This is a genomic window from Streptomyces sp. NPDC051219, assembly GCF_040682335.1.
Classification (GTDB): domain Bacteria; phylum Actinomycetota; class Actinomycetes; order Streptomycetales; family Streptomycetaceae; genus Streptomyces.
The window spans coordinates 55817-111897 of record NZ_JBFBAS010000007.1 but is presented as its reverse complement, the minus strand read 5'-3'; the positions used below and the strand labels follow the sequence as shown (position 1 = coordinate 111897).

The window sequence follows — 56081 nt, the reverse complement described above, 5'->3', positions numbered from 1 at the left end:
AGGCCCAGATGGTAGAGCTGGATGTCCTTGTGGTCCCAGCTGATCTCGCTGGAGCGGGGTTCGGCCGCCATGGCCTTTGCGGCATCGATCGGCATGAGGATGCTGCTCCTTGACGGGATGGAAGACCTCGGTGCGGCCGTCCGCACCGTCGGCCGCACCGAGGTCGTACGGGGACCGGCCCCGCGCCCCTTCTAGAACGCGTTCTAGGCCGATTGGCCCCTATGTATAACGCACCCCCCACCAGTTGTGAAGCCTCCTGACGTAACGTCAGATCGGGTCCGCGGACGCCCGCTGGATGGCTGCTCGACGGCTACTGGATGGCAGACGCGAGGCCGAGAACGGGCGCCACCGGTGCGGCGACCTGGGTCACCTGACCGAGCTGACCGAGCTGGCGGACCTGGCCCAGCTGTGTCATCACGTCGAGCTGATCCGCGGCGGAGGCGCTGGTCTGCTGCCCGTCCGGATGGTGCGCGGCGCCGGCGGCGGGTGCGGCGAGGGCCGAAGCCCCGGCAGCGAGGGCAACGGCGGTGAGAAAGCGGTGTGTCTTCGTCATGCCCGGTCAACGGTTCGGCGGGCAAGCGGTCACGCGGTTCTACTCTTGACCTGTGAACGAGATGCCCCGGAATCACCGGCCGGCGAAAAGCGTACGAGTCCTCCTCGCCGAGGACGAGTCCGTGCACGGCGCTCTGGCCCTGCTGCTCGGCCTGGAGGAGGGCATCGAGGTCGTGGCCCAGGTGTCCGCCGGGGACGAGGTCGTGGCAGCCGCCCTCGGCTGCCGCCCCGATGTGGCACTTCTGGACGTCGGTCTGCCGGGCCGCGGCGGGTTCGACGCCGCCGCGGACCTGAGGGACGAAGTCCCGGACTGCCGGGTCCTGATCCTGACGACGTCCGGCCGGCCCGGTCACCTGCTCCGGGCCATGGAGGCGGGCGCCGTGGGCTTCCTCGTCAAGGACGGCCCGGTCCGTGAGCTGGCCGACGCGATCCGCCGGGTCCTGACCGGCGAAACCGTCATCGACCCGGCCCTGGCCGCGACTGCGCCGCTGCGCGTGGACCCCCCGCGGTCCGGCGCCCCTTAGAACAGGGGGGAGCCAAGACCGGACGAAGCCCTGTCAACCGGGGCAGGACGGGCAGCAGACACCACCTGATCTCACCGACGCCACCGGCATCCCGCTGGACGCCACCCTGACCAGCGGCAACCGCAGCGACGTCACTGGCTGATCCCACTGCTGAAGGCGATACCGCCGGTACGCGGGAAGCGCGGGCGGCCTCGGCGCCGCCCCGACGTGGTCCTGGGCGACCGCGGCTACGACCACGACAAGTACCGCCGTCTGGTCTGGGCGCTCGATCGCCCTGGACGACCAGGACGACTGCTTCGTCGTCGGCGAGGTCAACCATCAGGCACTGTTCCGGCGTGCGGCCGCTGTCGTACACCACGGCAGCGCGGGCACGACGACGGCCGCCACCCTGGCCGGCGCGCCTCAGGTGGTGGTACCTCAGGGGGCGGACCAGCCGTACTGGGCCGGCCGGGTGGCCGACCTGGGCATCGGCGCGGCACACGACGGTCCGATCCCGACCACCGAGTCCCTGTCGGCCGCGCTCCAGACGGCCCTGACCCCCGAGACCCGCGCACGAGCAACCGCCTTGGCCGGCACGATCCGCACCGACGGGGCGACGGTGGCCGCGAAGTTGCTGTTCGACGCCGTCAGCCAAGAAAGGCCGCCAGCGTCAGCGTGAACCACGCAGGATCGTTGAGCCGGGGACGGTGCCCGGCGCCGGACTGCACCGCCAGCTCGGCATGCCCGCAGAGACCGGCATACTCCGCGGAGTCCGCCGCAGCAGCAGCCCGACGTCGTAGCACCGGCGGGCAAGAGCACCGGCCTCCAGAATCACTCTGTCAGGAGTTCTCAGGCCCTGTCCGGGGCGGTCCCCCGCGGCAGCCACAGCAGCATCAGCACCGCGCACCCCACCAGCACGAGTCCGCCCGTACGGAAGGCCAGCGCGTAGCCCTCGGTCAGGGACTCCGCGTCCGTGGCGCTCCCCGTCCGCGACGCCGCCACCGTCGAGAGCACCGCGAGGCCGAGCGCGCCGCCCATCGTCCGCGACGTGTTTATCAGTCCTGACACCAGGCCCGCGTCGCCAGGAGCCGCTCCGGCCGTGGCCAGCGCCGCGAGCGGCGTGCCGGAGAGGCCGCCGCCGAACATCATCAGGAGGCCGGGGCCGAGCACCGCCGTGAGGTACGTGCCGTCGGCGCCCATCGTGGACTGCCAGCCGAACCCGGCCGCGGCCACCAGAGTGCCGGTGAGAGCGAGGTTTCTGGCACCGGTGTGCGGCATCAGCCAGGGCGCGAGCTTGGAGCCGAGGACGACGGCCAGAGAGCTGGGGATGAGCGCCAGACCCGCGCCCAGCGGGGTGTAGCCCAGCACGTTCTGGGCGTACAGCGTCATGAAGAACCACATGCAGAACATCGCCGAACCACACCCGAACATGGCCGCGTTGGCAGCCGACACCGTCCGTACGCGGAACACCTTCAGGGGCATCAGCGGGACCTTTGTCCGCGCCTCCACCGCCAGGAAGACGCCGAGCAGGGCGAGTCCGGCGGTCAGGGGCCACAGGGTGGCGGCCGCCGTCCAGCCCTCGGCCTCGGTCTGCACGATGCCGTACGCGAAGACCGCGAGCCCGGCCGTGACCAGCAGCGCGCCCGGCAGGTCGATCCTCCGCCGGCCCCCGGCCCGGCTCTCCACGAGCCACACCGCGGCACCCGCCAGTACGACCGCGCCGACCGGCACGTTGATCAGCAGCACCCATCGCCACGACAGCAGTTCCGTCAGCACCCCGCCGACGAGGCCGCCGGCCGCGCCACCGCCCGCACCCACCGCGGTCCATGTCCCGATGGCCCTGGCCCGTGCGGGGCCCTCCGGTACGGCCGAGGTGAGGAGGGTGAGCGTCGCCGGGGCCACGACGGCTGCCCCGAGCCCCTGCACCGCGCGGGCGGCGAGCAGCTGCCAGCCTTCCTGCGCCAGCCCGCCGGCGAGCGACGCGGCTGTGAACAGGCCGAGCCCGACCAGGAACATCCGCTTGCGGCCGTAGATGTCGGCGGCGCGCCCGCCGAGCAGCAGGAAACCGGCGAAGGCGATCGAGTAGGCGTTGACCACCCACTGGAGTCCCACGTCGCCGAGGCCGAGTCCGTTGCGCATGGACGGCAGGGCGACGTTCACTACGGAGATGTCGAGTACGACGAGGAACTGCCCGGCGCACGCGGCAAGGATCACCGCCCAGGTACGGACGGAGGGCGTGGTGCGGTCGGTTGTGGGAGTGACGGACGGGGTCTGGGCCATGGCGGTCATGGTCGCAGTTGCTGCGTGCTCGGTACATCAGTTTCCCGGCACACAGGCCCTCGGGCCATCAGTTTACGGCTCAGGACCTGCGCAGCAGGGTGACCACAGCCGCGCCGCCCAGCCCGATGTTGTGCGCGAGTCCCACCCCCGCCCCGGCCACCTGGCGTGCGCCGGCCTCGCCGCGCAGCTGCCAGACCAGTTCGGCGGCCTGGGCCAGACCGGTCGCGCCGAGCGGGTGGCCCTTGGAGATCAGGCCGCCGGACGGGTTGACGACCCACCGGCCGCCGTACGTCGTCGCGCCGCTCTCCACGAGCTTGCCCGACTCGCCGTCCGCGCACATGCCGAGCGCCTCGTATGTCAGCAGCTCGTTGATGGAGAAGCAGTCGTGCAGCTCGACGACGTCTACGTCCTCGATGCCGAGCCCGGACTTCTCGTACACCTGGCGCGCCGCGGCACGCGACATCGGCCTGCCGACGACGTCGATGCACGATCCCGACGCGAAACTGTCTCCGGTGTCCGTCGTCATCGACTGGGCCGCGATCTCCACGGCTTTGTCGTCGAGCCCGTGCTCCACGACGAACCGCTCCGAGACGACGACGGCGGCCGCCGACCCGTCGGACGTGGGTGAGCACTGGAGCTTGGTCAGCGGCCGGTGGATCGTCCTGGCGGCGAGGATCTCGTCGACCGTCCAGACATCCTGGAACTGCGCGCGGGGGTTGTCCGCCGAGTGCCGGTGGTTCTTGGCGCCGACGGCGGCGAGCTGCGCCTCCGTCGTGCCGTACCGCTCCATGTGCTCGCGCGCCGCGTTGCCGAAGATCTGCGCGGTGGGCGGCGACATCTCGAAGCCGTGGCCCGCCGCCATCACACCGTAGTGGCGCGCGACCGGTGAGGTCTCGAAGGCACCCCCGTCCGAGCCCGCCCCCAGCGCGCCGCGGGTCATCTTCTCGAAGCCCAGCGCCAGCACGCAGTCGCTGATGCCCCCCTCGACGAACTGCCGGGCCATCATCAAGGCCGTCGAACCCGTGGCGCAGTTGTTGTTGACGTTGTAGACGGGGACGCCGGTCAGGCCCAGTTCGTACACCGCCCGCTGGCCGGCCGTCGAGGCCTGGAAGCAGTGTCCGACGGGGACCTGCTGGACCTGGTCGTAGGAGATCCCGGCGTCGGCCAGTGCCTGCGTGCCGGCCTCCTTCGCCATGTCCCAGTACTGCCAGTCGCGGCTCTCGGGCTTTTCGAACTTCGTCATGCCCACACCCACGATGTAGCTCTTCACGGTTCTTCCCCTCTCGGTCCGTCGGTCCGTCGGTCCGTCCGTCAGTCCGTCAGTCCGTCAGTCCCGCGGCAGGCCGAGGATGCGCTCGGCAACGACATTGAGCTGGACCTGTGTGGTGCCGCCCGCGATGGTCAGGCAGCGCGACATCAGGAAGCCGTGCACGGCCCGCTCCCCCGGCCCCTCGCGGACCGCGCCCGACGGACCCATGAGTTCGAGCGCAAGCTCGGCGGTCCGCTGCTGATGCGTGGTCTGCACGAGCTTTCGGACACTCGCGCCGGCGCCCGGTTCCGCTCCCGACACCTGCCGGAGGGTCGTCCGCAGCCCGATACAGGCGAGGGCGTGCGCCTCGGCCGCGAGGGCCCCGATGCGCGCCCGGCAGGTGGCATCCAGCTCCGGCGCCAGGGTGAGCAGCGCCTCCAGCCCGGTGTCGAAGGTCAGCTGGTCGGCCATGTGGACCCGCTCGTTGCCGAGCGTGTTGCGGGCCACCTGCCAGCCACCGTCCACCTCCCCGACCACGGCGTCCGCAGGCAGCATCACATCGTCGAAGTAGACCTCGTTGAAGAGCGACTCCCCGGTGATCTCCTTGAGCGGCCGGATGCCGATCCCCTGCGCGGCCCTCATGTCGACAACGAAGTACGTGAGCCCCCGGTGCCGTGGAGCGTCCGGATTCGTACGGGCGAGGAGGATGCCGTAGTCGGCCGACCGGGCGGCGCTCGTCCACACCTTCTGGCCGTTGACCCGCCAGCGTCCGTCGCCGGTGCGCTCCGCCCGCGTGCGCAGCGAAGCCAGATCGGACCCGGCGCCCGGCTCAGAGAAGAGCTGACACCACAGCACCTCGCCGCGCAGGGTGGGCAGGAGGTGCCGGTCCTGCTGTTCCCGGCTCCCGTACGCGATGAGCGAGGGCACCACCCAGGTGGCGATCCCCAGGTCGCTCAGCCGCACCCCGGCAGCCCGGAGCTCCTGCTGTACGGCGAGCTGCTGGACCGGACCCGCGCCGAGGCCGTACGGCGGCGGCAGATGCGGCGCGGCGTAGCCGATGGGCGCGAGGGCGCGCCGGGCGGCGCCCGGATCCAGGCCGCGCACCCGCTCGATCACCTGGCGGGCATGCTCCCGGTACGGCTGCGCCTCCGGCGGCAGCTCCAGTTTCAGCTCCCGGCGTGCCCCGGCCGCCGCGAGACCCACCGCGCGCAGCCGGTGCGTGTCGCCGGGCCCGAGGAGCTGGCGCGCCACCAGGGCCCGGCGAAGATAGAGGTGCGCGTCGTGCTCCCAGGTGAAGCCGATGCCGCCGAGGACCTGGATGCAGTCCTTGGCGCAGGTGTACGCGGCATCGAGCGCGGTGGCTGCGGCGAGCGAGGCGGCCAGGCCGCGCACCTGAGCGTCCGTACCGTCGTCCGCCGCGCGGGCCGCGTCCCAGGAGAGCGCGCGGGCCTGCTCGACCCGTACGAGCATGTCGGCACAGAGGTGCTTGATCCCCTGAAACTGCCCGATGGGGCGGCCGAACTGCTCACGCGTCCTGGCGTACTCGGTGGCGGTGCACAGGGCCCAGGCCGCGGTGCCGCACGCGTCGGCGGCGAACAGGACCGCGGCGAGGTCGAGTACCGGGATGCTGCCGACTCCGAGCACCCGGCCGGCGGGTAGCCGGGCGCCCAGGGCACGGATATCCGCCGTCGGGCGGGTGGGGTCGGCGCTCTCGTGCGCGCGCACGATGAGGTCCGCCGCGTCGGCCGCGACCCACACCGTCCCGTGGGAGGACTCGGCCGCGAGCACGATCAGGTCCGCCTCGGCGCCGCCGAGGACGGGCGGCGCGGCGCCGTCCAGCAGGTATCCGCCGCCCTCCACCGCGACCGCGGTGAGCGAGCCGGCGCCGAGCGCCACCGCGCCGATGCGCTCGCCGGCGGCCAGCGCGGCAACCAGGGCGCGCTGTCCGGGCCCCGGCGAGCCGTCCGCCATTGCCCGCTCCAGTACCGCGGAGGCGAGTGCGCTCGGCAGATACGGTCCGGGCAGCGCGGCGCGCGCGGTCTCCTCCAGGGCGACGGCCAGGTCGAGAAGGCCGCCGCCCCCGCCGCCGTACTCCTCGGGCAGGTGCAGCCCGAGCAGGCCCTGCGCAACGAGGCCGTCCCAGTGGGCGGGCCGGACCGTCCCCCCGGGCGGGGCGTCGAGGAACTTGCGCACCTCCTCGGGCGGCACGGCCCGCGCCACCCAGCCACGCACCGCTTCCGCCAACTCGCGCTGTTCTTGCATGATTCCGATGCCCATGCGGATCCTCACCGGTCGCGGACGTGGGTCGGCGCCAGACTAGAACACGTTACAATCTGACGGAAGGTCAGATACGTCTCGATCTGCCGTGCCCGCCGACACCCACCCACCCGCTCGCCCGGCTCGTGCGGTACGGCACGATGGGCCGCCCGGACCCGTACCACCAGGAGGAAGCCATGGCACCCAAGCCGGAGACACTCGCCGCCTTCGAGGCCGCCAAGGGCTTCATGCCGGTTCGCGAAGGGCTCGCCCTGCACGAGGCGGCGACCGCGGCCGCCGCGCTCGGGCTGCCGCTGCTGGAGGTCGGTACCTACTGCGGTCGCTCGACCCTCCTGCTCGCCGACGCCGCCCGCGAGGCCGGCGTGAGCGCGATCACCGTCGACCACCACCGCGGCAGCGAGGAGCAGCAGCCCGGCTGGGAGTACCACGACCCGACCGTGGTGGACCCCGAGATCGGACGGATGGACACCCTGCCGACGTTCCGGCGGACCCTTCACAAGGCCGGGCTGGAGGACCATGTCGTCGCGATCGTCGGCCGGTCGCCCCAGGTCGCGGCCGTGTGGGGCGGGAAGCTCGGCTTCGTCTTCATCGACGGCGGACATACCGACGAGCACGCGGCCGCCGACTACGAGGGCTGGGCGCCCCACCTCGCCGGGGACGGCCTGCTCGTCATCCACGACGTCTTCCCCGACCCGGCCGACGGCGGCCAGGCCCCGTACCGGATCTACCGCCGGGCCCTGGAGTCCGGAAGCTTCACCGAGGTCTCCAGAACCAACTCCCTGCGCGTCCTGCGCCGGACGGGCCCGGGGATCTGATCCGGGATTCGGCCAACCCGGCAGTTGGGCGTGCCGGGTGCGCCGAGCCCGGCACGATCGGGCGGACATCCCCTAGCATCGCGACGTGCCGTACGACGACAGTCCTCCCCCCACCCAGCGGCGCCTGCGCGCCTCCACCCTCACTGTCGCGCTGGCCGCGCTGGTGCCGACCTGCCTGGCCGGGTGGCTGCTCTGGCAGGCGATGAGCGGGCCGGAGCAGAACGAACCGCCCAAGGTGCTGCCCCTGCCCAGCCAGTCCGCCGCCCCGGGCACGGACGAGAAGCCGCCGGTGACCGTGACGGCGACGCCGCCCTCCGGCCGGCCGTCCTCCCCGGAGGACGACAAGTCCGGTCGGCCCCTGGCCGGCAGGGTCGTGGTCGTCGACGCCGGCCACAACCCGGGCAACTTCAAGCACACCCGCGAGATCAACCAGCTCGTCGACATCGGTACCAATAAGAAGGAATGCGACACCACCGGTACTTCCACCAATGACGGCTACACCGAGGCAGCGTTCACCCTCGACGTCTCCCGGCGGCTGCACCTCCTCCTCGAGGAGCAGGGCATGAAGGTCGTCTTCACACAGAACGACGACCGCCCCTTCGGCCCGTGCATCGACGAGCGCGCCCGCATCGGCAACGAGGCGAAGGCCGACGCGGTCGTCTCGGTCCACGCGGACGGCTCCGCGTCCGGCCACCGCGGATTCCATGTGATCCTCCCCGCACTGGTGAAGGGCGGTTCGGCGGACACCGCACCGATCGTCGGCCCTTCCCGGGAGCTGGGCGAGCGGATCGCCGGCAGGTTCGTCCGGGCGACCGGCAGCGCTCCGTCCAACTACGTGGGCGGCGGAACGGGGTTGGCCGTACGCGAGGACCTGGGCGGACTCAACCTGTCCGCCGTTCCCAAGGTGTTCGTCGAGTGCGGGAACATGCGGGACGCGAAGGACGCGGCCCTGCTGAAAAGTCCCGAATGGCGCCAGAAGGCGGCCCAGGGCATTGCGGAGGGCATCGTCGACTACCTGGCGGGGTAGGGCTGGTACCCGGCGGACGAACCGGGCCCGCGGGCGATAGATTCATCCGTACGATGGGGAGCCGCCCCGAGCTACGCGCCGCGAGACCGCCCCGACGAGACGACCGAAGAAGGACTTTCACGTGAACATCCGCTCCCTCACTCGAGGTGACGGCGTGGTGATCGGAGCAGCGGTGTTGCTGTTCATCGCCTCGTTCCTCGACCTCCAAGACCTCAGCGCCTTCGGTGTCGACGGGTCCTCCAACGCGTGGGAAGCCACATCGGTACTGGGGAGTGTCTTCCTGGCCGGGATCATCGGCGCGGCGCTGATCGTCGTCGCCCGTGCGCTGCCGCAGCCACGGAAGGTCGCGGGACTCGACCTGGGCCAGTTCGGGGTCGCTTTCACTGTGTTCGCCGCCTGGGCGGCGTTCTGGACGATCATCGACATCGAGGAAGCCGGCATCGGCATGATCCTCGGCCTGCTCGCCGCCCTGGTCCTCGCGGGCGCGGCGATCGCGACTCCGCTCGTCCCCGCTCTCCAGGCCGCCCTGATTCCCGCGCCGAAGCCGCAGGCACCGTCTCCCTACGGCGGCCAGCCCGGGCAGCCGGGCCCCGGTCAGGGGTACGGCTACCCGGGTCAGGGTCAGCAGCAGCCGTACGGCGCCCAGCCGGGTCAGCCCGGTCAGCAGCAGCCGTTCGGCGGGCAGCCTCAGGGACAGCAGGCCCCGCACCCGCAGCAGGCCGCCCAGCCGCAGGCCGGTCCCGGCGCTCCGGCCGCCGACTTCGCGGCGTTCTGGTTCGCGGTCCCCGTCGCCCGCCCGCTGTACGCGGAGGACGGCTCGCCCACCCCGATCGCCGAGCTCGCGCCCGGCACGTGGTACCTCGCGGTGGAGCAGCGCGGCCCCGGTCTCGTCGCCCAGACGCAGGACGGCCGCCGCGGCGTCCTGCAGGACACCACCGGCATCCAGCGCGGCTGAGCCCGGACAGCAGCACACCAACGGCCTCCCTCCCTTCCGGGCGGGAGGCCGTTGCCCTACAGTCGCCTGACGCACCGTCACTTAAGGTTGGTCGCTGTCCGGCCCGGCTGGAGGACCGTATGCGCCTCGGACTCGCACTCGGCTACTGGGGACGCGGCCCGAACCCCTCCCACCTCGACCTCGCCGTCGAGGCCGAGCGGCTCGGGTACGACTCCGTATGGACCGCGGAGGCCTGGGGCTCGGACGCCTTCACCCCGCTGACCTGGATCGCGGCGCACACCTCCCGCATCCGCCTCGGCACCGCCATCGCGCAGATGTCCGCCCGCACGCCAACGGCGACCGCGATGCACGCACTCACCCTCGACCATCTCTCCGGCGGCCGGATGCTGCTCGGCCTCGGCCTGTCCGGACCGCAGGTGGTGGAGGGGTGGTACGGACGCCCGTTCCCCGACAGCCCGCTGACCGCCACCCGTGAGTACGTCGAGGTGATCCGCCAAGTACTGCGCCGGCAAGGGCCCGTTGAGCTCGACGGACGTTTCCACTCCCACCCGTACCGCGGCGCGGACGGCACCGGGATCGGCAAACCCCTGAAACCGATCACCCATCCCCTGCGGGCCGGCCTGCCCGTACTGCTGGGCGCCGAAGGACGGAAGAACATCGCCCAGACCACCCGGATCGCGGACGGCTGGCTGCCGCTGTACTGGTCGCCACTGCGCCCCGACGTGTACGGAGCCTCTCTCGCGGACCTCCCGGACGGCTTCCTGGTCGCCCCCATGGCCCGCGCGCATGTCTGCGACGACGTGGCCGAGGGTTTGCTGCCCGTGAAGGCGATGCTCGGCTTCTACATCGGCGGCATGGGGCACGCCGCCCGCAACTTCCACGCCGACCTGATGTCCAGGATGGGTTTCGAGTCCGAGGCCCGCCGCATCCAGGAGCTCTTTCTCGCCGGCCGCAAGGAGGACGCGGTGCTGGCCGTCCCGGACGCCTTCGCAGACGAGATCTCGCTCGTCGGCCCCCGCGAACGCATCGCGGAACGGCTGGAGTTGTGGCGCAAGGGCCCGGTCACCGATCTCCTGGTGACGGCCCCGGACCCGCACACCCTGCGCGTGCTGGCCGAGCTCAACGCATAGACGCGGGGCCACGTAGACGCGGGGCACCGCGTGGCAGCGCAGGCCGCGGGCGCCTCAGCCGAACGTTGCCCGCGCCAGCCAGAAGTCCAGCAGCTCCGCGTCGCCCAGTACCTCCACGCGGTCACTGTCTGCGGAGAGCCGCCGGTAGAAGACCTGGAGCACATCGGTGAGCGGCCCGCGCAGCGCGACCGTCGCCTTCTCGTGTCCGTGCCGCCAGGTGAAGCCGTCCTCGCCGAACTCGATGAGCCACTCGGCGTCCCGCACATCCGTGGCGTGCAGGTGGATGCTGCGGCCCGCGCCGCGCAGCTCCGCCGCCTCCTTGTCGGTGCCGGTGGACTGGGCCCAGGTCACGATGTCCAGCCACTCGTCGATGGTGTCCGCCGCGACCTCGGGGGCCACCTCGAAGACGATCCCCGCCGCGATCGCCGCGTCCGCGCGGTGGACGACCGTCTCATGGGTCATCCGGCGCGCCCAGAAAGCCGAGCGCCGCTCGTCCGTCCAGGTCCAGACGGTGGTGTCGGGACCGGTCGCCCGCAGCGTCCCGGCGAGCTTCTCGGCGCCCTCCGCGAGCCACGCGTCGAGTGCGGCGGCTTCCGCGTCGCCCGGTCCGAGGCCGTCGGGGACCTGATCCTCCGGGACGGGCTCCGTGGCCTTGGTACGTACGGTCGCCTCGGCCCAGCGGTGTGCACCGCCCACATGGCGGGCCAGATGCCCCAGCGTCCACTCGGGGCACGTGGGCACCGTCGCGGAGAGGTCGGCGTCGATGAGTACCGCCCTCAGGCGGTCGGTCTGTTCGACGATCTCGTCGCAGTAGTGTTCATGTCCCAGGTCAGTCATGCGGCAACCCTAGGCATGGCCACGGCTCCGGGAAAGGCCGTTTCAGCCGCCGAGCTGCGAGGTGGACGGGACCTTGTCCTTGACCTCGGCGCCCGCGCCCTTGCCGGCCTCCTTCACATCGCCGATGACCGACTCGAAGAGAGCGACGTCCGCGTCGCTCGCGTCGCCCCTGCGCAGCTTGGAACCGAGCTCCTTGAGGGATTCGATGCCCGCTGTCAGGGGAACGACCGCCTTCGACAGCAGCGGGTCGCCCTTGGCGTTGTTCACCGCCGCCTTCAGCCTGTTGTACGTGAAGACTCCCGCGAGGCCCGCCTTCACCAGCGCGACGCGGCGCCCCTCCGCGCCCTGCTTGAACCTGCCCTCACGGTACGGCTTGACTATCCACTGGTACGTCGCTCCCGCCGCGAGTCCCGCATTGGCGACGAAGCGCGTCTTGGCGAACTTCTGCGCCTCCGTCGATCCGCTCGGCGTGGCAGACGCGTCCTTGCCGTCGTCGCCGCAGGCAGTGGCGCCGGCCAGCAGCGCGCAGGACAGCAGCAGGGCCACAGCGGCGCGGCGTATCGGTGTGGTGGTCAGCACGGCGGTACCTCCGGGGTGGGCAGCCAGTCCTGCCCGGCAGCCTCACCCACCCCTGGGGACTCCGCCACTTGGGCTGGCCCGTTCGGGTTTCAAGCGCTCGAAACCGGCAACACGTTCGGCATGTCTCCACGCAGCGGAAGCAACCAGGCGGGGCGGATCGTCGCCGTCGTCGCCGATGTCCTGGCCTTCATCCTCGGCCTCTGGATTGTGATGTACCTGCTGGACGCGAACCGGGCCAACGACCTGGTCGAGTTCGTCCACGACGCGGCCAACTGGCTTGCCGGCTGGTCGCACGACCTGTTCACGTTCGATGAGGAGTGGGCACGCGTGGTCGCGGGCTACGGTCTCGCGGCTGTGGTGTACCTCTTCATCGGCCATGCGGTGGCAGGGCGGATGCACCGCCACTGAGCCAGGGCCGGCCCGTACGGGCCGGCCGCGGCTCTCCTGGGCCTAGCGGCAGCAGTCCGGGTCGAGCCCGGCCGGCAGCCGTTCCCCGCCGAAGACCGCGGTGGTCGCCTCGTCCCCCCCGAGGGCGGCCACCGCCAGCAGCAGCGAACCGGCCGTCCAGGTGGTCTGCTCGACCGGCCAGACGGCCTTGTCCTGGAAGACGTAACCCGTCCAGTACATGCCGTTCTCCGCGCGCAGGTGCCGGATCGACTGGAGTACCTCCAGAGCCCGGTCCGATTCGCCCATGGCCCAGAGGGCCAGGGCGAGTTCGCAGCTCTCGCCACCGGTCACCCAGGGATTGGGCAGCACACAGCGGACGCCGAGCCCCGGCACCACGAAGTCGTCCCAGCGCTCCTCGATCCGGGCCTTGGCGGCCAGGCCGGTCAGCGCACCACCCAGGACGGGGTAGTACCAGTCCATCGAGTAGTGGTTCTTGTCGAGGAAACGCTCGGGGTGGCTGCGGACCGCGTGCCCCAGCGCACCTGCCGCCAACTCCCAGTCGGGCTGCGGCTCCTCACGCTGCTCCGCGATGGCAAGGGCACAGCGCAGCGCCTGATAGATGGACGAACTGCCGGTCAGCAGGGCGTCGTTGACGGCCGCCCCGCCGTCCTCCGGGGCCTCCCGCTTCCAGCCGATCTCGCCACCGGGCTGCTGCAGCTCGAGGACGAACTCGATCGCGGCGAAGACCGTCGGCCACATCCGGTCGATGAACGCGTCGTCGCCGGTGGCCAGGTAGTGGTGCCAGACGCCGACGGCTATGTACGCGCAGAAGTTGCTCTCCCTGCCGCGGTCGGCCGGTCGGTCCGTGTTCACGCCGTCGGCGCCGTCCTGGTAGGCCGCGTACCAGGAGCCGTCCTCGTTCTGGTGGGCGGCGAGCCAGGCGTAGGCGCGTGCCGCCGCCTCGTGCTCACCCGCCGCGTCGAGCGCCATGGCCGCCTCGATGTGGTCCCACGGGTCGAGGTGATGGCCGCGGAACCACGGAATGGCGCCGTCCGCGCGCTGGACGGCGAGGATGCCGGCGACGGTCAGGGCGGCCTGCTCGGCGGTGAGTACTCCGGGCAGGACGAGGTGTTCCGTGCGCCCGAGAGAGCTCACGCGCCCACCCCGGGAGTGTGCGGCTTGGTCGCGTACGCCACGAAGCTCTTGCCGATCAGCGGGTTCAGCGCCTGCTCGGCAACCCGGGTGGCCAGCGGCTTCTTCATGATGTCCCAGACCAGGAGCTTGTGGTACGCCTTCACCGGCAGGGCCTGGTCGTTGTCGACGCCGAAGGCGCACTTGAGCCACCAGTACGGCGAGTGCAGCCCGTGCGCGTGGTGCGTGCCGTACGGCTTGAGGCCGGCTTCCCGCATCTTGCCGAGCAGTTCATCGGCCCTGTAGATGCGGATGTGGCCGCCCTCGACCTCGTGGTACGCGTCGGAGAGCGCCCAGCAGATCTTCTCGGGCCCGTAGCGCGGCACGGTGATCGCGATACGTCCGCCGGGCCTCAGCACCCGCACCATCTCGGCGAGCACGCCCTTGTCATCGGGGATGTGCTCCATCACCTCGGAGATGATCACGACGTCGAAGCTGTCGTCGGGGAAGGGGAGCGCGAGCGCGTCGCCCTCCATCGCGGTGGCGGTCGCCCCGGCCGGCGCCTCTCCGGCCTCCTTCATCGCAGCGAACCACCTGGCCACCTCGCGGATCTCCTCGCCGTTGCGGTCGAGGGCCACCACCTGGGCGCCGCGCCGGTAGCACTCGAAGGCATGGCGGCCTGCGCCGCAGCCGAGATCGAGCACGCGGTCGCCCGCGGCGAGCGGGAAGCGGGAGAAGTCCACGGTCAGCAAAGGGGCCTGCTTTCGCGGTCGAGCCGGTAGTCGAGCCGGTAGTCGAATCGGTGGTCGGCAAGGGGAAGTCGAGGGCTGAGCGCCCCGGCGGCCGGGGTTCGTGACGTCACCGTGCGCCCCCGCCCGGCACGGCGGCGCCGCGTCCCGACCTGGCGGCGATCGCCGCCCGGTAGTGCTCGGCGGTGCCGATGGCGGCCTGCCGCCAGGTGAACCGGGCCAGCACCCGCTGCCTGCCCGCGTCACCGAGCCGCGCCCGCAGTGCGGGGTCGCCGAGCAGCCGGCCGAGTGCCGCGGCGAGCGCGCCCGCGTCGCCCGGCTCGACGGCCAGGCAGGTCTCGCCGTCGGTGCCGGCGACCTCAGGGATCGCGCCACCGGTGGTGGCCACGAGCGGGGTGCCCGTCGCCATCGCCTCGGCGGCGGGCAGTGAGAAGCCCTCGTAGAGCGACGGGACGCAGGCGACCTGAGCGCCGCGCACCAGGTCGACGAGTTCCTGGTCGCTGATGCCCTTGACGAACTCGACGGCGCCCTGGAGCCCGTACCGGTCGATGGCCTGCGCCACCGGTCCGTCCTCGGCCCTCCGGCCGACGACGACCAGATGTGCCTGCGGATTCTCGGTGCGCAGCTTGGCGAGCGCCTCGACGAGGTGGATCAGGCCCTTGAGCGGTACGTCGGCGCTGGACGTCGTCACGATCCGGCCGGGGATGTCGGCGATCGTGGGGTCGGGCGAGAAGAGATCGGTGTCGGCGCCGATGTGGACCACATGTACGCGGTCCTGGCGTACGCCGAGGTGGTCGACGATCTCCTGCTTGGAGGAGCCGGAGACGGTGAGCACGGACGGCAGCCGCCGCGCGACCCGCTTCTGCATACGTGTGAACCCGTACCAGCGGCGCACGGACGCCCGCCTGCGCCAGTCCTGGGCGGCGTCCAGTTCGAGCTGCCGGTCGACGGTGATGGGGTGGTGGATCGTGGTGACCAGCGGCGCCCCGAGGTCCGCGAGGAACCCGTAGCCGAGGGTCTGGTTGTCGTGGATCACGTCGAACTCGCCCCGCCGGGCGGCCAGATGACGCCGCGCGCGCAGCGAGAAGGTCAGCGGCTCGGGAAAGCCGCCGGTCCACATCGTGGAGACCTCGAGGGCGTCGATCCAGTCGCGGTACTCACCGCGCTTGGGAGTCCGGAAAGGGTCCGGATGACGGTAGAGATCGAGGCTGGGCAGCTCGGTGAGCGTGGGGCCCGAAACTGCGTTGAGTACGGATTCGTCGGAGACGGGCGTGTCGAGCACCGGATAGGGCTGCGAGCCGATCACTTCCACGCGGTGGCCGAGACGGGCCAGCTCGCGGGAGAGGTGCCGCACGTAGACGCCCTGACCGCCGCAGAACGGGTTCCCCTTGTACGTGAGGAGTGCGATGCGCAACGGACGTCCGCCATCGGCGGTCGCGCCCACGCGAGGGCCCGCCACTATGGCCTCAGCGGTCACTCTCGGCACCCCTCTCACTGCACTTTCGCCGGAGCGTAGCCGCTCGCGCTAATGTAGAACAAGTTACAGACTTGATCGCCCAAGGAGCTTTGAATCTACCGGCCGGGAGCAGCGCCGTAACGGCCGGATCAGGTGATTCGCGCCACGGCAGCCGCTCCTGCCATGCTGTGCCACCCCGGAGCAGCCCCCGGAAGAGCGCAGCGCGGATGAATGCCACGGAGTGGGACATATGACAGCGGAAGCCAAGGCAGCCACCCCTGCGTCCGGGCCACTGACCGAACGCCAGGAGGCGCGCCGCCGCCGCATCCTGCACGCCAGCGCCCAACTGGCCAGCCGGGGCGGCTTCGACGCCGTGCAGATGCGTGAGGTCGCGGAATCGTCGAGCGTCGCGCTGGGCACGCTGTACCGCTACTTCCCCTCCAAGATCCACCTGCTGGTCGCCACCATGCAGGACCAGTTGCAGCACATGCACACAACGCTGCGCAAGCGCCCTCCGGCCGGCGACGATCCGGCCGCCCGGGTCTCGGAGACGCTGATGCGTGCCTTCCGCGCACTTCAGCGCGAACCTCATTTGGCCGACGCGATGGTCCGGGCCCTGACCTTCGCGGACCGCAGCGTCAGCCCCGAGGTGGACACGGTCTCCCGGCTCACCACGGCGATCATTCTGGACGCGATGGGCCTGGAGGGCCCGCCGACGCCGGAGCAGCTCTCCGCCGTCCGGGTCATCGAGCACACCTGGCACTCGGCGCTGATCACCTGGCTGTCCGGACGCGCGTCGATCGCACAGGTGAAGATCGACATCGAGACGGTCTGCCGCCTGATCGACCTGACGACGCCGGGCGCAGCGCACTCGGGCGAAGCGCACTCGGGCAGCGCGACGCAGGGGGACGGATAGCAGGGCGCCACGCGGCCGCGACGAGGACAGCCAGAGTGACGGCGTCTCCTGCGGGAGGGCCGGCCGCCGGGCCGAGCGGCCCGGGCGATCACCGCAGGAGTCTCGCTGGCCCGGAGTCGCCAGGCCCTGTCCGGGCCTACTCCTCGGGCGGGAACACCAACTCCCCGCCGTCCAGCAGCGTGATCGTGATCGCCTCCACCGGGCAGCCCTCCGCCGCCGCCAGCATCTGCTCATTGGCGTCGGTCTCGGCGGCGACCGGATGCGCCTGCCGGGCGGAGTCCAGCGTGAAGCCGGTGGGCGCGTGGTTCACGCACATTCCGGAGCCGATGCAGACCCCGCGGTCCACTTCGACATGCCAGCGGTCGCCCATCAGCCTTCCCATCCCGCCGGGAGGTGGATCATCTTGTGCTCAAGGTACTCGCCGAAGCCCTCGGGCCCGAACTCCCTGCCCAGGCCTGAGCTCTTGTATCCGCCGAACGGCCCAAGCATGTCGAGACTGAAGGTGTTCACGTTGTACGTACCGGTCCGTATCCCGCGCGCGAACGCGATGCCGCGCTCGACGTCCTCGGTCCATACGCTGCCGCTCAGCCCGTAGTCGGAGTCGTTGGCGATCCTGACCGCCTCGTCCTCGTCCCCGTACGGCAGCAGGCAGATGACCGGCCCGAAGATTTCCTCGCGGGCGATCCGCATCCCGTTGTCGACCCCGCCGAACAGGGTCGGTTCGACGTACCACCCGCGCTCGTGGCCGGCCGGACGCCCACCGCCGGTGAGAATCTTCGCGCCTTCCTCCTGGCCGATCCTGATGTAGTCGAGTGAGCGCTGCTGCTGTCGCCCGGCCACCAGCGGGCCGACCTGGGTCGCCGGGTCCAACGGGTCACCGACGACCAGCGCGCCGGCCGCCGCCGCCAAGGCCTCGGCGATCTCGTCGTACCGGCTGCGCGGCGCGAGTATGCGGGTCTGGGCGACGCAGGCCTGGCCGTTGTTCATCCACGCGGCGGGCACGATGCCGGCGACCGCCGTCTGAAGATCCGCGTCGGGCAGGATGACGGCCGCGGACTTGCCGCCCAGTTCCAGCGTGACGCGGCTGAGATTGCGCGCGGCCACCTCCATCACCCGCTTGCCCGCCGCCACCGATCCGGTGAACGAGACCTTGTCGATGCCCGGGTGCCCGACCAGGTACTCGCTCACCTCGCGGTCGGCCGGGACGATGGACAGAACCCCCTCGGGGAGCCCGGCCTCCCGCGCGATCTCGGCCAGGATGTACGAGTCGAGCGGCGACTCGGGCGACGGCTTCAGCACCACGGTGCAGCCGGCCAGCAGTGCCGGCCCCAGCTTGGCGGCCGCGGTGAACTGCGGGACGTTCCATGGAATGACGGCCGCGACCACGCCGACCGGCTCCCGCCGCACCAGGATCCGGCCGAGCGCCCCGGCCCGCCGCTCCTCGTACGGAAAGTCACGCGCGACCGTGATCGCCGCGTCCCAGACCATCATCGCTCCGAGCGCCTGCGCGAGGACACTCCAGGAGTACGGGGAGCCGTTCTGGGCGCTGATGGACCTCGCGATCTCCTCGTGGCGTACCGCGATCGCGTCCTTGATCCGGGTGATGACGGCTATCCGCTCGTCCAGGCTCGCCCGGGGCCAGGGACCCTCGTCGAACGCCCTGCGCGCCGCGGCGACGGCACGGTCCACATCCGCTCGCGAGGCATGCGGCACCCGGCCGATGACCTGCTCGGTGTGGGGCGAGATCACCTCGATGGTGTCGCGGCCGAGGGGATCCACCAACTCCCCGCCGATGAACAGCTTTCCATGTTCCACGAGCTCGGTCATGGCTGATGCCTCCTGCGGGCCGCCCGGGGCGTTGCTGACACTGCGTTCCTGACACTGTTTCAGAACTGATACCAGTTCTAGTTGCAGTAGTCCACGGCAGGAGCGCCTCGCGGGAGCCACGGAGAGTCTCCCGAAGCGCGCCACCCGACGGCCGGGGCGTCGCGCGAGGTCGCGTGTGCGGCATTCGGGTGAGACGGTGGAGATCGTCGAGTGCCGAGTGCCGAGTCCCGGACACCGGTCGCCTCACCATCTGCGTCTACCAACGGCGCCCGCTCACGCAGCCGAGAAGCCGGCGTCGCGCAACCCGGCCGCGTCACGTGGCCCGACCCATGCCACCCGGCCCGGCCCGTCTCTGTGCCGGCGGCATCGGCGGCAGGCACCCCCGGCCGTTCGACGAGCGTCCGATCGGCGCGGAGAATGAGTGGGGCAGGTGGTGACGATGCCGACGTGGAAATTGCGGGACTTCCGCGACGACGATCTGGACCGTGCCATCCGGATATGGGATCAGGACCGGCAGGCGGACGATGCAACGCCCGTGTTTCCCGTCTCCGAGGTCATGGCCGCGGCCCGGACCGGCGGTCCCGTCGTCGTCGCGGTCGTGGGCGACGAGATGGTGGGCATGGCGGTGGCGCAGGCCAAGGACGAACGGGCCTGGATCACGCTGGTGGCCCTGGCCGCGCCGTGGCGCAACCGCGGGATCGGCAGTGCCTTGATCGCCGAGCTCGAGCGGCGCCTTCGGGTGCACGGGGTACGCCGGATCGGGGCGCTCCTCCCGCCGGGGGCGACAGGAACCGCGGCCCTGGAGAACTCCGGCTACCGGACCCGCACCGGACTGGTCTTCTACGAGAAGATCGAGCATCTCGGCGCGAGCGACGCGGGTCTGCTCGCGGAGCTCGGCGGGAGGGTACTGCCGCGGGGACTGTGGGGTGCCCTTGGGGGCATGGAGCGGGAGAAGGAAGCCATCGAACAGCGGATCGTGCTGCCGCTGGCAGAACCCGCGCTGGCAGACCGGTACGGGGTGACGCCGCCGAAGGCGGTCATCCTCTTCGGCCCGCCCGGTACCGGCAAGACCAGCTTCGCCAAAGCCGTCGCCTCCCGGCTCGAGTGGCCGTTCGTGGAGCTATTCCCCTCCCGGCTGGCCGCGGGAGACTCCGGAAGCCTGGCGACCTCACTCCGGGACACGTTCGCCGATCTGGCTGAGCTGGAGACCGTCCTGCTGTTCATCGACGAGGTCGAGGAGATCGCCGCCGTCCGGTCCGGCCTGGCCGTCGATCCCGGCCACGGAGTCACCAACGAACTGCTCAAGCTGATTCCCGGCTTCCGCGACCACGACGACCGCATGCTGATCTGCGCGACCAACTCCGTCCGCTCCCTCGACCCGGCGTTCCTGCGCCCCGGCAGGTTCGACTACGTCATCCCGGTCGGCCCTCCCGACCCGGTGGCGCGGGAGGCGATCTGGCAGCGCTACCTCGGCACGGCCGCCGACGAGGTCGAGCTGCACCGGCTGGTGGAGGCCAGTGAGATGTTCACACCCGCCGACATCGAGTTCGCCGCCCGCAAGGGCGCCCACGCCGCGTTCGAGCGCGAAGTCGCCGACCGCCAAGGCGCGCCGGCCAGTACCGAGGACTACCTCGCCGCCATCGCAGACACCCGGCCCACACTCACCGACCAGGCGCTCTCCCAGTTCCGGGAGGACATCGAGCGCTACGTACGCATGTGACGTGGGGCCGGGCCGCCCGTGGGCCGTGCAAGACCGGCAACCAGTGACCGGCGGTCGAGCGATCACCGCAGGTCAGCCAACTCCACGAGACAACAGTCGACTTGGGCGACCATTGGAACCAGTTCTAGTTATAGTGGGCAACGGCCGTGCTGCCGGAGAGAGACGAGGGGCCTCATGACGCAGGTGTCCGACCACGGCGGAGGCGTCTGGAGCATCAAGGTCCCCATCCCGGACAATCCACTCGGCCACACGCTCGTCCACCTGCTCGACACCGACCGGGGCCCGGTGCTGATCGACACCGGGTGGGACGACCCCACCTCCTGGAACACCCTCGTCGCCGGACTCGCCGCGCTCGACGTGTCCGTGGGGGACGTGCACGGCGTCGTCATCACCCACCACCACCCCGATCACCACGGTCTCTCCGGGCAGGTCCGCGACGCTTCCGGCGCCTGGATCGCCATGCACTCGGCCGACACCGAGGTCGTCCGGCGCACCCGCGCCGCCGAGCCCGGCGTGTGGCTCGACTACCTGGCGGCCAAACTGGCCGCCGCCGGCGCGCCCGTGGACCACACCGCCCCCCTGCGCGCCGCCCGCGAGTCCGGGCGTATGCGAACCCTGCCGGGGCTGCGGGCCGCGCTCCCCGACCGCGAGATCGTGCCCGGAGAACTGCTCGGTCTCGCCGGGCGCCGGCTGCGCGCCGTCTGGACGCCGGGCCACACCCCCGGCCACGTCTGCCTGCACCTGGAGGAGGCCCATCCCGCGAACCGCCCCGGCAACGGGCGGCTCTTCTCAGGCGACCACCTGCTGCCCGGCATATCCCCGCACATCGGCCTCTACGAAGTCCCCGACGAGAACGGGGACACCCCGGTCACCGATCCCCTCGGCGACTACCTCGACTCCCTCGAGCGCATCGGCCGTCTGGCACCCGCCGAGGTCCTCCCGGCCCACCAGCACGCGTTCACCGACGCCCCGGCTCGGGTGCGGGAGTTGCTCACCCACCACGAGGCCCGGCTCCAGGGGCTCCGGGACCTGCTCGCCACGCCGCTCACCCCCTGGCAGCTCGCCGAGCGCATGGAGTGGAACCGCCCGTGGGAGCAGATCCCGTACGGCTCCCGGAACATCGCCGTCTCGGAGGCCGAGGCGCATCTGCGTCGTCTGGTGAAGCTGGGCCGGGCCGAGGCGGTCCCGGACACGGATCCGGTCACGTACCGGGCGGTGTGACCACCGGCGGCCGACGGCGGCCGGCGGCGTGTCCGCGTCCCGGTTCAGCCTGCCTGCAACTCCTCAAGAATGTCGCGGAGTTCGCCCAATGTGGCGGGTGTGCTTGTGGGCACCGCGGGTCCGGCGGTGCGCGGGGACGGGACGCGGCCGGGCGCGGCGCTGGCCCGTACCGTGGTGCCCGTCCTGGAGCCGGAACTCGGGGAGATCGACCGCCTGCGCAGTGTGGCGGAGCTGGTGCCGCTCCGCCCGGCGCGCGGGAAAGCCCTCCGTGCGACCAGGGTCTGCCGTCCGGTCGGCCAGGCACCGCCTCGCACCATTTCGACGGGCTCCGCGGTACCGCCCCCGGGCGGCCGGCTACGGGCCGGTACAGTGTGCGAGTCGTCATCATGCCCGTTACGGGGGGAAGCCGGTGCAATTCCGGCACTGACCCGCAACCGTGTGCCGCCCTCTCCGGCGGTGAGTCGGACTGCCCCGTCGGACGTGACCGGCTCGTGCCATCGGGACCCCGGTGGCCGGCACCGTCGAGGTATACGGAGCCGGAGCCTGGTACCTGAGCGTGCCTGCGTCCGGCTCCCCAGTGGAGAGGCACCACCCGCCATGACCGTCCGCCGCAGCGCAGCCGCGCTCGCAGCTTCCGCCGTGCTCTGCGTGGCCGCTGCCCCCACCGCCTTCGCAGCGCCGTCGCCGGCACCGGTGATCCCCTCCGGCCTGTACGGCAAGAAGGACCCGACGTACGACGGCGTCTGGCGGCAGTCGCTCGCCCTGCTGGCCCAGGACACCGTGGGGGTCACGCCCGCGAAGAAGGCTGTGGACTGGCTGGTCGGGCAGCAGTGCGCGACCGGCGCCTTCGCCGCGTTCCGTGCCGACGCCTCCAAGCCCTGCGACGCCAAGACGATGGTGGACAGCAACTCGACCGCCGTCGCCGTGCAGTCACTGGCCGCGCTCGGCGGGCACGCGGACACGGTGAAGAAGAGTGCCGGCTGGCTGAAGTCCGTACAGAACGACGACGGCGGCTGGGGCTACATGCCCGGTGGGCCGAGTGACGCAAACTCCACGTCGGTCGTCATCGGCGCGCTGGCCGCGGCGGGCGAGAAGCCGGCAGAAGTGAAGTCGAAGAAGGGCAGGTCGGCGTACGACGGCCTGGTGTCCTTCCGGCTCGGCTGCACTGCGAAGGAAACCGACCGCGGCTCCTTCGCGTACCAGCCCGACAAGGCCGGCAAGCTCGCCCCGAACGGCGACGCCACCGCGGCTGCCGCACTGGCCGGGCTCGGCAAGGGGCTGGCCGTGGAGCCGCTCGGCAAGACCGACGCCGCCGTGGCGCAGCCGGCCTGCGAGACGGACGCCGTCGCGGTGACCGGGGAGGCGGCCGCGCGGGGAGCCGCCGCATACCTCGCGCAGACGCTGGCGAAGGGCGGACAGCACCTGACGGCCCTTACGCCGGGTGCCGACGAGCCCACGCCCGACATCGGCAACACCGCGGACGCCGTCATAGCCCTGGCCGCGGGCAAGCACAAGGACGCGGCGGCCGGACCGGTCGGATGGCTGCAGAGGAACTCCGCCGAGTGGGCGAAGGACAACCCGGCCGGCCTCGGCACGCTCGTCCTGGCCGCGCATGCGACGGGCACGGACCCGCGCGCCTTCGGCGGCGCCGACCTCGTGCGGCAGCTTAACGCGACGGGCCCGGCTCCCGAGTCCGCCGCGAAGCCCGTCGAGCAGAAGGACGAGAACAAGAACGGCAAGGACGGCAACGACGAGAAGGACGGCGACGAGTCCGGGGCCGGCGTCTGGTGGATCGTGGGTGTGGGCGGCGTCGCCGGAATCGGCATCGGCTTCCTGATCAGCGGCCGCAAGAAGAACCAGCAGCTCTGATGCGGACCCGGATCGCCGCCTTCGTCCTCGCGCTCGGCACCCTCGTCACGGTGCTGGGCGCGGGGCCCGCCCAGGCGGCCGGATACCGCTACTGGTCGTTCTGGGACCGGGACGGCGTGGCGTGGAAGTACGCCGCCCAGGGGCCGTCGCTGGCCAGGCCGGCCGACGGTGACGTCCAGGGCTTCCGTTTCTCCGTCAGCGAGGACTCCCAGGATTCCGCGAAGCCGCGCGGAGCGGCGGACTTCGAGGCGATCTGCGGCAGCACCCCCGCACGGGACGGCCGGAAGCGTGTCGCGCTGGTCATCGACTTCGGTAAGCGGGGAGACGCGCCCGGAGGCGAGACGCCGCCCGCGACGCGTACGGAGTGCGCGCAGGTCGGCGTGGAGGCGACCAGCGCGGAGGCACTGGCAGCGGTCGCGAAGCCGCTGCGCTACAACGGCGACGCCCTGCTGTGCGCGATCGCGGGCTACCCGAAGACCGGATGCGGCGAGCGGGTCTCGGGCGGTACGCCGAAGTCCTCCCCGTCCGCCGCCCCGTCCGCGTCCCCCGCCGGTGCCTCGGACGGCGGCCCGTCCGCAGGCCTGGTCGCGGGCATCGCGGCCGTACTCGGCCTCGGCGCGGCGGGCGCGTGGCAGGCTCGCCGCCGCCGCGGCCAGGGCTGACCGGACGCGGATCGATGACGCACACCGCGTTCGGGAAGCGGCTCCGGGCGCCCGGGGCCGGCCGTAGCAACGCGCTGCACGCCGGCGCCTGGTGGCTGTGGGCTCTGGGGCTCGCCACCGCCGCTTCCCGGACCACCAACCCCCTCCTGCTCGGTCTACTGGTCGGCGTCGCCGGCTACGTGGTCGCCGCCCGCCGCACCGACGCCCCATGGGCCCGCTCGTACGGCGCGTTCGTCAAGCTCGGTCTCGCCGTTATCGCGATCCGCCTTGTCTTCGCCGTCTTCCTCGGCTCCCCCATTCCCGGCTCGCACACGCTTTTCACCATGCCCGAACTCCCCCTGCCGGACTGGGCACAGGGTGTGCGCATCGGGGGCCGGGTGACCGCCGAGGGCATGGTCTTCGCGCTGTACGAAGGTCTGAAGCTGGCCACCCTGCTCATCTGTGTGGGCGCCGCGAACGCCCTCGCCAACCCCGCCCGGCTGCTCAAGTCCCTGCCCAGCGCCCTCTACGAAGTGGGCGTGGCCGTCGTCGTCGCGATGACCTTCGCGCCGAACATGGTCTCCGACGTCGTCCGGATGCGCGCCGCCCGCCGGCTCCGGGGCCGTCCGACCGGCGGCATCAAGGCGGTCCTGCAGATCGGACTGCCGGTGCTGGAAGGCGCGTTGGAACGCTCGGTGGCAACCGCCGCCGCGATGGACGCCCGCGGGTACGGCCGTACCGCACAGGTGCCGAAGGCCGTGCGCCGCACCACCAGCACCCTCACCGTCGGGGGGCTGCTCGGCGTGTGCGCCGGGTCGTACACGCTGCTCGCCGCCGAGGGCGCCGCCTTCGGGCTGCCGGTCCTGGCCGCCGGGCTCGCCGCCGCCCTCACCGGGCTCTGGCTCGGCGGCCGCCGCAGCGTGAGGACCCGCTACCGCCCGGACCGCTGGGGCGTGCGCGCCTGGCTGGTGTCCGGTTCGGGGGCGGCCGTCGCGGCGCTGATGATCTGGGCCGGTTCGTACGACGCCGGGGCCCTGCACCCCGGCGTCGTCCCCCTGACCGCACCCGAGTTCCCGCTGTGGCCCGCGGCTTCGGTTCTGCTCGGTCTGCTTCCTGCCTTCGTGGCCCCCCTTCCGAACCTTCCGAAGGAGTCCGGGTGATCCGGTTCGAGAACGTCTCCGTCACATACGACGGCGCGCCGGCCCCGGCCCTCCAGGGCGCTGACCTCACCGTCCCCGAAGGGGAGCTGGTCCTGCTGGTCGGCCCGTCCGGAGTCGGCAAGTCGACTCTGCTGAACGCGGTGTCCGGACTGGTCCCGCATTTCACCGGCGGCACGCTGCACGGCCGCGTCACCGTGGCGGGCCGCGACACCAGTACGTTCAAACCGCGCGAACTCGCCGACGTCGTCGGAACCGTGGGGCAGGACCCGCTCGCCCACTTCGTGACCGACACGGTCGAGGACGAGCTGGCGTACGGCATGGAGTCGCTCGGCATCCCGCCGGACACCATGCGGCGCCGCGTCGAGGAGACCCTCGACCTGCTCGGCCTGGCCGACCTGCGCGACCGGCCGATCGCCACGCTCTCGGGCGGCCAGCAGCAGCGCGTCGCGATCGGTTCCGTCCTCACCCCGCACCCGCGCGTGCTCGTCCTCGACGAGCCGACGTCGGCGCTCGACCCTGCGGCCGCGGAGGAGGTTCTCGCCGTGCTCCAGCGTCTCGTCCACGACCTCGGTACGACCGTACTGATGGCCGAGCACCGCCTGGAGCGGGTCGTGCAGTACGCGGACCAGGTCATCCTGCTCCCCGGTCCGGGCCAGTCCCCAGTCATGGGTGAGCCCGCCGAGATCATGGCCGTCTCACCGGTGCACCCGCCGGTCGTGGCGCTCGGGCGGCTGGCCGGCTGGGACCCGCTCCCTCTTTCCGTACGTGATGCGCGCCGCGGGGCGGGCCCGCTGCGCGAGCAGCTCTCCGCGCTCGCCCCGCCCCGCCCCGCGCAGCCGCCCGCGGCCGCCGCGGTGGCCGAAACGGCCGGACTGTCGCTGCACCGCGGCCGGGTGGAGGCGCTGCGCCGGGTCTCGCTGTCCGTACGGCCCGGCGAGACGATCGCGCTGATGGGCCGCAACGGCGCCGGCAAGTCCACGCTCCTCAGCACGCTCGTCGGCATGCACGAGCCGGACTCCGGGTCGGTACGCGTGGGGGGCGCGGCCCCCCACCGGACCAGCCCGGGCGAGCTGATCCGCAAGGCCGGACTCGTACCGCAGGAGCCACGGGATCTGCTGTACGCGGACACGGTGGCCGCCGAGTGCCGGGCGGCGGACCGCGACGCGGAGGCCGCGCCCGGCACCTGCCGGGCGCTGGTCCGCGAGCTGCTGCCGCACGTACCCGACGGCACCCACCCCCGTGACCTGTCCGAGGGGCAGCGGCTGGCGCTGGCCCTGGCCATCGTGCTGACCTCCCGGCCGCCGCTGCTGCTGCTCGACGAGCCGACCCGTGGTCTTGACTACGCGGCGAAGGCGCGGCTGACCGCCATCCTGCGCGCCCTGGCGGCCGAGGGCCACGCGATCGTGCTGGCCACCCACGATGTCGAACTGGCAGCCGAGCTGGCACACCGGGTGGTGATCCTGGCCGACGGCGAGATCGTCGCGGACGGGCCGACCGCCGAGGTCGTCGTCTCTTCCCCGTCCTTCGCCCCACAGGTCGCGAAGATCCTCGCGCCGCAGGAATGGCTGACCGTTCCGCAGGTCAGGGCCGCACTGTGACTGAGCCGGACACCGCTTCGGGCGGTCAGCGCGCCGCTTCGAGGGGCCAGGACCGCCAGGTGCGCGCCGTGCGGCTCGGCCCCCGGTCGGTAACCGCGCTCGCGCTGGTCAGCGCGATCGGCGTGGTGGCTTTCGGATGGCCGCTGCTCACCCACACCGCCTCCGGCCTCGCGCACTCCAAGGACGCGCCCTGGCTCTTCGCCGCGCTGCTGCCGCTCCTTGTCGCCGTGGTCGTGGCGACCATCGCCGACTCGGGGCTGGATGCCAAAGCCGTGGCGATGCTCGGCGTGCTGGCGGCGGTGGGCGCCGCCCTGCGGCCGCTGGGCGCCGGGACCGCGGGCCTGGAGCCCATGTTCTTCCTGATGGTGCTGAGCGGACGGGTGCTCGGACCCGGCTTCGGCTTCGTCCTCGGCTCGGTCACGATGTTCGCGTCCGCGCTGCTCACCGGTGGGGTCGGGCCGTGGATGCCGTTCCAGATGCTGTCGATGGGGTGGGTCGCGCTGGGCGCCGGCCTGCTGCCGGGCCCGGACCGGCTGCGCGGCCGCGCCGAGCTGTGGATGCTCGCCGCGTACGGGGCGCTGGCCTCGGTGTTCTACGGCACGGTGATGAACCTCCAGGGCTGGACGTACATCCCTGGTCTGGGTTCCGGCATCTCCTTCGTGCCCGGGGACCCCGTGCACGAGAACCTGGTGCGCTTCCTGGCCTACTGCCTGGCCACCTCGCTGGGCTGGGACCTGCCGCGGGCCGCGCTCACCGTCGTACTGACTCTGACCCTCGGCGGGACCCTCCTCAAGGCGCTGCGCCGGGCCACCCGCCGGGCGGCTTTCGACGCCCCGGTTTCCTTCACAGCGGTGTAGTGCGGGGCTGCCGACCGTGACGAGCGGGTGCCCTGCGGGTGAGGCCGCCCACAGGACCTACGTCACATACGAATCGCCGTAGTAGACCTGATGTCCAGTTTATTCACCCTTCACAGCCATTGCGGCCTGCGGAAACACCTCGGGACGTGCCGGGCCGCCCCCAACCCCGGCTGCGACCGGCACTAGTAAGTGGGCTGATTGCCACCCCGGCGAAGGCCCGGCTAGAACTGGATGTGTCGCCACGGCGGCCAGGGCGCACAGCCCGCCGCACCGAGTGCAGCGCACATCCCCTCTTACACGAGTGGCTACTGCCTGCCCGCGACCGATTCTGTCCCCTTCGGAAGGTTCTCCGTGTCCAACGCCGTCATCCGCCGCATCGCCACCAGCAAGAAGACCCTCGCCGGCGCCGTCGTCACCCTGGGCACCGTCGGAACCCTGCTCGCCTCGGTCCCCGCCCAGGCGGCGGCCCCCACGGACGCCAGGGCCATTGCGGAGAAGATGATCCCGGACGACGCGCAGTTCCAGGCGTTCAGCAACATCGTGGAGCACGAGAGCGGCTGGAACGCGGCCGCCACCAACCCGTCCTCCGGCGCGTACGGCCTGGTCCAGGCGCTGCCCGCCTCGAAGATGGCTTCGGCCGGCTCCGACTGGAAGACCAATCCGGCCACCCAGATCGAGTGGGGCCTGGACTACATGAACGAGCGCTACGGCAGCCCGGTGGGCGCGTGGAACTTCTGGCAGGCCAACGGCTGGTACTGATCAGCCGCAGCACCGATCGGCACGGCTGATCGGCCTGGACACCGAGCCCCGGTGGCCGACCTCATGGTCGGCCACCGGCGCCTTCCGGCCGTCCGGCACCGGTCAGAGCCGCTGGATGATGGTCCCGGTGGCGAGCGCGCCGCCCGCACACATGGTGATCAGCGCGAACTCCTTGTCCCGCCGCTCCAGTTCGTGCAGGGCGGTGGTGATCAGCCGGGCGCCGGTCGCCCCCACCGGGTGGCCGAGGGCGATCGCCCCGCCGTTCACGTTGACCTTCTCCAGGTCCTGTTCGAAGACCTGGGCCCAGCTCAGCACCACCGACGCGAACGCCTCGTTGATCTCGACGAGGTCGATGTCCTTGAGCGACATCCCGGCCTTGCCCAGCACCGCGCGCGTCGCGTCGATCGGCCCGTCGAGGTGGAAGTGGGGGTCGGCGCCCACGAGTGCCTGCGCGACGATACGAGCACGCGGCTTCAGCTTGAGCGCCCGCGCCATCCGCTTCGACGCCCACATGACCGCGCACGCCCCGTCGGATATCTGCGAGGAGTTGCCGGCGGTGTGCACGGCGGTCGGCATCACCGGCTTGAGACCGGCGAGGGCCTCCATCGACGTGTCGCGCAGACCCTCGTCACGGTCGACGAGCCGCCACATCCCCTGACCGGCCCGTTGCTCCTCCTCCGTGGTCGGCACCTGCACCGCGAAGGTTTCGCGCTTGAAGCGCTCCTCCGACCAGGCGACGGCCGCCCGCTCCTGGGAGAGCAGCCCGAGCGAGTCGACCCGTTCCCGGCCGAGCCCGCGGTGGCGCGCGATGCGTTCGGCGGCCTCGAACTGGTTGGGCAGGTCGACGTTCCATTCGTCGGGGAAAGGCTTGCCCGGTCCGTGCTTGGAGCCGCTGCCGAGCGGCACCCGCGACATCGCCTCCACACCGCACGCGATACCGACATCCATGACGCCGCCGGCGATCATGTTGGCGACCATGTGGTTGGCCTGTTGCGAGGAGCCGCACTGGCAGTCCACGGTGGTGGCGGCGGTCTCGTAGGGAAGGCCCATGGCGAGCCAGGCGTTGCGGGCCGGATTCATGGACTGTTCGCCGGCATGGGTGACCGTGCCGCCGACGATCTGCTCGACGCAGTCGGCGTGGATGGCGGTACGGGCGAGGAGTTCGCGGTAGGTCTCGCCCAGCAGATAGGCGGGGTGGAGATTGGCCAGCGCACCTCCGCGCTTGCCAATGGGGGTGCGTACTGCTTCGACGATGACGGGTTCCGCGGCCATGAGCTCGTCCTCCTCCACATTCCGTCAGGCGTCCCGGCGCCCCACGGACGGCTGTGTGCGGTCCGGGGCGCCCCGAACCGCGAAGTAGTACGCGTTCTAGTTATTCCCGCAGTCTTATGAGTGCTACCCCCGGTACGCAAGGGTCTTGCACGCCTCTTGCACCGGTTCCTCACGCAACAGTTGGCGCCGCGACTCTTGCCACTTCTAGAACTCGTTACTACCTTCGGGCCAAATTCTGATGGGACGTCAGACTTTGGAGTTGCCCATGCCCTGCCCAGCGCTGCCCGAAGGGTTCGACTTCACCGATCCCGACCTGCTGCAAGCCCGCGTTCCCCTTCCGGAGTTCGCACAGCTGCGGCAGACCGCTCCGGTCTGGTGGTGCGCCCAGCCCCGGGGTATCACCGGCTTCGACGACGAGGGGTACTGGGCCGTCACCCGTCACGCGGACGTCAAGTACGTCTCCACTCACCCGGAGCTCTTCTCCTCCCACACCAACACCGCGGTCATCCGCTTCAACGGGACGATCAGCCGCGACCAGATCGAGGTACAGAAGCTGATCATGCTCAATATGGACCCGCCGGAGCACACCCGGGTCCGCCAGATCGTCCAGCGGGGCTTCACTCCCCGGGCCATACGGTCACTCGAAGACGCCCTGCGCAACCGTGCCCGCAAGATCGTCGAGACGGCGGTCGCGGGCGCCAAGCCCGACGGCAGCTTCGATTTCGTCAACAACATCGCCGTCGAACTCCCGCTCCAGGCCATCGCCGAGCTCATCGGCGTCCCCCAGGAGGACCGGGCCAAGATCTTCGACTGGTCCAACAAGATGGCGGCGTACGACGATCCGGAGTACGCCATCACGGAGGAGATCGGCGCCGAGGCGGCCATGGAGATCGTCTCGTACTCGATGAACCTCGCCGCCGCCCGCAAGGAGTGTCCGGCCCACGACATCGTCAGCCAACTGGTCGCGGCCGAGGGCGAGGGCAACCTCAACTCCGACGAGTTCGGCTTCTTCGTCATCCTGCTCGCCGTCGCCGGCAACGAGACCACGCGCAACGCCATCACCCACGGCATGCACGCCTTCCTCACCCACCCCGAGCAGTGGGAGCTCTACAAGCGTGAGCGCCCCGAGACGGCCGCGGAGGAGATCGTCCGGTGGGCCACGCCCGTCGTCTCGTTCCAGCGCACCGCCACCCAGGACACCGAGCTGGGCGGCCAGAAGATCAGGGCGGGCGACCGGGTCGGCATCTTCTACTCGTCCGCCAACCACGACCCCGAGGTCTTCGACGACCCGGACCGGTTCGACGTCACGCGAGACCCGAATCCGCATCTGGGCTTCGGCGGCGGAGGCCCGCACTTCTGCCTGGGCAAGTCCCTCGCCGTGCTGGAGATCGACCTGATCTTCAACGCCATCGCTGACGCGCTGCCCGGCCTGCGCCTGACCGGCGACCCGCGCCGGCTGCGCTCGGCTTGGCTCAACGGTGTCAAGGAACTCCGGGTCAGCTGCGGCTGACCGGTCTCCGTTCCGGGCGGCAGGGGCAGTCCCACCCACGCCCCCGCCCCTGCCGCCCGTACCCCCACGGCCCGTACCCCTGCGGCCGTTCAGGTCTTGGAGGCTTCCGCACCCACCTGGGCCGGTTCCCGCTCCAATTGCTCCGGGATGCGTGGCAGCGCGAGGAGCACCGTGCGCGGCCCCGACAGGACGTATACCAGGCCGAAGCCGGCCGCCACGACGGCCGCTCCGCCGAACGCGTCGAGCACCCAGTGGTTGGCGGTGGCCACGATCGCGCAGACCGTCATCAGCGGATGGACGAGACCGAGCAGCTTCATCCACAGCTCCGGGGCGAGCAGCACGATGACGATCCCGCACCACAGCGACCAGCCGAAGTGCAGCGACGGCATCGCCGCGTACTGGTTGGTCACCGCGGTCATCGCCCCGTAGTCCGGGTTGGCCAGATCCTGCGGGCCGTGCACCGTGTCGACGAAGCCGAGACCCGGCATCAGGCGCGGCGGAGCGAGCGGATAGAACCAGAAGCCGACCAGCCCGAGCACGGTGGCGAAGCCGAGCGAGGCCCGGGCCCACCGGTAGTGCGCCGGGCGGCGCCAGTACAGCACTCCGAGGATCGTCAGCGGCACGACGAAGTGGAAAGACGTGTAGTAGAAGTTGAAGACCGTCTCCAGCCACGGAGTCCTCACCACCGCTTGGTTCACCCAGTGCTCGAAGTCGAGGGCGAGCAGGTCCTCGACGGAGAGGATCTGGCGGGCGTGCTCCTCGGCGGCCGTGCGGCCCCCGGTGGCGGCGGCCCGGATGTGTGAGTACAGCGAGTAGCCGACCCTGATCACCAGGAGTTCGAGCAGCAGGTTCGGACGGCTGAGCACCCGCCGCCAGAACGGCAGCAGAGGCACCCGGCTCCAGCGGGCGGGCGCGGCCCTCGCGTAGTCGGTGGGAACCGGGCTCTGCCAGTACGGCGAGGTCCTGGGCAGGAACGGCACCGCGCACGCGGCGGCCAGCGCGGCCAGCAGCAGGACGTTGTCCCGCAGGACCGCGAGCGCGGCGAGGTTCGGCAGCAGTACCGAGCTGGGCAGCGTCATCACCAGCACGACGGCCGCGGGCCACACCATGCGGTCCGCCGCGCGCCTGCCGACCCGGCCGACCACCGCCAGCAGCACCCACAGCAGCTGGTGCTGCCACCCGGTGGGCGAGACGGCAACCGCCGCACAGCCGGTGAGGGCGACGGCCAGCAGCAGCTGCCCGTCCTGTGCGTACCGGACGGCGCGTCGCAGCCCGACGTAACAGACACCGGCGGCCAGCATGACGAACAGCGCGATCTCGAGCGGGCCTTGTACTCCCAGACGCAGCAGAGCACCGTGCAGCGACTGGTTCGCGAGGCTGTCCGCGCGCCCGCCCAGGCCGGTGCCGGCCAGGTGGTGCACCCAGTACGTCCACGAGTCGTACGGCAGCGCCACCCAGGCGAGCACCGAGCAGCCGGCGAACGTGGCCGTGGTGGAGGCCGCGGCACGGCGGCGCCCGGTGAGCCAGAGCAGCGGGGCGAAGAGCAGCAGGGCGGGCTGGAGTGCGGCACCGAGGCCGATGAGTACGCCGGAACGGCGTTGGCCGGAGCCCAGAAAGCACCCGAGCAGTACGAGGAGTATCGGGATGATGCTGGTCTGGCCGAGCGAGAGCGCGTTGCGCACCGGCAGAGACAGCATCAGCAGCGTGATCGCCACCGGGGCCGCGAGCAGGGACGTGCGCCGGGAGACGGGACCCGGCAGGGCGCGTGCGGCAACGACCCCCAGGACGACGACCAGCAGCAGGGTCCCGAAGGTCCAGGCCACGCCTAGGGCCTGCTCGGCGGAGCGGGCGAGTGGTTTCAGGACGAGCCCGGCGAAGGGCGTGCCGGTGAACTGGTCCTGCTCGTACAGCGAGCCCGACACATGCAGAACGCCGTTCTCCCCGATCCAGGTCTCCAGATCGGTCAGCCGATCTCCCGGGGGCAACCGCAGGACGGCCGCCGCATGACGCACCGCCAGGACGGCTGCGAGCAGCCACAACACCACCCGTGCCGCCCCGAGCCGGTTGACCGCCGTGCCCCCCGGTCTGCCCGGTCCGCTGTGCTCTGCATTCACCACGCCCCGCCGGCCCTCCCACCCATTGCCCTCACCCGTCCCTGGGCGTAGAGCCTCGCATTGCCCTCCGCGTAGGACGCAGGCCACCCCCGGCCACCTGAGCGTCGCCTGGCTGCCGCCCCGGATTCGTCCGGATGTCGATGATGCGGGGTGCGGGCTGATCCGTCCAACCCCGGGACGGCACGGCGTGCGTCGGGTAAGCGGCGCCCGGACGGTGAGCTGCACCGCGATCGGGCCGGACCGACGACCCGGCCCTCCGCCCGGCCGGACCTACCGCGGCGCCTGCGCCTGCCAGCCGGCGAACAGCGGCACGTCGCCCGTACCGTCGAGGACGGCGAAGCCGAAGGGGCGGTCGAAGGCGACCCGCTCGATACGCCGCGGCCGCGGGGGCGCGCCGCCCGGCTGCATGAGGACAACGGTCGCCGCCGCGGCCTCGACCCCCAGCTCGGCGACTTCGACGACGGCTTCCTGGGCGACAACCGAGATCGCCAGCCGCTCCGGCGACAGCCCGGAGAAATCGGCCTGAGCCGTCGTGGCCCGGTGCACTCCCAGGGCAGGCAGCTGCGGAGTGACGTCGATGGCCGTACGGACGGAGAAGCGCGGCAGCGCGACCACCACATCTTCGGCGTCGAGGGGCGTGCGCAGACCGCCGTCCGCCCAGGCGGCGGGGAGCACGTCGACAGGCGCGGCACCCGCCTCCCCCAGGACGAAGCGCACCCGCGCCCCCTGGTTCCGGCACCGCAGCTCGACGACGGTCGCTCCGCCGACTCGCCAGACCTCGCCGGGCAAGGTGTTGCGGTGCATGGTCGGCACCCGGTGACGCACCCCGGAGGCATCGGTGAAGTCCGAGTCCCGGGTGCGGTGCGGCTCGAAGGGCTGCGCCCAACGCGCCTTCAACGCCAGGACGTTGACAAGAGCCAGCAGAGTGCCCGGCTGCAGCGGCACCGGCAGGCGCTCGACCAGCCCCTCAGTCCGCTCTCGCACCCACGCGTCGATCGCGTGCGCGTCGATCGCGCCGAACCCGATACCGGGCAGCGCCTCGCGGTAGGCCCGGTAGACCGGCACCTGGCTCCACACTCCGGTCGCGACCGCCAGGGCGTCCGTCTCCGCCAGCGCCCGCGCGGCCGATGTCACCGCCTCGGCCGCCTCCGGCTCCGCCACGCCGAGCAGCGCCCGCAGCTCACCGGCGGTCTCCTGCCGCGCGCCCGCGGCGACAGCGCCGAGAGCCAGCCAGAGCCCGGCGGGCGAGCACACGAAGTCCTCGCTCCCGTCGCTCAGCTCCCGAAGCCACCGCTCGGCCACCGACCGCACTGCGATGCCGTACGCACCCGTCCGCGCCCCGTACTCCATGCCAACCCCCTTCGCACCACGGCAGGATCGGTAGTCTCACACGCCTGCTCCGGCGCCGCGGCCGGGTGAGGCAGGATGGGCGGCATGAGCATCGTGAAGATCAATGTGCTGACCGTCCCCGAGGAACAGCGCGAGGTGCTGGAGAAGCGCTTCGCCGCCCGTGCCGGCGCCGTGGAGAACTCCGACGGCTTCGAATGGTTCGAGCTGCTGCGGCCGGTCGAAGGTACCGATCAGTACCTCGTCTACACCCGCTGGGCCGACGAGGCTTCCTTCCAGGCCTGGATGGAGGGGCCGATGAAGGCTGCCCACCAGGGCGGCCAGGGTTCGGCGGAGGGCGGCGAGCGTCCCAGGCCGGCAGCGTCCGGTTCCACCCTGTGGTCTTTCGAGGTCGTTCAACAGGCCGCCCCGAAGCAGGGCTGAAGAAGCCTGAGGAGTGCGCCGCCCCCGCGACGACCGCACCGCGCGGGGGCGCCGCAGCCTCGGCAGGCGACCCGGCGCGCGATTCCGACGCATACCCGGGCGGCGTTCCGGACAGCGACTCGGGCGGCTCTTCCGCGGAGGACTGGGGGGGTGGGGTCGAGAAGCGGGACGGGAGTCAGCTCCAGAAGGCGTCCGTTTCGTCGATGTCCTGGGTGCACTCGTCGATGTCGGAGATCTTTCCGCCGACGATGGTGAAGAAGAGGCCGGCACGCTCCTCCAGGCCACGGTTGCCCCGGTCGGCACGGAACAGGTGCACGGACATGGCGTGCCCGCGCCCGTCGGCGAGCACGGTTTCGAGCTGGACCTGCATGGTCCCGTTGGTCTCCTCGTCGAGTCGGCGGTAGAGCCCCAGAACGGCGTCACGGCCCTTGTGGTGCCCGGAAATAGGGTTGTTACCGGGTATGTGGTGCACGACGTCCGCCGTCATCAGGGAGCCAAGGGTCTCCATGTCACCCTTGCTGAACGCTTCATAGCTCCGGCGTACCAGGGCACTGTCCGGGTGTTCAGCCATAGCGGTTCACACCCTCTCTTTCGTGTGATTTCCGGCCAGTTCCATCATCCGCCGGGCAATAGAGGCTGTCCACGCCGACCACCCGCGGGCCAGAATGATCGCCATGCCCCGGTCAATCACACCCTGGTCCGTCGCCCCGGAGCCCTGTAGCACCCCCGAGGCGAGCGCGCTTCGCCGCGCGTACTACGACGAGGTGGCCAGCCGCTACTGGGGCCGCCCCGCGACCGAGGAGGAGGTCGACCAGGGGCTCGCGGCCGACCCCGCCGACGAACTGGTACCGCCCACCGGCGAGTTTGTCGTGGGACGTTACGACGGCCGGGCGGCGGCGTGCGGCGGCCTGCGGCTCCTCGATCCTGAGACCGCGGAGTTGACCCGCGTTTACGTACGCCCGGATCTGCGCGGCACGGGTGGTGGCGGCGCGCTGCTGGCCGCCCTGGAGACCGCCGCCCGTGCGCTCGGCGCACGCAGGATCAGGCTCGACACCCGCCACGACCTGGTGGAAGCGCGGCAGCTGTACGCCAAGCACGGCTATGTGGAGATCCCGGCGTACAAGAGTGACCCGTACGCCGAGCACTGGTTCGAGAAGAAGATCGGCTGACCGAGCGGCGCGCGCTCATCTCGCGTGGTCGCGCCTCGGTCCGGTGTCGTACGGCTCCTCTTCATCCGATCCGCACAGCTCCGCGTTCAGCTCCTCGACCAGCTTGACCAGGTCCCTCGGCCGGTCGGGCCCCCACCAGTCGCCCAGCAGCTGCGCCAGCGACTCCTCGCGCGCCTTGGCCAGCCGGCCCGCCACCTCGCGTCCACGGTCGGTCAGTATGAGCGGCAGGCCCTCCCGGCGGGCGAGACCGCGCTCCTCCACCTGCCGCGACGCCTCGTTGATCACCCGCAGCGGTACGGCGGTGCGCTCGGCCAGCAGCGCGGGCTCGACGGAGCCGTACCGGTGGATGCGCAGCAGCAGCCAGCTGGAGGCGGGCAGCAGGTCGTAGCCCGCTTTCGCGGCGATCTTCTCGTAGATGTGCTTACGCCCCTCCCGCGTGCCCAGGACGGACAAGGCGCGGGCCACCTCGTCGTGCGAGGACCGCTCGACGGGGTTGGAGGCGAGGGTCTGGCTGGTGTCCGGGGCGGTGACGGACGCGCGCAGCTTGTCCTCCTTGAGGAAGCAGGCGACGACGAACGCGACGGCGACGACGGGCGCGCCGTAGAGGAAGACATCGGTGATGGACGCGGAGTAGGCGCCCAGCACCGACGGGCGCAGCTCGGGCGGAAGCTGGGCGATGGAGCGTGGGTCGGCCTCCAGCTGGGCAGGGCCGATTCCGGGGGGCAGATCCTGCCCGGCGAGAGCCGCCACCAGTTTGTCGTCGAGCCGGTTGGTGAACACGGTGCCGAAGACGGCCACGCCGAACGAGGCGCCGATGGAGCGGAAGAAGGTCGCGCCGGACGTGGCGACACCCAGATCCTCGTAGCGGACGGCGTTCTGGACGACCAGCACCAGAACCTGCATGACCAGGCCGAGACCGGCGCCGAACACGAAGAAGTAGACGCTCATCTCCCACGTGGAAGTGCCCGGCCTCAACTGGTGGAGCAGGAGCAGACCGACGGTGGTGACCGCCGTCCCGACGATCGGGAAGACCTTCCACCGGCCGGTTCGGCTGACGATCTGGCCGGAGGCGGTCGAGGAGATCAGCAGGCCGAGGACCATCGGCAGCATGTGCACTCCGGACAGGGTCGGGGAGACGCCCTGCACCACCTGGAGGAAGGTCGGCAGATAGACCAGCGCGCCGAACAGCGCGAATCCGACGATGAAGCTGATCACCGCGCAGAGGGTGAAGGTCCGGATCCGGAAGAGGCCCAGCGGGAGCACGGGTTCCGCCGCCCTCCGCTCGACGTACACGAAGGCGGCCAGCAGGAGGGCGCCGAGGACCGCGAGCCCGATGATCCGGGCCGAGCCCCAGCCCCAGATGCCGCCGAGCGAGGCGACCAGCACCAGGCAGGTGGCGACCGCGGCAATGAGGAAGGTGCCGAGGTAGTCGATGGTGTGCCGGGCCGAGCGGACCGGGATGTGCAGGACTCCGGCGATCACCAGCAGGGCGACGACACCGATCGGCAGATTGATGTAGAAGACCCAGCGCCAGGAGAGGTGGTCGACGAAGAGCCCGCCCAGCAGCGGTCCGAGGACACTCGCAGCCCCGAAGACAGCGCCGAACAGGCCCTGGTACTTGCCGCGTTCGCGCGGCGAGACGAGGTCGCCGACGATCGCCATGGACAGCACCATGAGACCGCCGCCGCCCAGGCCCTGGAGCGCGCGGAAGCCGATGAGCTGGGGCATGTCCTGGGCGACGCCGCAGAGCGCGGAGCCTATGAGGAAGATGACGATGGCGGCCTGGAAAAGTTTCTTGCGGCCGTACTGGTCGCCGAGCTTGCCCCACAGCGGGGTGGCGGCGGTCGAGGCCAGCATGTACGCGGTGACCACCCAGGAGAGGTGGTCCAAGCCACCCAGTTCGCTGACGATCGTCGGGAGTGCGGTGGAGACGATGGTCTGGTCGAGCGCTGCGAGCAGCATGCCCAGCAGGAGTGCGCCGATCACGACCGGAACCGAGCGCTGCGCCTTTCCGTTGCCGGGGGCCACGGCCGGGGTGGCCACTTCCTGAGCCATGGACTCCTCCTCGGGTCCGCCGGTCTTCTCCATCCTGATCGTTATGGCCGGTTATGGCCTGTTGGACAGTTGGGAGATCCGCTAGGGGTCTGCATAATCGCTTGGCAGCAGCCAGGGAGGGGACCCGGAGTGAGCGCACAGCGCTGTCCAGAATGCGGCACGGCAAGAGGTGCGGACGGGAGTCACGGATGCGCCTGCGCGGAGCGCGCGGCGGAGGCGTTCCGCTCGGAGCGCACCGCTGAGATCGCGGCGGCGGAGGACTTCAATCCACTGCGGATACGTCCGTACGTGACGCTTGGCCGAACGGATCCCGGCCCGGCGCATCCGGGTCCCGGCCCGGAGCGTGAGGCTCCCGGCCAGGAGCGTGAGGCTCCGCGGCCGCTCGGCGACGTGCAGGCCGCACAACCGCCTCAGCCCTACGAGCCCGCGCCGGGGGTCGCGTCAGAACCCGGGTCCGGGGCCGTTGCCGGATCCGGGACCGGGACCGGGTCCGTGGTGGACGGTGCGGGCGGCGACCCGACAGAAACGATGCAGCTGGCGCCCGTGACGATGCCTGCCGCCGCCGCAGCCAGCGGCCGAAATGCGCCGCCGAGGCGGCGACGACGAATTGTTCCGACGGCCGCCGTCGTGGCGGCCGCGGTCATCGGGGTCAGCACGTTCGCCGCGGGAGTGTTCTCCGGCGAACCCGAAGTCGAGCTTTCGATGCCGACCCTACGTACGTCCGCGCCTGCCGCCAGTGTGCAGCCGGACAGTTCGGCCTCCGAAGCCGACTCTCCGTCACCGTCCGCCTCGGACTCCGCATCGGGATCGCCATCCGCCACCGCTTCCACGTCGGCCACGGCATCGGCCAGTGCGTCGGCGAGCGCGTCGAAGCCGGCAGCCGCGTCCTCGTCCCGCCCACTGGTCAGCCCGAGCACACCGGCCGATCCGACTCAGTCCCAGGATCCGCCCGTGCTGCGTTACGGCGACGAGGGCGCGGAAGTGCTCGAGCTGCAGCGGCGGCTGGAGCAGCTGCAGCTGTACGACGGGCCGGAGAACGGCAGGTTCGGCCGACGGCTGAGGGACGCGGTGACCGAATTCCAGATGTACGCCGGCGTCAGGGACGACGCGGAGGGTGTCTACGGCGCCGAGACCCGCAGCCGGCTCGAATCACTGACGCACGAGCCGTAACCGGGGGCGGGGTGGCCGAACTCCGATCCGTTTTGTATCGTGTGGGAACAAAGTGGTTCCGTCCGTACTCCCTGACCGGCGGACGGGACCGCTTGTTTCTTTCTTCCGCGCTCTGGAGCTCGCCGATGTCGGCCACCCCTGTTGTCCTGACCGCCCGCGCCCTCCTGTTGGACATGGACGGCACGATCGTCAATTCCGATGCGGTGGTCGAACGCTGCTGGCGGGAGTGGGCGCTGGAGCACGGGCTGGACCCGGAGGAAGCGCTCAAGGTCGTCCATGGCCGCCAGGGCTACGCGACGATGGCCGTCCTGCTGCCGGAGCGGCCCATGGAGCAGAACCACGCGGACAACCGCGTGATGCTCGCCCGCGAGACGGCCGACACGGAGGGCGTGGTGCCGGTGGCGGGCGCGCCCGCCTTCATGGCGGCGCTCACGGAGCTGCCGCACGCCCTGGTCACGTCGGCGGACGAGGCACTGGCCCAGGCGCGGATGACGGCGGCGGCCCTGCCGATGCCGCGGATACGCGTCACCGCGGAGCGGGTCGGGGCGAGCAAGCCGGACCCGGAGGGCTTCCTGAAGGGCGCGGCGGAGCTGGGATTCGACCCGGCGGACTGCGTCGTGTTCGAGGACTCGGAGGCAGGCATCGCGGCGGGCCTCGCGGCGGGCATGCGGGTGGTGGGCGTGGGCCCGCGGGCTGCAGAGCACGGGCCCACGGTGCACGTGGCGGACCTGACACGGGTGAGCGTCGAAAGCGTGGGGGCCGTGGAGGACGGCGTTATGCGGGTGAGTATCACGGGGGGCTGAGCGGGGGGGCGCCTGCGCCGGGGCCGGTTGTCCTGCTCCAACCAGCGCCCCAGCGGGGCGCTTCACTGAACGGACAGGCTTCCGGAGCCATTTGACCCGGTGCTCGCACCCGGACACTTCCGCAGGCTGCGGGAGCTCCATGGCATCATGACTGCCATGATGACGATCTGCCGAAAGGCCGATGGCGCGTAAAAGGCCCGGCGCGGTCCGCGCCGTACGGCAACGAGAAGAACGCCGCCGGCCGCCCGGGCGCGCACCGAGCTGTGTCATCTACTCGCGGGCCTCGACGCCGAGTTCCGCCGCCGTACGCTGCCGGACCCCGACCAGGACCACTGGACGGACTGGAGCGGGAGCCCGTACTCCTGGTGGCACCGGTGGCTGTACGAGGGCGGCTGAGCAGCCGCGCCCCTACCCCGCCACCGCCTCGTACAGGCTGAACCCCGCCAGCGCCAGCATCACCAGCGCCGCCACCTTCGTGATCAGCGGCAGCGGGACGCGCTTCATCAGCGTGCGGCCGCCGAGGATGCCTATTCCCGCCACCGTCCACAGCGCGAGTACCGCGCCCACGCCCACCGAGATGGGGCTGTCGTACCGCGCCGCGAGGTTCGCCGTCATGATCTGCGTCAGGTCACCGAACTCGGCGACGAGGATCAGCATGAATCCCGCGCCGGACACCTTCCAGAACGACTGGTCCGCAGGCGCCTTGACCGCCTCCTCGCCCTCGTCCTTCTTCAGCAGCAGCACCGCCGCGCCGATCAGGAACAGCACGCCGACGAACGCCTGCACCAGCCTGTGCGGCAGCAGCGTCAGCACACTGCCCACGGCGATCGCCAGCGCGACATGGACGGCGAAGGCGGCGGCCACACCGGCGAACACGTACGAAGCCCGGTATCGCGTACCGAGCATCAGGCCGGCCAGGGCCGTCTTGTCGGGGAGCTCGGCGAGAAAGACAACGCCGAAGGCGATCGCCATGATGCTGAAGCTGATCACGTGAGGTTCCTCAATCGGTCGGGCGTGCCGCACCGAGAGACCTGATCACTGCCTGACTGTTTCAGGGGTCGCTTCGGCACGGCAGCGTCATCAAAAACACAAGGACACTGCGGCCGAAGGTCTCGCTGGCGGACCTGATCCACGGTCCGCCTCCGGGCGCCGGCTGAGCGAACTCAGCAGTATGTCGACGTTCCGGCGAAGAGCTACTCCCCTTCTGCTCCGTCCAGGGTACGCGACACGGCACAACCTCAGGGCCGCACGTCCCGGTGCAGCCTCCCCCGAGCCACGAGCTCCAGTACCACCGCGACGGCCACCGCCTGCACCGCCATCAGCGCGACCAGCACAAACAGCTGCACAGCCCCCGCGAGCACCGGTGAGGAACCGGCCAGCAGCATGCCGACGAAAGCCCCCGGGAGCGTGACCAGTCCCACCGTCCGTGTCTGGTCGAGGCCCGGCAGCAGTGCATCGGACGCCGCCGGCCGGGCGACCTCCAGGCGCGCCTCCCGGTCCAGCAAGCCGAGCGCCATCCCCGCCTCGACCTCACCCCGCCGCACATCGAGCTCGTCCAGCGCCCGCCGCCCACCCAGCACGGTCGCGGTCAGCGCGCCGCCGATCAGAATCCCGGTGACCGGGATCAGCGCGATCCCACGCACCGGGACGAGACCCGTCAGGACCAGCGCGGCGACCACGGGCACGACCGCCACCCCGATCGGCACCGCCGCCCACCACCACGAGCCGTTGCGTGTGATGCGCCGGCCCGCGGTCCACACCGCCACCCCGTACATCAGCAGCAGGAAGGCGAGCAGCAGCGGAACCGCCCGCACCACCCATCCGATGAGCAGGGACACGGCGGCGAGTTGGGCCGCGGCCCGCAGGCCCGCGGTCACGACCTCGCGGGCACGGCCGCGGCCGCCGTCCTCGGACAGCCGGGCGACCGCGACGACGACCGCCGCGACGGCGAGCAGTACGGCGAGTACGGCCGCGAGCGTGACGTTCACCGGCAGCAGCACCTGGCCGGCGGCCTGAGCCGCGGCGGTCCGCACCGAAGGGACCGAACCGGCGGGAACGGCGAGTTCGGGCACCCCGGGAAGGCCGCGGACGCCCGGATCGGCCTGAACGGCATGACCGGCATGAACGGCGAGGTCAGCAGGTACGGCGTGGACGGCGAGGACGTGCACGTCGCAACCCTATGGCCACAGCGGAAACATGGCGGTACGTCAGAACCCTTGATGTGACGTGCTCATGTCGCCACTCTGTTACCTGGCGCCCATCCCCCGGCAATCTCGCGCCGCCACGATGGCCGGGCCCCGACGGGGTCGCACGGCCAAGGTCCCCCCACAACAAGGGAGTTCGTATGTCCGGTGTCTACGCGCGTCGAATAGCCGTTGTCGCAGCAACCGCCGCCCTGGTCGGCAGCGGGCTGCTCACCGCCCCCGCCGCCCAGGCTTCCCCGCCCACCCCCATCAGCGCGTCCACGGCCCGTACCTACCTCGGGCAGCTGACGGTGCAGGCGGAAGGTTCCTCCAGCGGCTACAGCCGCGACCTCTTCCCGCACTGGAGCACCCAGTCGGGTGCATGCAACACCCGCGAGGTCGTCCTCAAGCGCGACGGCTCGAACGTCCAGCAGGACTCAAGCTGTGCGGCCGTCAGCGGCAGCTGGTACTCCGAGTACGACGGCGCCACCTGGACCGCCGCCTCCGACCTGGACATCGACCACGTCGTCGCGCTGGCCGAGGCGTGGCGCTCCGGCGCGAACAGCTGGACCACCTCCAAGCGCCAGCAGTTGGCCAACGACCTGACCCGTCCCCAGCTCATCGCCGTCACCGACAACGTCAACCAGGCCAAGAGCGATCTCGACCCGGCCGAGTGGCTGCCGCCCCGCACCGCCTACCGCTGCACCTACGCCCGGATGTGGGTCCAGGTGAAGCACTACTGGGCCCTGAGCATCGACTCGGCCGAGAAGAGCGCCCTCCAGGGAGTACTGAACGGCTGCTGACAAACCTGAACGGCCACCGGCAAGGAGGCGCAGAGAAAACGCGAGGGCGGCACGCGAAGCGGTAAGCCGGGCGAAACGCCGCCGGACCGGCGAGAGATACGAACGACACGACCGGAAACTACCCGCTGACCTCCGTCGTTCCGTACCGTACGGGGCGACGGAGGAGGGGCTGACATGGCCGGACTGCGACTGGGACCACTACTGCGCCACGTCGACTGGGACACCGGGGAGGCGGCGGTCGTCTGGGTCGAGGCCGACCGCCCCTGCACGGCCGAGGTCCGCTGCGAGGACGGCGCGGGCGGCTCGGTGCACACGTTCCAGATCGCCGGGCACCACTACGCGCTGATCCCGGTCACCGGTCTTACGCCGGCGTCCGAGACGGCGTACGAGGTACTGCTCAACGGCCGCCAGGTCTGGCCGCTCGCCGACTCGCGCTTCCCCGCGAGCACCATCCGTACGCCCGCCGTACCGACCGGATCCGCCCGCATCACCTTCGGCTCCTGCCGCTGGGCCGCACCTCCCGGCGGCGGCAAGGACCCTGTCGGGCCGGACGCGCTGGACATGCTGGCCGCACGACTGTCTTCCGGTCCGTCCTCCGAGCGGCCCGACGTACTGGTACTGCTCGGCGACCAGGTGTACGCCGACGAGACTTCCGAGGCCACCCGCCGCTGGCTGGCCGCCCGGCGCGACCCGAGCGAGCCTCCCGGGTACCAGGTCGCGGACTACGAGGAATACACCCGCCTCTATTACGAGTCGTGGCTGGACCCCGGAGTGCGCTGGCTGCTTTCCACCGTCCCCAGCTGCATGATCTTCGACGACCACGACGTCATAGACGACTGGAACACCAGCGCCGCCTGGCTGGCAGACATGCGTGCCACGCCCTGGTGGCAGGAGCGGGTGCTCAGCGGCCTGATGTCGTACTGGGTCTACCAGCACCTCGGCAACCTCTCCCCCGCCGAGCTCGCCGAGGACGAGACGTACGCCGCGGTCCGCGCCGCCTCCGACGGTACCGACGTGCTGCGCCGCTTCACGGCCCGCGCCGATGAGGACCCGCAGTCGGTGCGCTGGAGTTATCGTCGCGACTTCGGCACGACCCGGCTGCTGATGGTGGACACCCGGGCGGCCCGGGTCCTGGACGAGCAGAACCGGTCCATGCTCGACACCCACGAGGAGCAGTGGGTACGCGACAACGCCCTGGACGGTCACGGAACGTACGAGCATCTGCTGATCGGCACTTCGCTGCCCTGGCTGCTGCCGCCCGCGGTCCACGACGCCGAGGCCTGGAATGCGGCTCTGTGCCGAGGCGATCGCGGCGAGCGCTGGGCGAAGATCGGCGAAAAGGTACGCAGGGGCGGCGACCTTGAGCACTGGGCGGCCTTCCCCGACTCCTTCGCCAGGCTGGCCGACCTGATCGCCGAGGCGGCCACCGGGCCTGACGCACCGGCGACGGTGTGCGTCCTGTCCGGCGACGTGCATCACGCGTACGTCGCCGAGCCTTCCTGGCCGGACGGCCGCGCATCGGACGCGCACGTCGTGCAGTTGACCTGCTCGCCCGTGCACAACAGCGTCCCCGCGTCGATAAAGCTGGGGTTCCGCTTCGGCTGGAGCCGGGCCGGCCGACGGCTGGGGCTGGCACTGGCCCGGCACGGCCGGACGGGGCTGCCGCCGGTGCAGTGGAAGAAGTCCGGCGGGCCGTGGTTCGGCAACCAGTTGATGACGCTGGCGCTGCGCGGGCGGTCGGCCGTGCTGCAACTGGATCAGGCGCAGGCCCGCCGGGCCGGGGGTGCGAGGCTGACGACCGTAATGGAGCGGGACCTCGCACGTCCGGCCGAACGCCGCGGCGGCGGCAGCACATCGAGGCGGTGAGGGCTACCCGGGGGCACGGGAACGATGGGGAGGCGGGGCCCCCGGCACGCCGGTACACCGGGCCACCCGGACGCCGGGACACCCGGACGTTGAAGGCGGCTCGGCCGTGCTCCGCCTGGACGACAGCCGGGTGAAGTGATCTGCGGAACATCACGGCCCCCATGCGATCTCCACAGAAACTTCAGGCGTACGCTGCATGGCTGTACAGCCGCCCCTGCCGCTCCCCTGCGACGTCGCGGCGTTGTTTTCGAACCGGGGAGTTACGTTGCTCGACAGTGTGGGGGCGCTGACCGCCAGCCCATGGATCTACGCCGTGGTGGCCGTCTCCGTCGTCCTCGACGTCTTCCTGCCCGTACTCCCCAGCGGGGTTCTGGTGATTGCGGCCGCTACGGCCGCCGCCGCGGGCTCGACAACCGCGGTCGAAGCCGCTGGGCGTGTACCCCAGGACGTCCCGGACATCCTGGTCCTGATGGTGTGCGCCGCCGCGGCGTCCGTGCTCGGCGACCTGTTCGCGTACCGGCTGGCCTGGCGCGGCGGTGACCGCCTGGACCGCGCCATCGCCCGCTCCCGCAGGCTGACCACTGCGCAGGAACGTCTCGGCTCGGCCCTCACCCGGGGCGGCGGCGCGCTCTTCGTCATCGCGCGATTCGCTCCGGCCGGCCGGTCGGTGGTCTCCCTGGGAGCGGGCGCGGCCCACCGCAAGGTGATGGAGTTCCTGCCCTGGTCTGCGCTGGCGGGTGTGGCGTGGGCCGGATACAGCGTGGGACTCGGGTACTTCGGCGGCCAGTGGCTGGGCGCGACGTGGCTCGCCACGGCGGTCTCGCTCCTCGCGCTGTTCGCGGCGGGCGCGGCCGCGGCGTTCCTCGTACGGCGGCCCACACCGGCCTCCGTCGCCCCCTGAACACGGCTGTGTCCAGGGGCGTTCCCGCCCGCCGAAGGGTGAACGCCTCTTCGCCAGGCGACAGACCGTCAGGAGCAGCACGCCCGCCGGTTCGTTGACCCGGCCGGAGTCGCCGGGCACGGCGGCACTGGTCGCGCGCACAGGGCCACGCGCGCACGGGGGCGGGGCACCGGCCCGTCAGCCGACGGGCCGCCGGGTGGGCGTGCCGGCGGAGCGCTCAGCCGACGCGCTCGGCCGCCGCCGTCCTGTTGCCCCGTACCTCAATGCCTTCGAGCAGCACACGCGTCGCCTCCGCGACAGCGTCCACGGCCTGGTCGAAGATCTCGCGGTTGTGGGCGGCGGGCGCCCGGAAGCCCGAGACCTTGCGCACGTACTGCAAGGCGGCGGCCCGCATCTCCTCCTCGGTGGCTTCCTCGGGGATGGCGGGTGGACGGAGAGTCTTGATGCTGCGGCACATACCCCCAGTGTGGTTCATACGCAGCAATGGGCGCCCGAAATACCCGGGTGCCAAAATAGGGTAAAACCACAAAATCTGGGGGACCCTCGTGCGGGAGGCAACGAATGACGGCGTCGGCGTCGCAGAGCACAGAACCCGCCCCTCATCGGGACCTGTGGCCCGGGGTCGCCGGGCTCCTCGCCGGAGGGTTGCTCATCGCGGGGTACGTGCTCGCGTGGCGCATGCCCGACATCGAGGAGCAGGACGCGATCAGCAAGGTCGTGTCGTTCCACCGGAAAGAAAGCAATCAGGCGCTGTCGGAGACATCCGTACTGCTTCTGCTGGCGGCGGCGCTGCTGTTCATGTTCTTTCTCGTCGCCCTGTCCCGCAGAGCGGGGAACCGGTCGCACCTCGTGCTGGTGGGCGGCACGGTCTTCACGGTGTTCCTCATGGTCTCGGCGCTCGCGGGGAACACCTTCGGGATCACCGCGAGCCACTCGGAGGTCTTCCGGATCGGTCCGGAGACCGCGCTCATGGCGATCCTGCTGATGGACATCGCGTACGGCGCCACGATCGCGGCGATGACCGGGGCGGCGGTCATGCTGTTCGCGATCTGGCGGGTGGCACGGGATACCGGCGCGGTACCCCTGCGGCTCGGCTGGTTCGGCCTGGCCGTTGCGGTGCTGTCTCTGGCCGGACCGTTCAGCGTGTGGTTCACACCGCTGCTCCTGGCCCTGTGGATGATCGCCGCGGGCGTCATCCTGATCGCCACGGCCCGCCGGGCACGCACCGTAATGCGACGGAGCGCAACGTGAAGGACAGATCAGGCGCACGCCATAACCAGCCGTAGGCCGCCCTCAGGCGCGCTCGGCCCTCAGGCGCGCTCGGCCATCAGGCGTGCTCGGCCATCAGGCGGGCCGCCTCCTCCGCCGGGGTGTGTGGCGGTACCACCACGAGGTCGCAGCGGCCGACACCGTACGAGAGCAGGCAGACACGGCCCCGGTCGGCCGCAGCGGCGGACCGCTTGATGTGCACCACGCGGCCGGCCACGGCCAGCCTGCCCGGCCCCGCGAGCCACTGGGCAGCATCCACGGTGACTCGGGTGATACGGCCCCACCTCGCGCTCAACGCCGCCAGCAGCGACGGCAGCTCGTCACGCAGGTCATGGGTACGGGGCCACCACGCGCCGTCAATGCGGCGCGGCACGGCCTCCGGTCCCGCAAGGGCCAACCGGACCGGCAGCACGTGATGTGCGGCGACCGTCTGCATATCGACCTCGGAGCTGATAGCCATCTGGACGACTGCGTACCGGCCACAGCTTCAACCGCCGGCCGGAACGATCTCTTACGCCCAGCCTACCGCGCGCCGCTCCCCCACCCCTTGATCGCTCGGCCCACCCGTGATCACCGGCCCACGCATGATTGCCAGCCCATTCCTGAGCACCAGACCCGCCCGGCGTCCGTCGGCGGGCGGGGGCGTTGCGCGCGTTCGTCCGAGACCTTCCCGAGGGCGGTGACCTGCACAATCATCTCGCCGGGCGGCCTCGACCGAGCTGCTGATCAAGCTCGCGGCCGAGGAGAAGCGTCCTGGGTGCGCACTGCCGGTCCGGCAGATCTCCCAGGTGCTGCGCGGCGAGTACCCCCGCGCGCACGTCACTCTCCATGCCGAACGGATCGGCCACGGCGTCGACGTACTGCTCGGGGACACCCCAGGCAGCTGCTCCGCCGCCGCAACACCACTGCGACGCACCCGACCAGCTGGGCCGGCACCTGGGCCGAGTTGCCGGAACCCAGCTACGGAGTGCTCCAACCGTCGTGGCTGCCGGGAACCCAGAGCACCGCGGTTCCCGGCACCCACCCGGCCCAGCTGTGACTCGAGTTCCTAGCTCGGGCCGCATGGGGCAGCGACGCAGACCCATACGGGGTCATCGGGGGCGACTACCACCTCGCCATCGGTGCGCCCGCCCTTCCCTGGGCCACCCTTGCCCGGGCCCTTGCCCGGGCCCTTGCCCTGCCCGCCCTTGCCGTCGGGTTTGACGACGATGGGGTTTTCCGCCTTGCCGATGAGGTTAGCCCTGTCGTCGGGTTTGACGCCGATAGGGTTGTCCGCCTTACCGATGAGATTGGCGCTGTCATCGGGGTTACCGTGATCGTTGTCGGCTGCCACTACGTACGGCGCCGTCGGGGCGGCGGCGAATGCGCCGGTGGGCAACAACACGCCTCCTGCAACCACGGCGCTCGAGGCGGCGAACACGAGAAAACGTCGCGTTCGGAATGGGTGTGTCATGGGAATCTCCTCCAGCAAGAAAGTGAACGGAATATCGAACGACCCTGCCGGCTACCGCTCCCTTCGGCAGGCGGACGAATTCCGGTGAACCGCACGGCCCTGGTTGTTACGACCGATACAGCTGGGCCACCTCCTCCGGTGAACCCATTTCCAGTAGGCCCTGGTAGTCGAATCACGTCACGCCCCTGAATCGCGTGGCTTGACGGACGACAACGGTCCTGTTAATCCGAGACAGGGCCCCGGGGAAGGCAGCCAGGGACGACCGCCGAATGCATGCGGGTGGTCACGAAGATGCGCCCTGCGATCCGCGCTACAGCAGCTACGTCTTCACCACGCGAACCGGCCGGCCGATCGAGCCGCGCAACCCGTACCGGTCGTTCACCCGTGTCGCCGAGACCGCTTGCGCCCTCATGAAACGCACAGCGCGGGACGGTGAGCGGGGCAGGGCCGAACTGCTCGGGCTGCGCCTCTTCGCCGACCCCGAGATCGAAAGGTCGCTGAGCGGCCAGTACGCGCAGGGGCGGCTGGGCGAGCCCGAGGAGGTCGCTCATGCGGTGCCCTTCTTCGCGACGCCGGCCAGCTCGTACGTCACAGGCCAGATACTGAGCGTCGAAAGCGGATGGATCTCCGCGCAGACGTGGTTACACAGCCCTTGTGAGGACCCGTCAGCCATGACCCACGGACCGACGGCGCTTCGCTTCCCTCGCCGCTACCCATCCTCAACTGCATCGGCTCCATCGCGGTCAAGGTGCTCGTCGACGGGGCAGATTTCGTCCCACTCGAGTCGAACCGTTGGCGAGCGGCTCGGGGAGGCTCGCCCGAAAGTGGCTGCCCCAAGCCGTCGAGCCGACCGCCCAGCCACAACAGTTTCCGGCCCCACTTCCCGAGCACCTGGTGCGCCGCTCGGCGCGGCCCGCCGCTGGCGAAGACAGGGCGGCGGGCCGCGCCGTGCGGCCTCTGGATGTAAGGAGACGTCTACCGCACCGATTCTGTGGACAGCTGTCCGTCTCCAGTTGTTGCCCCGAGGGTGTGCCTGCCCCGCGGTCAGAATGCCGACGGCTACAGCCGTGCGGTCCGGTGCGGTGGCGCACGGTCAGATGCCGAACTCCTGCGGGGACAGTCCGAGCACAGAGCACGCCTCTCGCAGGACCTGCTCTTCGGCCGGCGCGACGAATCCGTCCGCACCGGCGATGACGAAGCCGGTCTGCACGACCGCCCTGGCCTCCGTCGGCTTCTTCGCCGCCTTGGCGATCTCCTGCATGACCTCCGCCTTGCCCTGCTGGAAGTTGAACGCCAGCTGGTCGACGTGCTTGTTGAACCGCTGCCGCAGCTGGTCGGAGGGGAAGTTCTGCAGGACGTCGTTGTTCAGGATCAGCGACTCCACGTGCTGCCGCTCGGCCGGGTCGACATGCCCGTCGGCAGCCGCGACCAAGGCGCACATCGCCATGCTGGCGTCCCGGTAAGCGCCGCTCTTCAGCTCGGTCTTGAGGGAGGTGAGCTGGGACTTGAGCGTGTTCACCAGCTGCGCCCGCGATCCGCCGGCGGACCCCGCACTCGACCGCCCGTGTCCGCTAGAGCCCCGAGTCCCCTGCGACTGCTGCTGCAGATTCTTGGCCTGGTCCTTGATCCGATCCCACATCGCCACTCGCGCCACCTCGGCTTCTGCCCATATCGTTCCGGTCGTCCGCGCGCTTTCCGCGCGGCCTCCTGCCAACGCCTCCCGACCCTCCGAAGTTCCGCAGCCGCCCTGCCGGCGCCCGGTGCGCGAAGGGCAGAGGGCAAGCATCACCCGACGCCGAATCGACCAACACAGGCTGGGCGTCCGTAACGTAGGCGTCCTGCTGGGCCTTATGCGGGGCGGCGGGGGCGTGGTCGCTCGTAGGGCAGACGGCGCCCTGGCTGTGAATAATTCCTACCGGCGGAATTGTCCCGTCTTTCATCCGAACGGGCGAAAGCCTTCCCCTTCGTCACTCCTCAGTTGCCGGCACTGTAAATGGGGCGAGGTACGCGGAGTTGCACAACGACAAGGACACCGCGACGCTGCGGAAGTCGACGGGCGCGGCGGTTGATACGTGCTCGTACAACTCGACCCGCGTCGATTCAAGATGTGCTGACTGGCCGCCAGCGAAGTCTCGGCACGAGCGCCCGCCCCCCGCCGGGGGCGGGCGCTCGTGCTACATGGCTTCCCGTTCCCTGCGGAGGTCGTGCACGTTGGCGGTGAGCGTGCCGTCCTGCTGCTCGTAGTGGGACAGCGCCAGCCCGAGGCCGAAGAACGTGGGCGCCCATTCGCCTACGAAGATTCCCCACCGGTCGGCGCGGGCGAGGCCAACTCCGGGTTCGACTTTGAGTGATCCGGCCCAGGCGGCGATGGACAGGCCGATGGACACGAAGGCCGCAGTGTAGGCGTGTTCGCTGCGGAGGCCTTTGTCATGCAGCATTTGGATCATCATGGTTCTCCCTGTGGTGTATGAGGGGGCAGGGCACCTTCACCAGGGTCACTCGTTTGGCGGACGCTCGCATCTGGAGGCCCGTGTGCAGATCCTGCACACGCCCCCATACCTGGCCCCACAGGACCAGACATGGGCGCTTCGTGTGGCCGGCCTTTCAGTCCCGCTTCGGAGCACCGGTATGGGTAGGCGTTTAGAGGATGCGGGCACGTCCCTCCTGCCCGGCCTGACCGGTTGCCTTCACGACCGTGGTCGGCTGCCGACCTCTGCCGTCGTCCGCTCTTGTTGCCGTCACCACTGGCGTCGCTGCGCACGGACCCGGTGCACGCTTTCAAAGTCTGTTGGTGGTGCGGCGAGGTCCGTCTGATGGCGTTCACCTGCGTGCACGGCGGGGTGGCTACCGTGGTGGGAATGGTCTCGCGGCGGGGCTCAACGCTTGTGAACGCAGCTGAATGAGACGGAAACTGAGACGGTCCTCCTGTGGTTCTGGGGCGTACTCGTCCGCTGTGCCTCTAGCGACGGTGGTCAGACAGCAGGTGAGGGTCTCCGGCTTATGGCATTGAGCGAGTCAATCCCCACGACAGTGAGCCCGCGGCTGGGGCGGGCACGTGTCCCGGGAACCTGTGGTGGCTGACACTCGTTGAATGGAGTGAGTCGGTCGCCGTGACCCGTGTGCGCCCTGGAAGGGGCCCGTCATGTACGGGAGCGTGCGGTGGCCGACACGCATGCGGTGTGCGCGCCGAGACCCTCTGAATTGTCGGCCTACCTTGCTGCGTGGATGGTGCCCTCTGACACGGCTTTCTCCCGGCAGCGACGGCTGATTCGTGCGTGGCGATGGACAAGGTCGTTCCTGACCACTGCGGCCGTCAGTGCCGACCGCATCCGACACCCGTTGAGGGAGCTCGTTTTCTATGGATTCGCAGACCGTTCACCCTCCCCCGCCCGACATCCGACAGGGGGCGGGGAGTGACTTCGCCCGGCTGTCGAAGAAGATTGCCGACGCCGGCCTGATGGGCCGCCGCCCGGGCTACTACGCCGCCCGGATCGCTGCGGTCACTGCCCTCTACGTCTGCGGGTGGATCGCGTTCGTCCTCGTCGGCGACAGCTGGTGGACGCTCGGGGTGGCGGCGTTCCTCGCCGTCGTCTTCGGCCAGGTTGCGCTCCTCGCGCACGATGTGGCGCACCGGCAGGTGTTCCGGCTCCGCAAGGCCAGCGAACGAACCGGCCGTATCGCTGGAAACGCCGGTATCGGGATGGGCTACGGGTGGTGGCAGGACAAGCACACGCGCCACCACGCCAACCCCAATCATGAGGAACTGGACCCCGACCTCATCCCCGACATCCTGGTCTGGTCGCAGAATCAGGCCCACGCCGCACAAGGGCTGCCCCGTCTGCTCGGCCGCTTTCAGGCGTTCCTGTTCTTCCCTCTCCTCACTCTCGAGGGCTTCAACCTGCACCTGTCCGGCGTGAAGTCGCTGGCCGACCGCTCGCTTAAGAACCGCGTGGCGGAAGGCAGTCTGCTGTTCGCGCACTTCGCCCTCTACCTCGGTGCCCTGTTCCTGGTGCTGCCGCCCGGCATGGCCATTGCATTCCTTGTGGTTCACCAGTGCCTGTTCGGGGTCTACCTGGGCTCGATCTTCGCCCCCAACCACAAGGGCATGCCGATCCTGACCGGCGACGACGACCGCCCCGACTTCCTGCGGCGCCAAGTGCTCACCTCACGCAATGTCCGCGGTGGATGGTTCACCGACGTCGCACTCGGCGGACTGAACTACCAGATCGAGCACCATCTGTTCCCGAGCATGCCCAGCCCGCATCTGCGCAGGGCACAGGCAATCGTCCGCCGCCATTGCCAGGATCTGGGAGTGAACTACCTGGAAACCAGCCTGATCACTTCGTACCGACAGGCCCTCGCCAGCCTCCACCAGGCCGGAGCGCCGATCCGGCACGCCGCCCCCGCCTAGCCCACGCCTAGCCCCGCTCTCCTGCCCTAAGGGTCAGACCCCTCGGGCGGCACCATCCACATCCTCACAGTCAGCCGCAAGTCAGGTGGTGCGCTACTGGATGACCTCGTAGATCTCCTTGTAGCCAGATGTCGCGTTGCTGTTAAACGCGTCGATCAGTGACTTCGCGTTCTCGTCTGGGTTTACGAAGAACTCTCGCTCCATGGTGAAGTACTGGTCGAGGCTGTCGAATTCCCATTGGCAGACAACCGTATCCATGGGACCGGCGTAATCGACGTAGATTCGCCGGTTTGTATACCCAGCCTCTTCAAACATCCTGGTGAGGGTCGTGAACGCCGCCACGATCTCCGGCGCCTTCCCGCGTTCAGCTTGATAGACCTCGCGCATCATGTACACGGCGTGGCTTCGCCTTCCCGCTTGAGCAGAATTGACTGGTCACGGGCGATGCTAGGTCGCCCGAGTGTTGCTCGCACGCCAAGTGTGGTGACGGGGGACCATGCGCTTCCTGCACTACCGCCGTCGCCATGCGCGTGTCCGCGCGGGCGGTGCGGAGAGGCTTTGGGCGGGAGCTGCCATGGGGCGAGAGATCGGGGCCCGTACGCTGGCCGCGAATCGATGAGCAGATCAAGAAAGTTCGGCCGGCCAAGCCCGCTGAGGAAGATCCAGAGGAGGCATCTGGCACGTAGCTGGCACGACGCCGCTCCCCGCCGAGATGGTGGAGGAACGAGCAAGGCCCAGGCCTCCGGTTTGTTGCCGGTGACCTGGGCCTTTGTCGTGCTTCCTACTGGTGGGCGCGGACGGTTTCGAACCGCCGACATCTGCTTTGTAAGAGCAGCGCTCTACCCCTGAGCTACGCACCCGTGGATGAGTGGACAGCCTACATTGCACCAGCACCACTGACGCAAACCCGTCCGCCGGGCGGGGGCTAGCCCCACCCGGGATTCGGTGGGCGGCCGGATGCTGGTGGGCGGGCGGCGTTCGTAGTGTCGTGGGTGGGCTCGGCACATGGCCGTGGCGCCAGTTGATGACCTTGGGGGATCAGCATGGCTCTCCGTACTCGTACATTCCTCGCCGCCGGCGGGGCCCTGGTCGCCGCGCTCGTCGTGACCGGGTGCGGTTCCGGTTCCGCCGAGTCCGACGACAAGGAGCCGGAGACCCGCGCCTTCGCGCTGAGCGGCAAGACCAAGACCCTGACCGTCGACGCGGACGACTCCGACATCGAGATCGCCCCCGCCGACGTGAAGCAGCTGGAGGTGACCCGGTGGTTCAGCGGGTGGACCGCTCTCGGGGAGGACCCCGAGGTGACGTGGGCTCTCGACGGGAGCACGCTCATGCTGCGGACGGAGTGCGACGCGCTGGTCAGTGGCTGCGCGGTCAAGCACCGGATCAAGGTTCCGCGCGGGGTGGTGGTGAAGGTGGAGGGCGACAACGGGGACGTCGTCGCGTCGGGGTTCGACAACAAGCTCACCGTCCGTTCAGACAACGGTGACGTGACCGTCGAGGACGTCAGCGGCGAGCTGGAGGTGAAGACGGACAACGGCGACCTGCGGGTCAGCGGCGCCACGTCCACGCGGGTCGCGGCCCGGTCCGACAACGGGGACGTGCGGCTGGCGTTGACGAAGGTGCCTGGGCGCGTGGAGACCTCGACCGACAACGGGGACCTGACCGTGGAGCTGCCGCGGGCGGCGTACAAGGTGACTGCCGAGAGCGACAACGGGGACGTCGATGTGAAGGTCGACCGTAGTGAGGCCAGTGCGCACGTGGTCACGGCGCGGAGCGACAGCGGGGAAGTAACGGTACGAAGCGCGAACTAACCAGCCCGTGTGTTCGTCTTTACCTGGTGGGAGAATGAACCGGCAGGGCGGACCCAGCACGGGAGAGGGATTGTGACGGCCAGACACGCGCAGCCGTACACGAAAGTGGGTGCTGTACGGGGCGCCGTCGCGTTGATGCTGCTGCCGGTCGTGCTGTCGGCAGTGCTCCCCCTGGCCGTCGCCGGCGGGGGTACGCGGCGCTGGTTCGGCGGGCGGGACGACAGCCGGCGGGCCGAGGCGCAAGCCTCTAAGGATGCGGCGGCCGCCGCCTTCTATGAGCTGGACACGGCGCAGCGGGATCTGCGCATCTCGATCGAGACGATCACGGCTGTGGACAGTTCGCCCGGGGCCCGCAGGGCCGTGGAGGGTTTCGCCGCGCTGGGGCGCCGGATCGACGAGGTCAGCCACGGGTACATCACCGCCATCGACGCCCATGACCTCGACCGGGATGATCTGGACGCGTCGGTGGCTGTCCGGGCGCGCGGGGAGCTGGACCGGGCCAAGGACGAGTTGGTACGGGTCAAGGGGGAGCTGGACCGTTTTACGCAGGGGTTGGGCCCGCTGCTGGACAAGGCCGAGACACAGCTCGCCCGGCTCGCTCCGGCGGTCGAACGGGCGCGACAGGCGCTTCTCGCGGCGAGCAATGCTCTCGATGCGGTGCGCGAGTCCGGAATGAGGGCGGACGATCTTGCCGCACGGCTCGCCGCCCTCGCCCCCGAACTCACCAAGCTCAACCAGGGCGCGGGCCAGCACGGCGTGCAGGAGACCATCCAGCGCGCCGATCGCGTACTGCGTGACGCGGAAGCCGTACGGACCGAAGCCGAGCGGCTTCCCGAGCGTGCCGCCGAGATCGACCGCCGGCTCGTCTCGCTCAGGACGCGTGCACAAGCCCTCACCACCCGGGCCGGCAAAGTCGATCCCGTCCTCAGCGAGCTGCGCCGCCGGTTCACCGCCGCCTGCTGGCAGGACCTGCAACCGGTGCCTGAGCAGGCGGCCGACGCCATACGGCAGGCGGAGGACAAG

The 56081-nt window shown here is 70.7% G+C and carries 52 protein-coding genes, 1 tRNA gene, 4 pseudogenes and 1 riboswitch (2 of these 58 running past the window's edge); of the genes and pseudogenes, 30 read left to right on the top strand and 27 right to left on the bottom strand.

Features of this window, described 5'->3' with window-relative positions; genetic code table 11:
• Both AB0M62_RS11300 and AB0M62_RS11295 read right to left on the bottom strand, forming a co-directional pair.
• Window positions 1-95 carry the start of a MaoC/PaaZ C-terminal domain-containing protein gene (locus AB0M62_RS11300; protein ID WP_366073892.1) on the bottom strand. 781 nt of this gene lie to the left of the window's left edge, so the window shows 95 of its 876 coding nt (coding positions 1-95); the start codon lies at window positions 93-95; its stop codon lies beyond the left edge, outside the window.
• 215 nt (window positions 96-310) lie between these two features.
• Entirely contained in the window at window positions 311-553 is a 243-nt protein-coding gene (locus AB0M62_RS11295) for a hypothetical protein (RefSeq protein ID WP_366073891.1), read from the bottom strand.
• A 52-nt stretch (window positions 554-605) separates the two neighbouring features.
• On the opposite strand from AB0M62_RS11295, the pseudogene AB0M62_RS11290 reads away from it, so the two are divergent.
• From AB0M62_RS11290 to AB0M62_RS11280, 3 pseudogenes are all read left to right on the top strand, one after another.
• A pseudogene (locus AB0M62_RS11290) lies at window positions 606-1031 on the top strand (response regulator); the annotation flags it as partial.
• A 35-nt stretch (window positions 1032-1066) separates the two neighbouring features.
• A pseudogene (locus AB0M62_RS11285) lies at window positions 1067-1328 on the top strand (transposase); the annotation flags it as partial.
• 22 nt (window positions 1329-1350) lie between these two features.
• A pseudogene (locus tag AB0M62_RS11280) lies at window positions 1351-1734 on the top strand (nucleotide disphospho-sugar-binding domain-containing protein); the annotation flags it as partial.
• Between the two features lie 170 nt (window positions 1735-1904).
• On the opposite strand, the gene AB0M62_RS11275 reads toward AB0M62_RS11280, so the two are convergent.
• From AB0M62_RS11275 to AB0M62_RS11265, 3 genes are all read right to left on the bottom strand, one after another.
• Window positions 1905-3335, bottom strand: coding sequence for an MFS transporter (locus AB0M62_RS11275; protein ID WP_366073890.1), 1431 nt, complete (start codon window positions 3333-3335; stop codon window positions 1905-1907).
• 79 nt (window positions 3336-3414) lie between these two features.
• Window positions 3415-4605 carry a lipid-transfer protein gene (locus tag AB0M62_RS11270; protein WP_366073889.1) on the bottom strand — a complete coding sequence of 397 codons (1191 nt, stop codon included), beginning with the start codon at window positions 4603-4605 and terminating at the stop codon, window positions 3415-3417.
• 57 nt (window positions 4606-4662) lie between these two features.
• Window positions 4663-6861, bottom strand: coding sequence for an acyl-CoA dehydrogenase (locus AB0M62_RS11265; RefSeq protein ID WP_366073888.1), 2199 nt, complete (start codon window positions 6859-6861; stop codon window positions 4663-4665).
• A 176-nt stretch (window positions 6862-7037) separates the two neighbouring features.
• Here AB0M62_RS11265 and AB0M62_RS11260 point away from each other — a divergent pair, with 176 nt between their 5' ends.
• The 4 genes from AB0M62_RS11260 to AB0M62_RS11245 all read left to right on the top strand — a co-directional run bounded on the left by AB0M62_RS11260 (window position 7038) and on the right by AB0M62_RS11245 (window position 10788).
• Entirely contained in the window at window positions 7038-7676 is a 639-nt protein-coding gene (locus AB0M62_RS11260) for a class I SAM-dependent methyltransferase (protein ID WP_366073887.1), read from the top strand.
• An 85-nt stretch (window positions 7677-7761) separates the two neighbouring features.
• Window positions 7762-8703 (top strand): N-acetylmuramoyl-L-alanine amidase, encoded by a 942-nt coding sequence (locus tag AB0M62_RS11255; protein ID WP_366073886.1) that lies wholly within the window; start codon window positions 7762-7764, stop codon window positions 8701-8703.
• 121 nt (window positions 8704-8824) lie between these two features.
• Complete coding sequence (locus AB0M62_RS11250) at window positions 8825-9658, top strand: hypothetical protein (protein WP_366073885.1); 834 nt, start codon at window positions 8825-8827, stop codon at window positions 9656-9658.
• A 119-nt stretch (window positions 9659-9777) separates the two neighbouring features.
• On the top strand, window positions 9778-10788 hold the full coding sequence (locus tag AB0M62_RS11245) for an LLM class F420-dependent oxidoreductase (protein ID WP_366073884.1): 1011 nt from the start codon (window positions 9778-9780) through the stop codon (window positions 10786-10788).
• Between the two features lie 54 nt (window positions 10789-10842).
• Here AB0M62_RS11245 and AB0M62_RS11240 read toward each other — a convergent pair whose 3' ends face one another.
• Window positions 10843-11625, bottom strand: coding sequence for a maleylpyruvate isomerase family mycothiol-dependent enzyme (locus tag AB0M62_RS11240; protein WP_366073883.1), 783 nt, complete (start codon window positions 11623-11625; stop codon window positions 10843-10845).
• 42 nt (window positions 11626-11667) lie between these two features.
• Window positions 11668-12204 (bottom strand): hypothetical protein, encoded by a 537-nt coding sequence (locus AB0M62_RS11235; RefSeq protein WP_366073882.1) that lies wholly within the window; start codon window positions 12202-12204, stop codon window positions 11668-11670.
• A 120-nt stretch (window positions 12205-12324) separates the two neighbouring features.
• Between AB0M62_RS11235 and AB0M62_RS11230 the strand changes: the two genes are divergently transcribed.
• Window positions 12325-12612 (top strand): hypothetical protein, encoded by a 288-nt coding sequence (locus AB0M62_RS11230; protein WP_366073881.1) that lies wholly within the window; start codon window positions 12325-12327, stop codon window positions 12610-12612.
• A 42-nt stretch (window positions 12613-12654) separates the two neighbouring features.
• Here the strand turns inward: AB0M62_RS11230 and AB0M62_RS11225 are convergent, their stop codons facing one another.
• The 3 genes from AB0M62_RS11225 to AB0M62_RS11215 form a co-directional block, all read right to left on the bottom strand.
• Window positions 12655-13746 (bottom strand): prenyltransferase, encoded by a 1092-nt coding sequence (locus AB0M62_RS11225; RefSeq protein WP_366073880.1) that lies wholly within the window; start codon window positions 13744-13746, stop codon window positions 12655-12657.
• Window positions 13743-14474, bottom strand: a complete 732-nt coding sequence (locus AB0M62_RS11220; protein WP_366073879.1) for a class I SAM-dependent methyltransferase — start codon at window positions 14472-14474, stop codon at window positions 13743-13745. Before AB0M62_RS11220 ends, AB0M62_RS11225 begins: the two co-directional genes overlap by 4 nt.
• Before the next feature lie 106 nt (window positions 14475-14580).
• A complete protein-coding gene (locus AB0M62_RS11215) occupies window positions 14581-15948 on the bottom strand; it encodes a glycosyltransferase family 4 protein (RefSeq protein ID WP_366073878.1) in 1368 nt (455 codons plus the stop codon).
• A gap of 229 nt (window positions 15949-16177) precedes the next feature.
• Between AB0M62_RS11215 and AB0M62_RS11210 the strand changes: the two genes are divergently transcribed.
• Complete coding sequence (locus AB0M62_RS11210) at window positions 16178-16843, top strand: TetR family transcriptional regulator (protein WP_366073877.1); 666 nt, start codon at window positions 16178-16180, stop codon at window positions 16841-16843.
• Window positions 16844-16979: 136 nt separating this feature from the next.
• On the opposite strand, the gene AB0M62_RS11205 is transcribed toward AB0M62_RS11210, so the two are convergent.
• Together AB0M62_RS11205 and AB0M62_RS11200 are read right to left on the bottom strand one after the other, a co-directional pair.
• Window positions 16980-17213 (bottom strand): ferredoxin, encoded by a 234-nt coding sequence (locus AB0M62_RS11205; RefSeq protein ID WP_366073876.1) that lies wholly within the window; start codon window positions 17211-17213, stop codon window positions 16980-16982.
• A complete protein-coding gene (locus AB0M62_RS11200) occupies window positions 17213-18670 on the bottom strand; it encodes an aldehyde dehydrogenase (protein WP_366073875.1) in 1458 nt (485 codons plus the stop codon). The genes AB0M62_RS11205 and AB0M62_RS11200 overlap by 1 nt, the downstream gene beginning before the upstream one ends.
• Window positions 18671-19109: 439 nt before the next feature.
• Between AB0M62_RS11200 and AB0M62_RS11195 the strand changes: the two genes are divergently transcribed.
• The 8 genes from AB0M62_RS11195 to AB0M62_RS11160 all read left to right on the top strand — a co-directional run bounded on the left by AB0M62_RS11195 (window position 19110) and on the right by AB0M62_RS11160 (window position 28495).
• Window positions 19110-20390, top strand: a complete 1281-nt coding sequence (locus AB0M62_RS11195; RefSeq protein WP_366073873.1) for a bifunctional GNAT family N-acetyltransferase/ATP-binding protein — start codon at window positions 19110-19112, stop codon at window positions 20388-20390.
• Window positions 20391-20564: 174 nt separating this feature from the next.
• The gene (locus AB0M62_RS11190) at window positions 20565-21611 is read left to right on the top strand and encodes an MBL fold metallo-hydrolase (RefSeq protein WP_366073872.1); all 1047 of its coding nucleotides are present in this window, start codon (window positions 20565-20567) and stop codon (window positions 21609-21611) included.
• A gap of 399 nt (window positions 21612-22010) precedes the next feature.
• A riboswitch (cobalamin riboswitch) is annotated at window positions 22011-22083 on the top strand.
• A 125-nt stretch (window positions 22084-22208) separates the two neighbouring features.
• Window positions 22209-23480, top strand: coding sequence for a prenyltransferase/squalene oxidase repeat-containing protein (locus AB0M62_RS11185; RefSeq protein WP_366073871.1), 1272 nt, complete (start codon window positions 22209-22211; stop codon window positions 23478-23480).
• On the top strand, window positions 23480-24142 hold the full coding sequence (locus AB0M62_RS11180; RefSeq protein ID WP_366073870.1) for an SCO2322 family protein: 663 nt from the start codon (window positions 23480-23482) through the stop codon (window positions 24140-24142). Before AB0M62_RS11185 ends, AB0M62_RS11180 begins: the two co-directional genes overlap by 1 nt.
• Window positions 24143-24156: 14 nt before the next feature.
• The gene (locus AB0M62_RS11175) at window positions 24157-25281 is read left to right on the top strand and encodes an energy-coupling factor transporter transmembrane protein EcfT (RefSeq protein ID WP_366073869.1); all 1125 of its coding nucleotides are present in this window, start codon (window positions 24157-24159) and stop codon (window positions 25279-25281) included.
• Window positions 25278-26879 (top strand): ATP-binding cassette domain-containing protein, encoded by a 1602-nt coding sequence (locus AB0M62_RS11170; RefSeq protein ID WP_366073868.1) that lies wholly within the window; start codon window positions 25278-25280, stop codon window positions 26877-26879. The genes AB0M62_RS11175 and AB0M62_RS11170 overlap by 4 nt, the downstream gene beginning before the upstream one ends.
• A 59-nt stretch (window positions 26880-26938) precedes the next feature.
• On the top strand, window positions 26939-27736 hold the full coding sequence (locus tag AB0M62_RS11165) for an ECF transporter S component (RefSeq protein ID WP_366074013.1): 798 nt from the start codon (window positions 26939-26941) through the stop codon (window positions 27734-27736).
• Window positions 27737-28087: 351 nt separating this feature from the next.
• The gene (locus AB0M62_RS11160) at window positions 28088-28495 is read left to right on the top strand and encodes a transglycosylase SLT domain-containing protein (protein WP_366073866.1); all 408 of its coding nucleotides are present in this window, start codon (window positions 28088-28090) and stop codon (window positions 28493-28495) included.
• Between the two features lie 102 nt (window positions 28496-28597).
• Here AB0M62_RS11160 and AB0M62_RS11155 read toward each other — a convergent pair whose 3' ends face one another.
• Window positions 28598-29767, bottom strand: a complete 1170-nt coding sequence (locus tag AB0M62_RS11155; RefSeq protein ID WP_366073865.1) for a steroid 3-ketoacyl-CoA thiolase — start codon at window positions 29765-29767, stop codon at window positions 28598-28600.
• A gap of 265 nt (window positions 29768-30032) precedes the next feature.
• On the opposite strand from AB0M62_RS11155, the gene AB0M62_RS11150 reads away from it, so the two are divergent.
• Window positions 30033-31277 (top strand): cytochrome P450, encoded by a 1245-nt coding sequence (locus AB0M62_RS11150; protein WP_366073864.1) that lies wholly within the window; start codon window positions 30033-30035, stop codon window positions 31275-31277.
• Window positions 31278-31366: 89 nt separating this feature from the next.
• Here the strand turns inward: AB0M62_RS11150 and AB0M62_RS11145 are convergent, their stop codons facing one another.
• Window positions 31367-33394, bottom strand: coding sequence for a bifunctional glycosyltransferase 87/phosphatase PAP2 family protein (locus tag AB0M62_RS11145; protein WP_366073863.1), 2028 nt, complete (start codon window positions 33392-33394; stop codon window positions 31367-31369).
• A gap of 267 nt (window positions 33395-33661) precedes the next feature.
• On the bottom strand, window positions 33662-34741 hold the full coding sequence (locus tag AB0M62_RS11140) for a serpin family protein (protein WP_366073862.1): 1080 nt from the start codon (window positions 34739-34741) through the stop codon (window positions 33662-33664).
• A gap of 84 nt (window positions 34742-34825) precedes the next feature.
• On the opposite strand from AB0M62_RS11140, the gene AB0M62_RS11135 reads away from it, so the two are divergent.
• The gene (locus AB0M62_RS11135; RefSeq protein WP_366073861.1) at window positions 34826-35161 is read left to right on the top strand and encodes an antibiotic biosynthesis monooxygenase; all 336 of its coding nucleotides are present in this window, start codon (window positions 34826-34828) and stop codon (window positions 35159-35161) included.
• 175 nt (window positions 35162-35336) lie between these two features.
• Here the strand turns inward: AB0M62_RS11135 and AB0M62_RS11130 are convergent, their stop codons facing one another.
• Window positions 35337-35732, bottom strand: coding sequence for a nuclear transport factor 2 family protein (locus AB0M62_RS11130; protein WP_366073860.1), 396 nt, complete (start codon window positions 35730-35732; stop codon window positions 35337-35339).
• A gap of 103 nt (window positions 35733-35835) precedes the next feature.
• On the opposite strand from AB0M62_RS11130, the gene AB0M62_RS11125 reads away from it, so the two are divergent.
• Complete coding sequence (locus tag AB0M62_RS11125; RefSeq protein ID WP_366073859.1) at window positions 35836-36330, top strand: GNAT family N-acetyltransferase; 495 nt, start codon at window positions 35836-35838, stop codon at window positions 36328-36330.
• 15 nt (window positions 36331-36345) lie between these two features.
• Here AB0M62_RS11125 and AB0M62_RS11120 read toward each other — a convergent pair whose 3' ends face one another.
• A complete protein-coding gene (locus tag AB0M62_RS11120; protein WP_366073858.1) occupies window positions 36346-38385 on the bottom strand; it encodes an MFS transporter in 2040 nt (679 codons plus the stop codon).
• Window positions 38386-38801: 416 nt separating this feature from the next.
• On the bottom strand, window positions 38802-39302 hold the full coding sequence (locus tag AB0M62_RS11115; RefSeq protein ID WP_366073857.1) for a hypothetical protein: 501 nt from the start codon (window positions 39300-39302) through the stop codon (window positions 38802-38804).
• A 34-nt stretch (window positions 39303-39336) separates the two neighbouring features.
• Between AB0M62_RS11115 and AB0M62_RS11110 the strand changes: the two genes are divergently transcribed.
• Together AB0M62_RS11110 and AB0M62_RS11105 are read left to right on the top strand one after the other, a co-directional pair.
• Window positions 39337-39555 (top strand): peptidoglycan-binding domain-containing protein, encoded by a 219-nt coding sequence (locus AB0M62_RS11110; protein ID WP_366073856.1) that lies wholly within the window; start codon window positions 39337-39339, stop codon window positions 39553-39555.
• A 125-nt stretch (window positions 39556-39680) separates the two neighbouring features.
• On the top strand, window positions 39681-40358 hold the full coding sequence (locus AB0M62_RS11105) for an HAD-IA family hydrolase (protein ID WP_366073855.1): 678 nt from the start codon (window positions 39681-39683) through the stop codon (window positions 40356-40358).
• 408 nt (window positions 40359-40766) lie between these two features.
• Here the strand turns inward: AB0M62_RS11105 and AB0M62_RS11100 are convergent, their stop codons facing one another.
• Both AB0M62_RS11100 and AB0M62_RS11095 read right to left on the bottom strand, forming a co-directional pair.
• Window positions 40767-41348, bottom strand: coding sequence for a TMEM165/GDT1 family protein (locus AB0M62_RS11100; RefSeq protein ID WP_366073854.1), 582 nt, complete (start codon window positions 41346-41348; stop codon window positions 40767-40769).
• Window positions 41349-41596: 248 nt separating this feature from the next.
• Window positions 41597-42358, bottom strand: coding sequence for an ABC transporter permease (locus AB0M62_RS11095; protein WP_366074012.1), 762 nt, complete (start codon window positions 42356-42358; stop codon window positions 41597-41599).
• A gap of 344 nt (window positions 42359-42702) precedes the next feature.
• Between AB0M62_RS11095 and AB0M62_RS11090 the strand changes: the two genes are divergently transcribed.
• From AB0M62_RS11090 to AB0M62_RS11080, 3 genes are all read left to right on the top strand, one after another.
• Window positions 42703-43344: an HNH endonuclease family protein gene (locus AB0M62_RS11090; protein WP_366073853.1), complete on the top strand. Its 642-nt coding sequence runs from the start codon at window positions 42703-42705 to the stop codon at window positions 43342-43344.
• Window positions 43345-43518: 174 nt separating this feature from the next.
• The gene (locus AB0M62_RS11085; RefSeq protein WP_366073852.1) at window positions 43519-45210 is read left to right on the top strand and encodes an alkaline phosphatase D family protein; all 1692 of its coding nucleotides are present in this window, start codon (window positions 43519-43521) and stop codon (window positions 45208-45210) included.
• A gap of 265 nt (window positions 45211-45475) precedes the next feature.
• Window positions 45476-46111, top strand: a complete 636-nt coding sequence (locus AB0M62_RS11080; protein WP_366073850.1) for a VTT domain-containing protein — start codon at window positions 45476-45478, stop codon at window positions 46109-46111.
• Between the two features lie 217 nt (window positions 46112-46328).
• On the opposite strand, the gene AB0M62_RS11075 is transcribed toward AB0M62_RS11080, so the two are convergent.
• The gene (locus AB0M62_RS11075) at window positions 46329-46568 is read right to left on the bottom strand and encodes a DUF2277 domain-containing protein (protein WP_366073849.1); all 240 of its coding nucleotides are present in this window, start codon (window positions 46566-46568) and stop codon (window positions 46329-46331) included.
• Window positions 46569-46672: 104 nt separating this feature from the next.
• Here AB0M62_RS11075 and AB0M62_RS11070 point away from each other — a divergent pair, with 104 nt between their 5' ends.
• Window positions 46673-47362 (top strand): hypothetical protein, encoded by a 690-nt coding sequence (locus AB0M62_RS11070; RefSeq protein WP_366073848.1) that lies wholly within the window; start codon window positions 46673-46675, stop codon window positions 47360-47362.
• A gap of 76 nt (window positions 47363-47438) precedes the next feature.
• Here the strand turns inward: AB0M62_RS11070 and AB0M62_RS11065 are convergent, their stop codons facing one another.
• Both AB0M62_RS11065 and AB0M62_RS11060 read right to left on the bottom strand, forming a co-directional pair.
• Entirely contained in the window at window positions 47439-47840 is a 402-nt protein-coding gene (locus AB0M62_RS11065; protein WP_366073847.1) for a DUF5994 family protein, read from the bottom strand.
• A 588-nt stretch (window positions 47841-48428) separates the two neighbouring features.
• Complete coding sequence (locus tag AB0M62_RS11060; protein ID WP_366073846.1) at window positions 48429-48833, bottom strand: hypothetical protein; 405 nt, start codon at window positions 48831-48833, stop codon at window positions 48429-48431.
• 410 nt (window positions 48834-49243) lie between these two features.
• On the opposite strand from AB0M62_RS11060, the pseudogene AB0M62_RS11055 reads away from it, so the two are divergent.
• A pseudogene (locus AB0M62_RS11055) lies at window positions 49244-49444 on the top strand (SDR family oxidoreductase); the annotation flags it as partial.
• A gap of 482 nt (window positions 49445-49926) precedes the next feature.
• Here the strand turns inward: AB0M62_RS11055 and AB0M62_RS11050 are convergent.
• Both AB0M62_RS11050 and AB0M62_RS11045 read right to left on the bottom strand, forming a co-directional pair.
• The gene (locus AB0M62_RS11050) at window positions 49927-50478 is read right to left on the bottom strand and encodes a tellurite resistance TerB family protein (protein ID WP_366073845.1); all 552 of its coding nucleotides are present in this window, start codon (window positions 50476-50478) and stop codon (window positions 49927-49929) included.
• Window positions 50479-51007: 529 nt separating this feature from the next.
• Window positions 51008-51280, bottom strand: a complete 273-nt coding sequence (locus tag AB0M62_RS11045) for a hypothetical protein (protein WP_366074011.1) — start codon at window positions 51278-51280, stop codon at window positions 51008-51010.
• A 911-nt stretch (window positions 51281-52191) separates the two neighbouring features.
• On the opposite strand from AB0M62_RS11045, the gene AB0M62_RS11040 reads away from it, so the two are divergent.
• Window positions 52192-53244: an acyl-CoA desaturase gene (locus AB0M62_RS11040; RefSeq protein ID WP_366073844.1), complete on the top strand. Its 1053-nt coding sequence runs from the start codon at window positions 52192-52194 to the stop codon at window positions 53242-53244.
• A gap of 93 nt (window positions 53245-53337) precedes the next feature.
• Here the strand turns inward: AB0M62_RS11040 and AB0M62_RS11035 are convergent, their stop codons facing one another.
• Both AB0M62_RS11035 and AB0M62_RS11030 read right to left on the bottom strand, forming a co-directional pair.
• Window positions 53338-53640, bottom strand: a complete 303-nt coding sequence (locus AB0M62_RS11035; RefSeq protein WP_366073843.1) for a hypothetical protein — start codon at window positions 53638-53640, stop codon at window positions 53338-53340.
• Between the two features lie 389 nt (window positions 53641-54029).
• Window positions 54030-54104 (bottom strand) — tRNA-Val (locus AB0M62_RS11030).
• Between the two features lie 183 nt (window positions 54105-54287).
• On the opposite strand from AB0M62_RS11030, the gene AB0M62_RS11025 reads away from it, so the two are divergent.
• Complete coding sequence (locus AB0M62_RS11025; protein ID WP_366073842.1) at window positions 54288-55058, top strand: DUF4097 family beta strand repeat-containing protein; 771 nt, start codon at window positions 54288-54290, stop codon at window positions 55056-55058.
• Between the two features lie 72 nt (window positions 55059-55130).
• Window positions 55131-56081, top strand: partial view of a hypothetical protein gene (locus AB0M62_RS11020; RefSeq protein WP_366073841.1) — the 5' portion only. Its footprint extends 405 nt past the window's final position; 951 of the gene's 1356 nt are visible here — the first part of the coding sequence; the start codon lies at window positions 55131-55133; its stop codon lies off the right edge, out of view.

What these genes read in the sequence shown, in the direction of transcription:
- AB0M62_RS11045 (WP_366074011.1), bottom strand. Translation starts at nt 51,280, where the DNA reads ATGATCCAAATGCTGCATGACAAAGGCCTCCGCAGCGAACACGCCTAC.
- AB0M62_RS11195 (WP_366073873.1), top strand. Translation starts at nt 19,110, where the DNA reads ATGCCGACGTGGAAATTGCGGGACTTCCGCGACGACGATCTGGACCGT.
- AB0M62_RS11120 (WP_366073858.1), bottom strand. Translation starts at nt 38,385, where the DNA reads ATGGCTCAGGAAGTGGCCACCCCGGCCGTGGCCCCCGGCAACGGAAAG.
- AB0M62_RS11210 (WP_366073877.1), top strand. Translation starts at nt 16,178, where the DNA reads ATGACAGCGGAAGCCAAGGCAGCCACCCCTGCGTCCGGGCCACTGACC.
- AB0M62_RS11060 (WP_366073846.1), bottom strand. Translation starts at nt 48,833, where the DNA reads ATGACACACCCATTCCGAACGCGACGTTTTCTCGTGTTCGCCGCCTCG.
- AB0M62_RS11275 (WP_366073890.1), bottom strand. Translation starts at nt 3,335, where the DNA reads ATGGCCCAGACCCCGTCCGTCACTCCCACAACCGACCGCACCACGCCC.
- AB0M62_RS11090 (WP_366073853.1), top strand. Translation starts at nt 42,703, where the DNA reads ATGTCCGGTGTCTACGCGCGTCGAATAGCCGTTGTCGCAGCAACCGCC.
- AB0M62_RS11130 (WP_366073860.1), bottom strand. Translation starts at nt 35,732, where the DNA reads ATGGCTGAACACCCGGACAGTGCCCTGGTACGCCGGAGCTATGAAGCG.
- AB0M62_RS11175 (WP_366073869.1), top strand. Translation starts at nt 24,157, where the DNA reads ATGACGCACACCGCGTTCGGGAAGCGGCTCCGGGCGCCCGGGGCCGGC.
- AB0M62_RS11185 (WP_366073871.1), top strand. Translation starts at nt 22,209, where the DNA reads ATGACCGTCCGCCGCAGCGCAGCCGCGCTCGCAGCTTCCGCCGTGCTC.
- AB0M62_RS11125 (WP_366073859.1), top strand. Translation starts at nt 35,836, where the DNA reads ATGCCCCGGTCAATCACACCCTGGTCCGTCGCCCCGGAGCCCTGTAGC.
- AB0M62_RS11065 (WP_366073847.1), bottom strand. Translation starts at nt 47,840, where the DNA reads ATGGCTATCAGCTCCGAGGTCGATATGCAGACGGTCGCCGCACATCAC.
- AB0M62_RS11240 (WP_366073883.1), bottom strand. Translation starts at nt 11,625, where the DNA reads ATGACTGACCTGGGACATGAACACTACTGCGACGAGATCGTCGAACAG.
- AB0M62_RS11260 (WP_366073887.1), top strand. Translation starts at nt 7,038, where the DNA reads ATGGCACCCAAGCCGGAGACACTCGCCGCCTTCGAGGCCGCCAAGGGC.
- AB0M62_RS11085 (WP_366073852.1), top strand. Translation starts at nt 43,519, where the DNA reads ATGGCCGGACTGCGACTGGGACCACTACTGCGCCACGTCGACTGGGAC.
- AB0M62_RS11205 (WP_366073876.1), bottom strand. Translation starts at nt 17,213, where the DNA reads ATGGGCGACCGCTGGCATGTCGAAGTGGACCGCGGGGTCTGCATCGGC.
- AB0M62_RS11245 (WP_366073884.1), top strand. Translation starts at nt 9,778, where the DNA reads ATGCGCCTCGGACTCGCACTCGGCTACTGGGGACGCGGCCCGAACCCC.
- AB0M62_RS11200 (WP_366073875.1), bottom strand. Translation starts at nt 18,670, where the DNA reads ATGACCGAGCTCGTGGAACATGGAAAGCTGTTCATCGGCGGGGAGTTG.
- AB0M62_RS11155 (WP_366073865.1), bottom strand. Translation starts at nt 29,767, where the DNA reads ATGGCCGCGGAACCCGTCATCGTCGAAGCAGTACGCACCCCCATTGGC.
- AB0M62_RS11230 (WP_366073881.1), top strand. Translation starts at nt 12,325, where the DNA reads ATGTCTCCACGCAGCGGAAGCAACCAGGCGGGGCGGATCGTCGCCGTC.
- AB0M62_RS11190 (WP_366073872.1), top strand. Translation starts at nt 20,565, where the DNA reads ATGACGCAGGTGTCCGACCACGGCGGAGGCGTCTGGAGCATCAAGGTC.
- AB0M62_RS11265 (WP_366073888.1), bottom strand. Translation starts at nt 6,861, where the DNA reads ATGGGCATCGGAATCATGCAAGAACAGCGCGAGTTGGCGGAAGCGGTG.
- AB0M62_RS11025 (WP_366073842.1), top strand. Translation starts at nt 54,288, where the DNA reads ATGGCTCTCCGTACTCGTACATTCCTCGCCGCCGGCGGGGCCCTGGTC.
- AB0M62_RS11105 (WP_366073855.1), top strand. Translation starts at nt 39,681, where the DNA reads ATGTCGGCCACCCCTGTTGTCCTGACCGCCCGCGCCCTCCTGTTGGAC.
- AB0M62_RS11150 (WP_366073864.1), top strand. Translation starts at nt 30,033, where the DNA reads ATGCCCTGCCCAGCGCTGCCCGAAGGGTTCGACTTCACCGATCCCGAC.
- AB0M62_RS11295 (WP_366073891.1), bottom strand. Translation starts at nt 553, where the DNA reads ATGACGAAGACACACCGCTTTCTCACCGCCGTTGCCCTCGCTGCCGGG.
- AB0M62_RS11140 (WP_366073862.1), bottom strand. Translation starts at nt 34,741, where the DNA reads ATGGAGTACGGGGCGCGGACGGGTGCGTACGGCATCGCAGTGCGGTCG.
- AB0M62_RS11135 (WP_366073861.1), top strand. Translation starts at nt 34,826, where the DNA reads ATGAGCATCGTGAAGATCAATGTGCTGACCGTCCCCGAGGAACAGCGC.
- AB0M62_RS11070 (WP_366073848.1), top strand. Translation starts at nt 46,673, where the DNA reads ATGACGGCGTCGGCGTCGCAGAGCACAGAACCCGCCCCTCATCGGGAC.
- AB0M62_RS11075 (WP_366073849.1), bottom strand. Translation starts at nt 46,568, where the DNA reads ATGTGCCGCAGCATCAAGACTCTCCGTCCACCCGCCATCCCCGAGGAA.
- AB0M62_RS11180 (WP_366073870.1), top strand. Translation starts at nt 23,480, where the DNA reads ATGCGGACCCGGATCGCCGCCTTCGTCCTCGCGCTCGGCACCCTCGTC.
- AB0M62_RS11040 (WP_366073844.1), top strand. Translation starts at nt 52,192, where the DNA reads ATGGATTCGCAGACCGTTCACCCTCCCCCGCCCGACATCCGACAGGGG.